41 protein-coding genes and 1 tRNA gene (1 of these 42 running past the window's edge) are annotated in these 57,671 nt (G+C 40.7%); 14 read left to right on the forward strand and 28 right to left on the reverse strand.

Annotated elements, in window-relative coordinates:
• Positions 1–316: 316 nt before the first annotated feature.
• From EYS08_RS08370 to EYS08_RS08455, 17 genes are all read right to left on the reverse strand, one after another.
• Positions 317–2,890 (reverse strand): alpha-L-arabinofuranosidase C-terminal domain-containing protein, encoded by a 2,574-nt coding sequence (locus EYS08_RS08370; RefSeq protein ID WP_131029604.1) that lies wholly within the window; start codon positions 2,888–2,890, stop codon positions 317–319.
• Positions 2,877–4,220 (reverse strand): glycoside hydrolase family 27 protein, encoded by a 1,344-nt coding sequence (locus EYS08_RS08375; protein ID WP_131029605.1) that lies wholly within the window; start codon positions 4,218–4,220, stop codon positions 2,877–2,879. Before EYS08_RS08375 ends, EYS08_RS08370 begins: the two co-directional genes overlap by 14 nt.
• A 340-nt stretch (positions 4,221–4,560) precedes the next feature.
• A complete protein-coding gene (locus EYS08_RS08380; protein ID WP_131029606.1) occupies positions 4,561–8,733 on the reverse strand; it encodes a two-component regulator propeller domain-containing protein in 4,173 nt (1,390 codons plus the stop codon).
• A 243-nt stretch (positions 8,734–8,976) separates the two neighbouring features.
• Complete coding sequence (locus EYS08_RS08385; protein WP_244215897.1) at positions 8,977–11,061, reverse strand: beta-galactosidase; 2,085 nt, start codon at positions 11,059–11,061, stop codon at positions 8,977–8,979.
• A gap of 83 nt (positions 11,062–11,144) precedes the next feature.
• The gene (locus EYS08_RS26030; protein WP_208745819.1) at positions 11,145–12,929 is read right to left on the reverse strand and encodes an alpha/beta hydrolase-fold protein; all 1,785 of its coding nucleotides are present in this window, start codon (positions 12,927–12,929) and stop codon (positions 11,145–11,147) included.
• Entirely contained in the window at positions 12,926–14,716 is a 1,791-nt protein-coding gene (locus tag EYS08_RS08400; RefSeq protein WP_208745820.1) for a glycoside hydrolase family 2 protein, read from the reverse strand. The genes EYS08_RS26030 and EYS08_RS08400 overlap by 4 nt, the downstream gene beginning before the upstream one ends.
• Positions 14,717–14,898: 182 nt before the next feature.
• Entirely contained in the window at positions 14,899–17,301 is a 2,403-nt protein-coding gene (locus EYS08_RS08405) for a glycoside hydrolase family 2 TIM barrel-domain containing protein (RefSeq protein WP_244215898.1), read from the reverse strand.
• A gap of 357 nt (positions 17,302–17,658) precedes the next feature.
• Entirely contained in the window at positions 17,659–19,440 is a 1,782-nt protein-coding gene (locus tag EYS08_RS08410) for an NPCBM/NEW2 domain-containing protein (RefSeq protein WP_131029609.1), read from the reverse strand.
• A gap of 228 nt (positions 19,441–19,668) precedes the next feature.
• On the reverse strand, positions 19,669–21,180 hold the full coding sequence (locus EYS08_RS08415) for a family 43 glycosylhydrolase (protein ID WP_131029610.1): 1,512 nt from the start codon (positions 21,178–21,180) through the stop codon (positions 19,669–19,671).
• A gap of 53 nt (positions 21,181–21,233) precedes the next feature.
• Complete coding sequence (locus EYS08_RS08420; RefSeq protein WP_208745821.1) at positions 21,234–23,183, reverse strand: sialate O-acetylesterase; 1,950 nt, start codon at positions 23,181–23,183, stop codon at positions 21,234–21,236.
• A gap of 490 nt (positions 23,184–23,673) precedes the next feature.
• Positions 23,674–24,228 (reverse strand): hypothetical protein, encoded by a 555-nt coding sequence (locus EYS08_RS08425; protein WP_131029611.1) that lies wholly within the window; start codon positions 24,226–24,228, stop codon positions 23,674–23,676.
• A gap of 109 nt (positions 24,229–24,337) precedes the next feature.
• Positions 24,338–25,585: a glycoside hydrolase family 5 protein gene (locus EYS08_RS08430; protein ID WP_131029612.1), complete on the reverse strand. Its 1,248-nt coding sequence runs from the start codon at positions 25,583–25,585 to the stop codon at positions 24,338–24,340.
• Positions 25,586–25,612: 27 nt separating this feature from the next.
• Positions 25,613–27,232 carry a glycoside hydrolase family 43 protein gene (locus tag EYS08_RS08435; RefSeq protein WP_244215899.1) on the reverse strand — a complete coding sequence of 540 codons (1,620 nt, stop codon included), beginning with the start codon at positions 27,230–27,232 and terminating at the stop codon, positions 25,613–25,615.
• A gap of 49 nt (positions 27,233–27,281) precedes the next feature.
• Entirely contained in the window at positions 27,282–28,814 is a 1,533-nt protein-coding gene (locus EYS08_RS08440) for a glycoside hydrolase family 43 protein (RefSeq protein ID WP_131029613.1), read from the reverse strand.
• A gap of 287 nt (positions 28,815–29,101) precedes the next feature.
• Positions 29,102–30,550, reverse strand: a complete 1,449-nt coding sequence (locus tag EYS08_RS08445; protein WP_131029614.1) for a glycan-binding surface protein — start codon at positions 30,548–30,550, stop codon at positions 29,102–29,104.
• Positions 30,551–30,574: 24 nt separating this feature from the next.
• Positions 30,575–32,167, reverse strand: a complete 1,593-nt coding sequence (locus EYS08_RS08450; RefSeq protein WP_131029615.1) for a RagB/SusD family nutrient uptake outer membrane protein — start codon at positions 32,165–32,167, stop codon at positions 30,575–30,577.
• Positions 32,168–32,198: 31 nt separating this feature from the next.
• The gene (locus tag EYS08_RS08455) at positions 32,199–35,411 is read right to left on the reverse strand and encodes a SusC/RagA family TonB-linked outer membrane protein (RefSeq protein WP_131029616.1); all 3,213 of its coding nucleotides are present in this window, start codon (positions 35,409–35,411) and stop codon (positions 32,199–32,201) included.
• Positions 35,412–36,385: 974 nt separating this feature from the next.
• On the opposite strand from EYS08_RS08455, the gene EYS08_RS08460 reads away from it, so the two are divergent.
• Both EYS08_RS08460 and EYS08_RS08465 read left to right on the forward strand, forming a co-directional pair.
• The gene (locus EYS08_RS08460; RefSeq protein ID WP_131029617.1) at positions 36,386–38,083 is read left to right on the forward strand and encodes a cellulase family glycosylhydrolase; all 1,698 of its coding nucleotides are present in this window, start codon (positions 36,386–36,388) and stop codon (positions 38,081–38,083) included.
• An 865-nt stretch (positions 38,084–38,948) separates the two neighbouring features.
• Entirely contained in the window at positions 38,949–39,389 is a 441-nt protein-coding gene (locus tag EYS08_RS08465; protein ID WP_131029618.1) for an Hsp20/alpha crystallin family protein, read from the forward strand.
• 56 nt (positions 39,390–39,445) lie between these two features.
• Here EYS08_RS08465 and EYS08_RS08470 read toward each other — a convergent pair whose 3' ends face one another.
• The 6 genes from EYS08_RS08470 to EYS08_RS08495 all read right to left on the reverse strand — a co-directional run bounded on the left by EYS08_RS08470 (position 39,446) and on the right by EYS08_RS08495 (position 44,203).
• Positions 39,446–41,215: an ATP-binding protein gene (locus tag EYS08_RS08470; protein ID WP_131029619.1), complete on the reverse strand. Its 1,770-nt coding sequence runs from the start codon at positions 41,213–41,215 to the stop codon at positions 39,446–39,448.
• A gap of 3 nt (positions 41,216–41,218) precedes the next feature.
• Positions 41,219–41,533, reverse strand: coding sequence for a circadian clock KaiB family protein (locus EYS08_RS08475; RefSeq protein WP_131029620.1), 315 nt, complete (start codon positions 41,531–41,533; stop codon positions 41,219–41,221).
• 2 nt (positions 41,534–41,535) lie between these two features.
• Positions 41,536–41,823: a circadian clock protein KaiB gene (kaiB, locus tag EYS08_RS08480; protein WP_208745822.1), complete on the reverse strand. Its 288-nt coding sequence runs from the start codon at positions 41,821–41,823 to the stop codon at positions 41,536–41,538.
• 2 nt (positions 41,824–41,825) lie between these two features.
• Complete coding sequence (gene kaiC, locus EYS08_RS08485; RefSeq protein WP_131029622.1) at positions 41,826–43,571, reverse strand: circadian clock protein KaiC; 1,746 nt, start codon at positions 43,569–43,571, stop codon at positions 41,826–41,828.
• Between the two features lie 274 nt (positions 43,572–43,845).
• A complete protein-coding gene (locus EYS08_RS08490) occupies positions 43,846–44,034 on the reverse strand; it encodes a hypothetical protein (RefSeq protein ID WP_131029623.1) in 189 nt (62 codons plus the stop codon).
• Positions 44,035–44,126: 92 nt separating this feature from the next.
• A tRNA-Pro gene (locus tag EYS08_RS08495) sits at positions 44,127–44,203 on the reverse strand.
• A gap of 166 nt (positions 44,204–44,369) precedes the next feature.
• Between EYS08_RS08495 and EYS08_RS08500 the strand changes: the two genes are divergently transcribed.
• Positions 44,370–44,876 (forward strand): ankyrin repeat domain-containing protein, encoded by a 507-nt coding sequence (locus EYS08_RS08500; protein WP_131029624.1) that lies wholly within the window; start codon positions 44,370–44,372, stop codon positions 44,874–44,876.
• Here EYS08_RS08500 and EYS08_RS08505 read toward each other — a convergent pair.
• The 3 genes from EYS08_RS08505 to EYS08_RS08515 form a co-directional block, all read right to left on the reverse strand.
• Entirely contained in the window at positions 44,854–45,459 is a 606-nt protein-coding gene (locus EYS08_RS08505; protein WP_131029625.1) for a hypothetical protein, read from the reverse strand. The genes EYS08_RS08500 and EYS08_RS08505 overlap by 23 nt on opposite strands.
• 54 nt (positions 45,460–45,513) lie before the next feature.
• Positions 45,514–47,706, reverse strand: coding sequence for a catalase (locus tag EYS08_RS08510; protein ID WP_131029626.1), 2,193 nt, complete (start codon positions 47,704–47,706; stop codon positions 45,514–45,516).
• A 472-nt stretch (positions 47,707–48,178) separates the two neighbouring features.
• Positions 48,179–48,394, reverse strand: coding sequence for a hypothetical protein (locus EYS08_RS08515; RefSeq protein WP_131029627.1), 216 nt, complete (start codon positions 48,392–48,394; stop codon positions 48,179–48,181).
• 325 nt (positions 48,395–48,719) lie between these two features.
• Between EYS08_RS08515 and EYS08_RS08520 the strand changes: the two genes are divergently transcribed.
• From EYS08_RS08520 to EYS08_RS08540, 5 genes are all read left to right on the forward strand, one after another.
• The gene (locus EYS08_RS08520) at positions 48,720–49,184 is read left to right on the forward strand and encodes a low affinity iron permease family protein (protein ID WP_131029628.1); all 465 of its coding nucleotides are present in this window, start codon (positions 48,720–48,722) and stop codon (positions 49,182–49,184) included.
• Positions 49,185–49,194: 10 nt separating this feature from the next.
• Positions 49,195–49,491 carry a hypothetical protein gene (locus EYS08_RS08525; protein ID WP_131029629.1) on the forward strand — a complete coding sequence of 99 codons (297 nt, stop codon included), beginning with the start codon at positions 49,195–49,197 and terminating at the stop codon, positions 49,489–49,491.
• 38 nt (positions 49,492–49,529) lie between these two features.
• The gene (locus EYS08_RS08530) at positions 49,530–50,273 is read left to right on the forward strand and encodes a DUF72 domain-containing protein (protein WP_131029630.1); all 744 of its coding nucleotides are present in this window, start codon (positions 49,530–49,532) and stop codon (positions 50,271–50,273) included.
• Between the two features lie 113 nt (positions 50,274–50,386).
• The gene (locus EYS08_RS08535; RefSeq protein WP_131029631.1) at positions 50,387–50,662 is read left to right on the forward strand and encodes a hypothetical protein; all 276 of its coding nucleotides are present in this window, start codon (positions 50,387–50,389) and stop codon (positions 50,660–50,662) included.
• A 58-nt stretch (positions 50,663–50,720) separates the two neighbouring features.
• Positions 50,721–51,101, forward strand: a complete 381-nt coding sequence (locus tag EYS08_RS08540; RefSeq protein WP_131029632.1) for a response regulator transcription factor — start codon at positions 50,721–50,723, stop codon at positions 51,099–51,101.
• A gap of 91 nt (positions 51,102–51,192) precedes the next feature.
• Here the strand turns inward: EYS08_RS08540 and EYS08_RS08545 are convergent, their stop codons facing one another.
• The gene (locus EYS08_RS08545; RefSeq protein ID WP_131029633.1) at positions 51,193–51,696 is read right to left on the reverse strand and encodes a hypothetical protein; all 504 of its coding nucleotides are present in this window, start codon (positions 51,694–51,696) and stop codon (positions 51,193–51,195) included.
• A 468-nt stretch (positions 51,697–52,164) separates the two neighbouring features.
• The gene (gene surE, locus EYS08_RS08550; RefSeq protein WP_131029634.1) at positions 52,165–52,893 is read right to left on the reverse strand and encodes a 5'/3'-nucleotidase SurE; all 729 of its coding nucleotides are present in this window, start codon (positions 52,891–52,893) and stop codon (positions 52,165–52,167) included.
• Positions 52,894–52,959: 66 nt separating this feature from the next.
• Here surE and EYS08_RS08555 point away from each other — a divergent pair, with 66 nt between their 5' ends.
• The 6 genes from EYS08_RS08555 to EYS08_RS08580 form a co-directional block, all read left to right on the forward strand.
• A complete protein-coding gene (locus EYS08_RS08555; RefSeq protein ID WP_131029635.1) occupies positions 52,960–53,880 on the forward strand; it encodes a diacylglycerol/lipid kinase family protein in 921 nt (306 codons plus the stop codon).
• A gap of 185 nt (positions 53,881–54,065) precedes the next feature.
• Complete coding sequence (locus tag EYS08_RS08560; RefSeq protein WP_131029636.1) at positions 54,066–55,619, forward strand: FAD-dependent oxidoreductase; 1,554 nt, start codon at positions 54,066–54,068, stop codon at positions 55,617–55,619.
• A 109-nt stretch (positions 55,620–55,728) separates the two neighbouring features.
• The gene (locus EYS08_RS08565; protein ID WP_131029637.1) at positions 55,729–56,010 is read left to right on the forward strand and encodes a hypothetical protein; all 282 of its coding nucleotides are present in this window, start codon (positions 55,729–55,731) and stop codon (positions 56,008–56,010) included.
• Between the two features lie 201 nt (positions 56,011–56,211).
• Positions 56,212–56,688: a CinA family protein gene (locus EYS08_RS08570; protein WP_244215900.1), complete on the forward strand. Its 477-nt coding sequence runs from the start codon at positions 56,212–56,214 to the stop codon at positions 56,686–56,688.
• A gap of 9 nt (positions 56,689–56,697) precedes the next feature.
• Positions 56,698–57,375 carry a DUF6766 family protein gene (locus EYS08_RS08575; RefSeq protein WP_131029639.1) on the forward strand — a complete coding sequence of 226 codons (678 nt, stop codon included), beginning with the start codon at positions 56,698–56,700 and terminating at the stop codon, positions 57,373–57,375.
• A gap of 110 nt (positions 57,376–57,485) precedes the next feature.
• Positions 57,486–57,671, forward strand: partial view of a YciE/YciF ferroxidase family protein gene (locus tag EYS08_RS08580; protein ID WP_131029640.1) — the 5' end (the start) only. 372 nt of this gene lie beyond the right edge of the window; 186 of the gene's 558 nt are visible here — the first part of the coding sequence; its start codon is at positions 57,486–57,488; its stop codon lies beyond the right edge, outside the window.

Raw genomic sequence — 57,671 nt, forward strand, 5'->3', positions numbered from 1 at the left:
CCACAGAGAAAAACAGATTTAAGGGAGTAGAAAACATCCTTCCAGGAATACTTGCTTTGGGCAGCAACGCAGGGCAGATGTGCATGGCAAAGTTTATCGATTTCTAATTTGTTTAAGTAGTCAAAAACAAAATTTATGCCTCCGAAAGAGGATATTGGATTTGAATTTATTATTTTCACAGCAGTAATATTGGTCAACACTAATTTAAGTGAATATTACCTTGCTGCAAAACATTATTTATCAAGGTTTTGCAGCATTTTTTTTTTATAACATGCGGACATTAGGAGCTATCGGATGACGAGTGCTTTTATTTGGTTTACAGTTCAAATACGGTAAAAGAATAAGGTTTTAGTTCGAAAGATTTAAGATTCGAAAAATCCATAGCTGTTATTATAGGTTGGATTTTATAATCACCCGGAAGACCTGATAGTTCTTTTTTAATTACTTGTTTGCTCACAGAACTTAACTTGGACAGATCAATACTAGTCTTAACTGCGACAGGAAGCATATTTACAATTTTGATGAATAATTTTCCTGATTTTTGGTCACGGGTAATTGAGTGTGCCACCCGCTTAATTACATCTTCTCTCTTCACTGAAAAATCAACCCGAGCAGGAATGAATTCATCTCCTACGTTTTGACCGTAAAGCTGTTGCACGTAATATCCAATGGTGGGTTTAACTTCTGTATTATTAAAATAGATCAGATCAGGATTCCACTGCGTATGTTTTTCCTTTGCCAACAATGGCGCATAAGAGGCCATAGATACCACATCTCCATTGCGCTCCAGGGAGGTGAGGTATAGCGCCTCAGCTAAAGCGGTTTCCAGGTTTGTCCTATTTCCCCCTGGGAGGCTAGCCGCATACTCTCCCAGATAAACTTTTGATTTACTGCGGTCATATTTGTCATAAAAATCCTGATTGTTTATAAACCAGCCTGGTGGACGATAATAATGTTCATCTATCATGTCAACCTTCATTTCGTTGGCAAGGGCCCAACCTTCCTCATAATCTGTTCCTTCAAAAAATGGTCCTGAAGTTCCAATAATGGTTATTTCAGGATGCGCTTTTTTAAGTGCTTTATAGATCATGGCGAAACGCTCACGAAAGACGTCTGTTATCTGGTCTTCATTGCCAATACCGATATACTTTAAATTAAACGGTTTCGGATGTCCTGCTGCTGCACGCTGCTTCCCCCATTTTGTATTTGCCGCTCCATTACAGTATTCAACCAGATCGATGATATCCTGAATATATGCAGGCATATCTGCCATCGGGATTCCACCCTGTTGCCCGCCACCATTGGCTCCTGAGTTTTGGCAGGGCACTCCAGCGGCAATAACAGGCACTGGAGTTGCGCCGATATCTTCACAAAACTGAAGGTACTCAAAGTATCCCAGCCCCATACTCTGGTGATAGCCCCACAAATTGCGATCAGGAACCCGGGCCTGTAAGGCCCCGATTGTATTTTTCCATCTGTAAATGTTATGGATCCCATCTCCATGGGCCACACATCCACCTGGGAAACGAACAAAACGCGGTTTTATCGCTGCAATTGTATCTGCGAGATCTGCTCTAAGGCCATTTCGGCGATTTTTGAAGGTATTTTGGGGAAATAGTGAAATCATGTCGAGATCGATACGACCCTTTTGTAATGGCCACAATTGCAAGCTAACATCCGAGGCTGAAGCCGATGATTTGAGTGTTATCTTTATTTCCTTCCAGAATTTTGAACTGCAACTGATCAATCCTTTCGAAAGCAAGCCATATTTTTCACTAACAAGCCTTACTTCGAACGACTTCTTTCCTTCCGCAACACGGACAAAACTGGAGAACAGGTAATTTTCCCCCTTTTTTATTGCAATTCCGTCATAACCAGCATTCGATAATGAACTACCATCAACCGTTAAATTCAGTGCCGCGTAATGTGGGTTATTCGGATGTAGTGGCTGTTCTGTTCGAATTGCAAAATCCCCTTCTTTGCCTTTGAATGTCCAGGAATGGTTGCTGTTCCATTTTGTATCATGGTTTTCTTTATCTGATGGCTGATATTCAAAGTCACGATTTTGAATCAGTTCGCCATAAAGCCCCCCATCTGCTGCATAGTTGATATCTTCGAAAAATATTCCTGTTAACAGCTTACTGATCGCTTTAGCTTTTTCAGGCTCGGCCGAAATATGCAGTTCCGGCTTTGTTAAGTTTGCAAAACGTACCGGATCTTCTTTGGTTGTCTCCGCATCTTGCCGCGCCTTGAAATTCCTGAGCTCCGCAGTTTTATTCAACGCTTCAACCACTGCCCATTTAACACGGTGTAGCTGTCCGCTTACCGTATTGTTTTGAATGGTAGTGGTGATGGTATTGCTTTTATAGGCAGTGAGGGGTACCTCCTTTGCTGGACTATAGGTTTTGAAGTCTTTTGTTTCTGTCTGAAAATAGGTGCCCTCGCTATTCGTGTATACAATCTGATAAATGTCCAGGTCCTTATGGTAACTAATCACAGGACGAAGGATATTCTTACCTTTTTCAAAAAAGGGATAACCTTGCGGCCCCCAGTCAATCAGATTTCTTGATTGAGCATGGGCAAACTGCCTTACCCGATCATTTAAGCTCCAGACGCATTGCCAAACTCCCCCGCGCCCCAGAATCACATACGGAGCAAACATTTTTTTATCTGATCCCCAGCGGCCAAAGTCCGAGCGGAGGTAAACCTGTCCCGTTCCAACAGGTGTCCAATTATTTCTGTCATCGCTCCATGCAAACCGTAATCCATCAGTCCCGTATGAAAACAGGTAAACAGAATCAGTTGCAGCATGCTGCGTTGGTTCTGATGCAAATGAGTTTTTGCTAAACAGCAGAAACACCAGCACTATAAATAGCTTACTTAATTTCATACAAAACGCAGCTATGTGGTTTAAGATTCACGGTTATTTGTTTTCCATCATTCTGAACAACTTTCCCTCTCCAGCTATCTGTAACTTTAGCTACTTTAGCTATCCCTAAATCTGAAGGTTTTACAGAAATCTCCTTTGGGTCTGGTTCATCAGAAAGATTAAACAGGGCGAGATAGTGTTGTCCCGTTTTAGCATTCGTTGATGTTACCGCAACTTTCTTGCGATCGTTAAAGAGAAATTTCACATCCGTACTTTCTCTATGCATTTTAAGCACAGCTTTATTGGTAAGCAGTGAAGTGGTAAAGGGGTCTAGGCTAGGCATATCACCACCAAACATCAAGGGCGAGCGGAATATGGTGAAGAAAGTCATCAGCACTTGCTGCTCATCCTTGGTCAATCTGCTCGCACGGTCGCCGCCCCTTTCTCCACGAATGGAAATTCTACCCAAAGGAATCATATCGCAATCAGGCCATGTGCCAGGTTTAATATACGGTGCCCATGGTTGGGCAATATTAATCAGGTGGGTAATATGTGGCCAGGTATCCCATACATCATCCACCATTCTCCACATATTTGCATGTTGCTGAACATGCCCTGCTTTTTCTATCGGCGTTTCGCCTGGTGAAGTGCTTAGCACTATCGGGCGACCTGTTTTATCAATTGCTTTTCTGATGAGCTCTATTTCTCCCTGATGATAAGGACGGGAAAGATCATCTACTTTAATAAAGTCGACACCCCAACTGGCGTAGAGTTCCATTATTGAATCATAATATTCCTGAGCACCGGGTTTTGTAGCATCTATAGTATAATTATCAGTAAGCCATTTACATTGCAAAGCAGTGCTATAGATCTGATCGGCAGTGTATTTTGTACTCTTAATTGGCATCTTTTCTTTAACGGCAAGCGTAGGAATGCCACGCATAATATGAATGCCAAATTTTAATCCCTTAGCATGTATATATTTTGCCAGGTTTTTAAAGCCCTGTCCGTCTGCTGCTGACGGGAAACGGTTCAAGGCAGGTAGATAACGGCCAAATTTATCAATTACATATTTTGGATCCGTTTGGTTATATCCCCCTGCTTTATCATTTTCCACAAACCAGCGGATATCTACAACGATATATTCCCATCCGAAAGATTTCAATTTGGAAGCCATGTAATCTGTATTCGCTTTTACTTCAGCTTCTGTAACAGAAGAGCCGTAACAGTCCCAGCTATTCCAGCCCATTGGAGGAGTCTTCGCCCAACTCTTAAAATTCTGCTGTGCGTAAGTTTGATCAATTGTGAACATTGAACAAAGTAAAATCAATACTGATGTTATTCTTTTCATGCGTGTATATTTGGTCTTTCACAAATATAAATAATAAACGTTAAAACAACGATTATTATCGGGTCATTTAGTGCGCATCAAGAATAATATTACTCAAGTCGCAAAACTAATGGCGTTAGATTAAGGGGGCTTTTAACCACAGATGCACACAGATAAACACAGATTTTCATATCTGTGTACATCCTTTCTATCTCCCGAAAATCGGGACAAGTCGTGGTAAATTATTTTGCTTATACCTAATGAATTAACTTAATAATATTGAGCGGCAACACAGCTGTGTTTTTATTTAATTCAATAGCATCAATAATTTATCTTGTTAGAAAGGCACCAGGAGCTGTTTTTAATCCGAATCCTTTTTTTTTGTTCTATATTCTGAAGGAAGTACCTGGTATTTTTCCCTGAATGCCTTTGCAAAATAGTTAGGGGTACTAAAACCGACCATGTAACAGATTTCAGAAATGGTTTTACTACTTTTCTCCAATAAAACCGCCGCTTTTTCGAGCTTAACAGACCTGATAAAATCAACAGGGGTTTTACCGGTAACCCGTAAACACTTTCTGTATAAGGATACCCTACTGATCACCATATGTTTGCTCAGATCTTCCACTGATAATTGAGGCTTATGGAGATTGTCTTCAATGTAAAGTAATGCGGTGTTCAGGAATTTCACATCATCAGATTCGATCTCCATTTCTGGCGAAGCCATACTCACCTGTCTGGAATAAGTTTTTTTAAAGGTTTGATGCAGCGTGAGCAGGTTCTTGATTTTGGAATGTAAAATCTCAAAATTAAAGGGTTTGGTCATGTAATCGTTCGCTCCTATTTCTAACCCTTTTAGCTGTTCTTCTTCACCTGTTAAAGCCGTTAAAAGAATAATCGGTATATGTTTTGTCCTTTCGTCTGATTTTAGTTTGCCACAAAGCTCATTGCCATTCATTTCAGGCATACTGATATCGGAAACGATTAGATCTGGATGTAGTGCAAGCGCCTTTTGCCAGCCTTCCTTGCCATTTGAGGCCTCTTCGATTTTATAAAAAACCCTCAGGTTATCTTTAAGGTAAAACCTAAAATCCTCATTATCCTCAACCAACAGAATAAGAGGGGCATTTTTTACGCGGAGGCGCTTGTCGGAAGATTCTTTCTCTACATCTTTTTTATCTGGTCCGGCATCTGGCACATCCGCATCCTCAAGATGTTTTTGCTCCTGCCCTGAAATTGCAACGGGTACAAGATTTAGGTATAATGTAAAACAACTCCCCAAACCAGGCTCACTTTCAACTACTATTTCGCCACCTTGCATTTTGACGAACTCTTTGGTGATGGAAAGGCCTATTCCTGAACCCTGATTAAGAATGGAAGAAGAAGTTTCACTTTGGAAAAACCGTTCGAATATTTTTTCCTGTTTATCCTTTGGAATACCAATCCCCGAGTCCATCACTTTTAACTCCAATGAAACCCTTCCATCTGCTGGTTTACCATCCAGTATTTGTAGCTCAACACCTACTGTTCCCCCTGTGGGTGTAAATTTGAATGCATTCGAAAGTAAATTGAATAATATCCGCTCTATTTTATCCTGATCATATGATACATATAGATTTTCTATGGTACTTTTAAAAGTAAGTTTGATCTGCTTCCGTTCTGCCAGATCGTAAAAAGAATCTGTTGCATCTTTAATGAAGGAAACAATTTCGCCATCGCTATTATTTAACCGTAGCTCCTGCTCTTCCATTTTACGGAAATCGAGCAGTTGGTTTACCAGGTTTAACAACCGCCGTGCATTTCTTTTTATCATGGCCAGCTGACCATGCCTTTCCTTCTCTTTGGATTCGATCAAAAGTTTGTCTACAGGAGCCAGGATCAGGGAAATAGGTGTCCTGAACTCGTGACTCAGGTTGGTTAAAAATTTAATTTTTAACAGGTCAAGTTCCCGTAACCTTTCAGCCTCCTTACGGTCTTGCTCACGTAATTGCCGGGCCTGGATTCTTTCCTGTACCAAAGCGAACTCCCGTCTTAACTTTTTGATGCCCCTGCTCCGTATAAACAACAACAGGCAGCCAAAGGCCAAAACATACAGGATATATGCCCATGTTGTACGCCAGAAAGGAGGCAGAATGGTAATTTTCAGTTGCGATTCGGCCAGGAGTGACGAATCGTTTTCATTAAAGGCCTTTACATTAAGTATATATTTTCCCGGATCAAGATTTGTAAAAGTAGCTTTACGTATTTCCGACGGAACCGTAAGCCAACGTTTATCGAATCCTTCCAGATTGTACTTGTAAATTACTTTGTGGGGATTAAAATAATTGAGCAGCGCAAACTGGACCGAAAAAATATTTTCCTTATAAGTAAGTGTTAAATTCTTAAGCTCTGCTATTGTCTCGGGCAGAATAATATGTCCATTTATACTTTCACCAACGTTTACTTTATGGTAAAACATTTCTAAATCTGTCATTACCAATACCGAGGGGAACCCCGTATTTTTGATCTGCCCAGCCCTGAAAATATTAAAACCGTTCGGCCCTCCAAAAATCAGTTCGCCTGCTTTTGTTTTGTAAGCAGCATTGACATTAAACTGCGTACTCTGCAGCCCGTCTGATTTGTTGTATTTACTGTACCTGAATTTATAGGTTTCCCCTTGAGCAATTACAGAAATCTTGTAAAGCCCTTTGCGGGAACTGTACCAGATGTTGTGATCTTCATCTTCAATAAGCTCAAATACGGTATTTTCTGGCAACCCAACATCTTCGCTTAAATTATTAAACTTTCCGGTTGAGGGATTATATATGCTTATCCCTTCCCTTGTGCCTATCCACATCCATCCTCTGCTATCCTCAATAATCGAGTTTACAACATCCTGTACCAAGGAGTTCGTATCCCTTCTGTTGTTTTTTAAATAGCTAAACTTAGCGGTTTTGGCATCAAGGATACTCAGCCCTGCCGTGGTACCGATCCAGATATTTTTCTTTTTATCTTCGTACAAACTAGAAACGACATAAGCATTTATCGTGTTTTTGACTGATGGATTAAAGTGTTTAAATTTTCCGGTGCTCCGGTCAAGCAAATCCAGCCCCCCGTTTAAGGTGCCCACCCATAACCTGTTGGCAGAATCTTCCAATATATCATAAATACGGTTATCTGAAATACTGGAAGGGTCTGCTGTATGCCTAAAATTCGTGAATTTCTGTCCGTCAAAAGAATCAAGTCCACCTAAATAAGTCCCGATCCACAAAACGCCCGAACGATCAAGCTTAAGGCTTACCACAATATCACTACTCAAAGAATTACTGCTCGCTGGATTATTTCGGTATGTTTTGATCTCGCCCGTACTTCTGTTTAAATACAATAAGCCGTCTCCGTTTGTTCCGATCCACAAATTCCCTTTATTATCCTCTGCAAATGAATTAACATCCTTATTTATTGGTTTTTTGCCAGTTAAATACTGATTTCGGGGAAACTTATATATGCTTTTGTGATAGTAACAGATCCCTTTCTTATATGTTCCGATCCAGACTATACCATTATTGTCCTTGTACAAAGCAGCTATGCTGTTATCACTTAATCCTCTTGCGTCATCTTTTTTGTTTAAAACATAGGTTAATCGGTAAGTATGTTTATCTAAAATATTAATTCCGCCATGATCGGTCCCTATCCAGATATTTCCATCATCGCCCTCGATTACCTGGCTTACATTGTTCGAACTTAGTCCAGAATGATCTTGCTTTTTCCCAAAATAACTAAACTGATCACTTACCACATTAAGATAATATAAACCGAATGGGTTACTCCTACTGTAAATAAAAATATTTCCCTGCGAATCATGATTGAGATTGAAGGAATTTACCTGTTTACCAAAACGCTTGTTTACTGCAAAGTACCTATTTGTTACCCTGTGGTTCTTTAAGTTAAACTTATCAAGAACGCCGCTGGTATAGCTAACCCATAAATTACCTTTTTCATCATCTATAAAATCACTTATCTGATCGTTGTATAAAGAATTTGATAAGTCGTTCTTATGAGTATATGCAATGGTTTTACCACTTTTCGAATCATAGCAAAAAATACCGAGGTTTTCGACGTGGAAATAGACCATGCCGCTATTGTTGCCTTTTATCTTCTTAAGGTAGCCGCTGGGAATTTTATATTTTTTAAAGTGTTTGTCCTGAAAGCGCTCAAACTTTTCAGTTGATGGATTGTAAATACTGAAACCGCTATTAGAGGTAATCCACAACTGTTTCTCAGGGCCTTCAAATATATCTACGATATACCCTTCTGGTATGCTGGTACTATCTTTTGAACTATGCTTAAATACTTTGAATTCATGCCCGTCATAACGGTTAAGGCCGGCCATGGTACCAAACCACATAAATCCTTTACGGTCTTTATATATTGCATTTACCTGATTGTCTGATAAGCCGTTAGCAATATCAAGGTGGGGAAATTGATACACATTTTCCTGCGCAAAAAGAGAATTACACAGTATGAGTGCGCTGATTAAAGCTAAAAGCCGATACATATATTTTATTATAAACAGAAATCATTCCTGAGACCCCCTCAATGATTAAAGTAGCTTTAATGGTTATAGTTGATAAGAATTAAGTATTAGCTAAACTACGTTTAAATCCTGATATCTTTTAAAAAATGTAAAATTTTCAAGGTATTTTAAAACCAGGTTGTATCAATTAAGTGGACAAACAAGCCACTTTAAAGTAATCAACAAAGGGTTTCAACCTTTGCCGTGATATGCAGAATACGACGTTTACTCGCTCCAAACCAATACACCAGCAGGTTTCAATGTTTTTTCTCCAACAATAATCTTCGAATTTGCAGGAATATTTATATTATAATCAGTAGAAGAATAATTTACGGCCATATAAAATCCATCCCTCCAATAAACATAAACACCTGGCGGATAATTTTCGGTCGTTGCCCCTGCTCCGGTATAAGTGTTGCGTAACAAATCCTTTTCCAGCTTCGAATCGTCTGTGGCTACACCTATGTAGGTTACCGATCCTTTACCGATTTTGTGCTTTACAACAGCTGCCTTTCCTTTATAAAACTGGTTTTCATACCTTGCAAGAACTTCGGTATTTTGATCGGGCTGCAACAGATCGCCCCATTTATTCCATTTGTAATGTTCCGAACCCATCTGGATGTCTCCTTTCCCATAAGCTGAAAGCATATCGGTTGCCGTAATCTGCACGCCGATAAGGCCCGAAATTGGCGCTGCCGGTTTACCCTCCCAGAAATGCCCCATGCGGTTTTTGGTTGCTGTACGGCAGGTAATAATCAAATGTCCGCCACGCGTTACATAATCATTCCATTTCTTTATCAGAGCCGAGTCGGCCATTTCGTAAGCAGGAACAATCACCACCTTATATTTCGACAGATCAGTAGTTTCAGGCACTACATCAACAGGGGCTCCCAAAGATTTTGCCATTTCCAGAAACTTTACGGGATAGTTCCATGTGTCCCACTGGTTGGTCTGTTTCTGCCTGTCGATGGTCCAGTAATTTTCCAGGTTCCAAAGAATGGCCGTTGAGCGTTCCATCAGTTTTTCAGGAACCTTGGCCCCCGGCCTGTACAACTTCCTCAGTTCTTTTATTTCTTTCATAAACTGAATGTACTCTTCGCCTCCGGGAGAAGGTGTTACCCCATCTGTTTGTATAACACCGGAATGGTACTGTTCGGCGCTGTATAAAATCTGCCTGAAGCGGTAAGAACAGGCAAGTTTCCCACCCGCAGCAAAGGTATGGTACAGCCACATGCGCACTGTTCCGGGCAAAAGAAGCGGGTTGTAGCTTCCCCAGTTTACAGGACCGGGCTGAATTTCCATCACGCCCGACACTCCTCCCACATGCTTAAAATATTCTGAAGCAAAAAGGATAACCCGGCTATCTCCCATCCTAAATCCCAGTTCGCCTATGTTGTCGCTACCACCATTGGGATAGGCAGTATAGGCTGCAAAATCCAGTTTCTTTGTCCGCCCCGGATCGGAACCGGGAGAAACCGCGGTATAATTAGTGGTAATATACTGCTGCTTCGATATGAGGCCACGCAGGGTGCCGGCCTGAAAATCAAGAAATCCGGCCTGTGCATCGGCACAGTAACGCTTAAAATCGAGCAGGGCATGCGGATTGTTGCCCCACCAGCCAACCAGATTGGTGTTATGGATCATAACCTGGTCGAAATTGTTATACCACTGGCTCCAGAAAGCTGTACCCCAGGCATCATTTAAAGCATCAATGGTTTTGTACCTGCTTTTTAGCCATTGCCTGAAAGCTTTCTGCGAGGACACGCTATAATCTGGTTTCGCATCGGGCTCATTATCCAACTGCCATCCGGTCACATTTTTATGCTGACCATAACGCCTACCCATCTCGGTTACAATTTTTTCGACAAACAAACGGTATTTTGGATTAACAATCGAAGCCAGCCCCCTTGTTCCATGTTCAGCCCGGATATAATGCCCATCCATTATAAAGGTTTCGGGATAATTAGCCCGCATCCATGCTGGTGTGGTTGCAGATGGCGTGCACATGACCACCTTAAGCTTATATTTTACACATAAACCCACCACCTTATCTAACCAGGTAAAGTCAAACCGTCCTTCTTCAGGTTCCATTTTAAACCAGGCAAATTCGGCAAGGTGAACAAACTCATAGCCCATATCCGAAATCTTTTTGATATCGCGCTCCCATTGGCTTTCTTTCCAGTGTTCGGGGTAATAGTATATTCCGGTAGTGATCAGGTCTTTTTCAGGAAAATATGGATTGGCATTTTGGGATTTCGCGGCAGTTCCGTAGATCACAATTAACATAAATGCAATTAAATACTTCTTCATAATTTTATGCTTGTTATTTTTTTACTTTAAAGAATCAAACGATTAGTAACTTGTTTTATCCATCGGCAGCAATCAGTTCACCTTTATTTAAAAATATGCTGAACAAAAAGGTATAAGTTATTGGCCCACTCCGTATCATCATGAGCATTTGCATCCACATACCATACATGTGGTACCCCTTGCGATTTGAGGTGTTGGTGCACGCGCTGGCTAACACTAAACAGCCCATCTTTACTACCACAAGCCAGCCATAATATTTTAAGTTTATGTTTTGCAGCCGACAAATCGGGTAAAAGTTTAATATTAGAAAGACCTCCGAATTGGTTGGTGTTAGGCGCGGAAGAGAATCCACCCACATAAGCAAAAGTGTTAATATGTGCGAGGCCTATGTTCAAGGATTGACCACCACCCATAGACAAGCCCGCGAGCGCACGATGTTTGCGGTCAGTGTAAACTGAATAATGAGATTCAATAAAAGGAATGATTTCATGAAGCAAATCATTTTGGAAAGATATCCCGTAACCTTTATAGCCTCCTTTTCGTTCTTCCTGCTCATCTGGTTTTGGATTATTTACAGTCACGTTGGTATTGCAGTTTGGAAAAACGATTATCATTGGCTTAATTTTACCCTCGCTTATCAGGTTATCGATAATATTATTGGCATGAACCCAATATGGCCATTGACCGTTACCTGAATTAAGTCCATGCAAGAGATAAATCACCGGATAGCGTTTAGCAGGCGAATAACCTGGAGGAGTATAAACCAGCATTTCTCGGGATTGACCCAGTGCTTTGGAACTGTATTGAACAGTGCTGACGATGCCATGAAATATATTGTCGCGTTTATCTCTGAAACCCATTGGAGGATCGTTAAACGCAGGTTTATCGTCAGCCCCTGGTTTGGTAGCCTTATCAAAAATACCTTTTTCTGCTCCCTGCTCCTTAATGTATCCCCTCATCTCCATCCATTTCCGGCAGGCTTCCGGCCATAATGATTCAGTATTTTCAGAATGTGCAAGTCCATAACCATGCCCACCTGACTGATAAACATGAAGTTCGCAGGCCACATTCTTTTTCTCCATAGCAAGCGCATATGCAACACTGTTTTGCACCGGCACCGCTTTATCATCCATAGAATGTACCAGAAACGCAGGTGGTGTTTGATCGTTAACCTGTAGTTCATTTGAAAAATAGGTTACTCTTTCTGCAGCTGGATTTTCGCCCAATAAATTTACTTTTGAACCTTTATGAGTAATATTTTCCTGCATAGATATAACCGGATAAATCAGTATCGAAAAGTCTGGCCGCAGGCTGATTGTATCAGTAATTGCCGAGGCCTTTTCTTTGAAATGAGTTGATACTGTAGCTGCAAGATGTCCACCTGCCGAAAATCCCATAATCCCGATTTTTCCGGGATTGATCCCCCACGCTTTAGCGTTGCGCCTCACTAAGCGAACGGCTTGCTGCCCATCTTGTAATGGACAGGTAGCCTTATCAACCATAGTCGCATCGTTTGGCAAGCGATATTTCAGTACGAAGGCCGTAACACCAAGACTGTTTAACCACTTGGCAACTTCCTTTCCTTCGTGGGCAATGGCCAGCCCAGAATAACCACCTCCCGGGCATATAATTACTGCTGTACCATTTGCTGTTTCCGACGGGGCAGCGTACATCTCAAGTAAGGGTTTTGTGATAAAAGTCATCCAACTATTTGCTGAATCTACTTGCTGTTTATAATTGGTATTGGCCATTGCACCAGGAGCTTCTCCATCCCAAAGATTGATCTGTTTACTTTGGCCAAAAACGTTGAGGGTGGCCATCAAACAGCTCAAAAGCAATAGGTTTTCTCTTATATTTATAGATTTCATTTGCTTTTATAATATTGTTCCATAATATACCAGGCCATTTTTCTTTCACCCTTTTCCGATAACAAACCTTTTCTGTTGTATCCTTTCTGATAAACGGGGTGCATTCTGCCTAATGAGCGGTAATCAAACAAAAGCCATGGGGCAACCCCGCAAAGATTAGGAATGGTGTTAAACATTTTGAGCTGGTCGGTATAGATTTTCTTTTGATATTCTTCTCTCCAGGAAGCAGCCTCATCGGCTGCTCCATTCCTGTTGCCAAACAATGCCTCGCCACCGAATTCGGAAATAAAAACCGGCTTATCCGGAAAGGCCACGTTCCAGGTTGTATTTTCGGGCTTACCTTGCCAGGGAATATACCAGCCAATATACTCGTTAACAGCGATGATATCGGCATACTTGTAAAGGCTATCCCGTACTTTAAAAGAATTATTGCTGTAAGCCTGACTGTTGGTAACATGCGTTATTAATCTGGTAGAGTCAAGTGCTCTACATACCTTAGTTAATCCGGCGAGTGCGTTGGTACGGTTTGGTGTACCGTCATAGGTTTCGTTAGAAAGACTCCAGATAACGACACTACACCGGTTCCTGTCTCTACTAACCATTTCCCTGAGCATCAAATCCATTTTTGATAAAACCGCAGTATCTGAAAATTCAATGTGCTGATATACGGGCAATTCGCTCCAAACCATTAGTCCCATTTTTTCGGCCTGCTTTACCATGTTTTCATTGTGCGGATAATGTGCCAGCCGGACCAAATTGCAACCAAGCTCTTTTGCTTGGCTCAACAGCAATGTGGCATCTTCTTTTGAGAAGGCCCTTGATCCTTTATATGGGTTTTCTTCGTGGATATTTATTCCTTTGAAAAAAATCTCTTTACCATTCAGCACAACTTTATTCCCCTTTACTTCAATATTTCTGAAACCGATCTCATCTTCAATGGTATCGGTTTCGCTTTCAATAATCACTTTGTAAAGTTTCGGATGATCAGGAGACCACAGTTTAAAAGCAGAAGAAAATTGAAGCCTGGCCAGGCCGCTAGTGTCTGATCTTGTTAAATAAACCAGGTCAAGCTCTGGAATTTTAATTTTGATCTTTTGTACTTTATTAACACCATTTACCTTAATCCATCCCAAAACATCCTTCCGGCTCCCCTTTTTAAGCTGAATACTATAATCCTCAACATAGGTATTACCAGTTTCGATAAGATATACATCCCTGGTTATGCCACCATAGTTTAACCAATCATATCCTATTCCGGGAAGTCCGTTTTTTAGGCGTTTGTTGTCAACTTTAACGATCAGTGAATTTGTTCCCGCTTTTATTTTCGTTGTTATTTCAAACTGAAAGGGTGTAAAACCTCCTTCGTGGCTTCCAATCTTTTCCCCGTTCAGGTAAACATCGGCCAGGTAATTTACAGCGCCAAAATAAATGAAAAGCCTTTTTCCTTTGCTAATGGAATAATTAAACTCCTTTTTATACCAAACAACGCCTTCTAAAAAAGTGAGTTCACTCATCTGAGAATTAAAATCGCCTGGCACTTTTAATTGCGGTCCTCCTTCAAAAGAATATTCTACAAAGTCTGTTTTTAATTCTGTTTTTTTCTCTTGCCATAGCTGCCTCCGCTCGCCAATGCCAGTGGGATCCAGGATTACATTCCAGCTACCGTTTAAACTGGTCGTATTTCTCGATGGAGCGCTAATCATTCCGGTTTGGGCAAACAAGGTGCTCGCCCAAAACCACAAAATAAGCGATAGAAAACTTTTAATAGTATTATCAACTTTTATCATATGCCGTACTTATCAGTATATTTTATTCTTTTGGCAATCCCAGGTATCATCATCTACTGCTCTGTATATCGAATTGATGTTTATAAACCGATTGGGATTCAGTTAACTACCAGGCCGTTTTATTTATTTCTATAAAAATCTATTGATTAATTCAAATACTCAGTAACCGTTTGATTTTTGAATTAATATCCTTTTTGATGGTTATAATCAGCTGTTTTGATACTTAAAGTTTCCGCGGGTAAATTAGGAGAGGTAACCGTTAGTTTGATATCGCCAGCTTCATGTTTGCTCTTTATCACAACTAGAGCTTTACCTTTCCATGCTTTACGGGTATTGCCCACGTATTGTTCAAAATCTTTCAGATCAGCATTATCCACTCCTGCAATTACGCCTGCACCTTCGATTTTGAAATGCAAACGGTTGTTAGCATTAGGTTGAATTGTTCCCTCTTTATCGGTTAGTTCGATCGTGATGTACGATAAATCCTGCCCGTTGGCCAAGATTTCTTTCCGGTCTGCCCTTAGTTTTATTTTTGCAGCCTCGCCAGCAGTTTTGAGGATGACTGATCCCGTTTCTTTATTATCTTCTACACCTACGGCTTTAATCAAACCCGCAGCATATGAAACCTCAAAAGTAGCCTTAAACTGTTGCCCAATGGTAGTTGCCTGTTCACCTATCAGTTTGTTATTCAGGTAAAGCCTCACTTTCGGGTATTTGGAATACACTTCAACCTGAACGGTTCTCCCTTCAAAACCCGGCCAGGTCCAGCTTTCCCAAGTTGGATAAACTGACCACCAGGTTTCTTTTATTTCCAAAGGTTCCGGAGCAGGTTCACGCACGGCCATATAAAGTTTTTCGTTATCGTTGTACAACATGCTCCGGTAATGGGAAATGGGTTTTCTCCATCCGGTCAGATCGATATCACCACAATAAGCACCATGCCATGGAAAAAAATTATTTTCCCAGTGTTCACCAGGGGTATCCCCAGAATAATACCAACGGCCAATTCCTGACTCACCCAGATAATCCATTGCTGTCCAAACAAAATCACCGATTACATAATTGTTTTCCTGCACAAGTTTCCAATTGGCAAAAGCATCTTTCGGATAGGATTCGGTTTGAACAATGATACGAGAAGGCACTCTTTTATGATCTTCTGGAGCAGTATGCAGGTTGTAATTATAGCCGGCAACATCATGTACGTTTATCAAAGAATCCAGGTTTTCCCATTTGTTTAAATTCACAACGGCAGAAGTTACAGGTCTTGTAATGTCTATTTTTTTCACTTCCTGCAAAAGCATTTTAGCTGTTTCAACAGCTTCAGGTTTTCCCCGTTCTGCAATTTCATTACCGATGCTCCACATCACGATAGAGGGATGGTTTCGATCCCTTAAAATCATTGCCTGCAAATCTTTTTTCCACCATTGGTCGAAATATTTTGCATAATCATTGGTATTTTTTCCAATTTTCCAGCAGTCGAAAGATTCGTCCATTACGAGCAGGCCTAATCTATCGCAGGCATCGAGAAATGCTTCAGAAGGTGGATTGTGAGAAGTTCTCACGGCATTGAAACCACTGGCTTTAAGCAATTCTACTTTACGCTCTTCGGCACGGTCAAAAGCAGCAGCGCCCAAACAGCCATTATCGTGATGCACACAACCGCCGTTTATTTTCACTGTTTTTCCATTCAATTGAAACCCATTTTCGGTCGTAAATTTTATAGAGCGGATACCAAAATTGGTTTTTGTATTGTCCAGCACTTTTTTGTCTTTTACTACCTGAACCTGCGCCTGGTATAAATTCGGTGTTTCCGGTGTCCAGAGCATAGGATCTGACACTTGTATAGTCTGGGTGATTTCCTTTTCGCTATTGGCAGGAAGTACGACTTGCATCTGGCCATTAGCAATTTTTTTAGAATTTTTATTCCAAAGAAGCATTTTTACAACAATTTGCTGGGCAGATGCTGTTTCATTTTTAACCTTGGTTTTTACCAGTACAGTTGCTTTTTTTGAAGACACCTGAGGAGTTGAAATGTCAACACCCCAATGTGCAACGTGCACAGGGTCGGTAACATTTAACCATACATGGCGGTAAATACCAGAGCCACTGTACCAGCGGCTGTTCATCTGTTGTGAATTGTCGACACGGACAGCAATAACATTCTCTTTTCCAAAATCGAGATAAGGTGTAAGGTCGTAACTGAATGATGTGTAACCATAAGGATAAACACCCAGCGATTTTCCATTAATAAAAAGCTCGGAATTCATATAAATACCTTCAAAATAAATAGCTGTTTTTTTTACCTTCCAGCTATCAGGCACCTGAAAGGTTTTTCGATACCAGCCTATCCCTGACGGAAAAAATCCACCTCCTCCTCCTGTAGCATTTTTAGGATGAGTTTTTCCTTCGATACTCCAATCGTGCGGTAAATCAAGTTTACGCCAACCCGAATCATTGAAATCATTTGCTTTAGCTTCTGGCGTATCACCTAAACAGAATTTCCAGTCATAATCAAATAACTGTTTTCTTTCTATGCCATTTTGCGCATACCCTGAAAAAAAGCTTATAAATAGTACGAATACCAATACTATTTGTTTTGCAAAATATTGTCTTTTGTATAAATTGAAGCTCCTCACTTTGTTGTGTTATATTAATTTGTATTATTAAATATTATAGCATTCATCAATGTTATTGCGTAAATTAACAAAGGCTTTAAAACGGCCTAATGCATTGCAGGGAACTGGTAACCTTAGTTCGATTAACATTTACCCGTTGTGATCAATTTTTTGTTTCTTTTTCCTAACTCGATCGTCATGCTGAACTTGTTTCAGCATCTTTCCTGCTAGATAGACCCTGAAATAAATTCAGGGTGACGGCGGTTAGTTAAAATATCTAAAGAAGATCTTTAAAGGCATGTTATTAATCAAGTTCAGGTTAATATCTTAACGCAAAGGAGTTATCCGATACAGTCCAGCCCCATGTTGTGGCAATTCACGCTCAAAGCTCCCATTAAAAGTTCCGAGCTCTTTGTGATTCCATAAATCGCGCACTTTTACTTTGCCTTTTATATTAATAGCTTCAAAGTTTACTTTTACATTGGCCTTATCGGGAACATCTAATGTTCCTTTATCAACCAAAACACCAAAAGTCACTGAGCCTTTTTCCTGTGTTACGTAGCCAGTTGCTGTAAAAGAATCATAACCTTCTGGCAATTGATAAACGATCACAGACGCTGCATGAGCACCAATTCCCTCTCGTGTTTCATTATTTATAATAATTGGTTTATTATCTAAGGTACGATTGACATTTGCATCTCCCCAGCCTGAAGTTGCACTCAGCCATTTGAGGTTAGTCAGTTTTAAATCGCCCATGGGGCCGTGAAGAACAGGATCTGCCCAAACAATATGATCTAAATCAAACCCATTGCCCCCATCTTTCACAAAGAGAACAAGTTTTTTACCATCTTTTACCGATACTTCTATCTTTTGCGAACTTCCTTTACCGGCAATTATTGGACTTACATAATCGGCATTGTTGAAATCAAGATTCTCTCCTTTGCTTTGCGCGTTGAAAAGAGCCACATACTTATCTTTGCTATTAGGCACATCGGCCGTCCACACGATCAGATTCTTTTCACGTGATACCTGACGGTTATTTATGCTCTGTTGATTTACTTTGAGCATTTCAGGATTGGTGAGCATTTCCTTGGTAAAATCGTCAAGCTTGGTCATATTTCCACCAAAAATAAGTGGCGAACGACCAATAGCCCAAAGGCTCATAAGCGTATATTGTTCGTTTTTAGTGAAATGGGTTGGACGATTGAATTCAACAATTCCAATCGGGAGCATATCTGCATCAGGGAAATGGCCAGGTCCACGAAAAGGTGTCCACACGTCCATTCGCTCAAACATCGCTTGCAACAATCCCCAGCGATCCCAAAAATCGTCGGTGATACGCCACATATTGGCATGATTCATCACATGATCGCCCATTTTAACCGGCGTTGCTCCCGGAGATAAACTTAACAGAATATGTCTCCCGGTTTTATCTATTGCTTTGCGAAGCGCCTCAATTTCTGCCTTTTGTACATCATCATAAGGACGTGAAATATCGTCGCATTTGATAAAATCCACTCCCCAGTCGGCATACATCTGCACAATGGAATTATAGTAAGCCTGACCTTCAGGGCTATTAGCCTTAATGCCGTACATATCAGGATTCCATGGACAGGTAGAGCTTTTAATGGCAATATCCTGCGCTTTTACGTTTGTTCCGAGTACCGGTGTATTTTTTTCGACAGCCTGACGAGGAATTCCGCGCATAATATGAATGCCGAATTTCAGTCCTTTGGCGTGCACATAGTCTGCAAGAGGTTTGAAACCTTTTCCATCTGCAGCCGAAGGAAATTTTTTCAAACCTGGCGTTAAGCGGCCATAGCCATCCATGGTAAGTAGCGCGTTTGGGTCGTAAGCATGTCCTTTTGATTCAGGCTCATACCATTGAATATCAACTGTAAGATAGTTGTATCCGCTTGGCAAAAGGTATTTTGCCATCGCATCTGCCTGTTCTTTTACTTGCTGTTCGGTAACGGTTGTTCCAAAACAATCCCAACTGTTCCAACCAAGAGGCGGTGTTGATGCCCATTGATGATATTTTTTTTTGGCTGTTTGCGCATTTATAACACTAAAAACAAGTGCCAAAACCAAGGTAAGCGTATATTTCATTTTAATTAGGTTAATATTATTTTTCTAATTTTTAGTGCCTGTTTAAATTTTATTATAAATTATCAGTATGCCAGTCTGTCCAAAGGACTCCTATGGAGAGCGTAGTCGAAGACCTGTTTTTTGATATATTAAAAGCAATCGACTCCACTCAGTGTGACAACATTATTAGATAAGTAAAATAATTGTATCAAGTTTAAGCAGGCTATTAATTTTTAATGAAACCACTCTTTATTTTACTGGGGTATATTTAAAATTCTTAAACGTTACCTTTCCTTCTCCTATTGAACAAAGGCCGATCCGTAAACTCAAAAATCCGCTAAGTACATTATGGTGCATGCCCGATACCTCAAAAGAGTTTTCAATTTTATTCCATTTGATACCATCTTTACTGTAATACATATCTACCGTGTTTTCTATATTTTTGAGACGCAGGAACACATGGTTGTTAACTACATTTTTTTCAGCCGGGGCTCGCCAGCCACGCAAATCGGCAACTACATCTTCATTGTTGGCGAGTATACCGGACGATGCAGTGCTGTTATAAAAAAGAGCCAACCCGGCAGTTGCCTTTCCTTCAATTAATACCTCAACATCAACGGTGTAGGAATGGTCTTCGGGGATGCATAATAAGGGAGAACTATTACCAATAGTATTTCCTTTTGCTTTAACAGACAAGCTATTGTTGGCCAATTTAAACCTATTGGTATCCAGTTCTTCAAAGAATTGCCATTGAGATTTTAATTTATTACCCGCAAAATTGTCGCTCAGGTTAAAATTGGTTTTAGAAGGGCCCAAATCTGGCTTTCTGATCGGTTTACTGTCGATTATACCTGTTGGTACTTTGTACCATCCGTCTTTTGTCCATTCTATAGGCAGAAGCATTGTTTGGCGGCCTTTATTGTAATAGTCTTTTTCATAAGCGTGAAACACCATCCACCAGTTTCCTTTCACATCATCAATAATGGTAGCATGCCCTTTTGATCTCCATTTTTCAGATTTTTCTGTTGTTCTTACAATCGGATTATAGGGAGAATTTTCCCATGGACCGGATAAGGATTTAGATCGTGCTGATACGACCATGTGCCCGGTTATTGGACCTGCTGTTCCGCCTTCGGCCACAGTAATATAGTAGTATTCTCCCCTTTTTATCAATTTAGGACCTTCCAGGCAAAAACACTCAATAGACCAGTGTCTAGGGATGGGCCAACCTTTGTACGAACTCTTTTGGTTTCCTGTGGTGGAAAGACCATCATCAGCCAGAGGCACAAATCCGCCGTCACTGAAGAATAAATATCTTTTGCCCTGCTCATCTGTAATATGTCCCGGGTCAATATTGCCGATTTTCAAATCAACCGGTTCACTCCATTTACCACCGATCGAATCTGCTGTGACCACATAATTGGTACCGTTTGCTGGGAAATAGATATAAAACTTATTTTTATACTTCACCAGATCAGGTGCATACACTGAACCTACTTTTTTGTGCAGGGCGTGGGTTACCGGTTTCCAGTTGATCAGATCTTTTGAATGCCAGATCAATAAACCTGGATAATATTCGAAAGATGAATGGACCATGTAATAATTATCCCCATCGCGTAATATACTAGGGTCGGGATAATCCCCTGCGAAAATTGGATTCGTATAGAAGCCCGGGGTCTTCGGGTTCTGAGCTACCTGGTATTGCGCTGTTGCACAAATGCTAAACTGCAGCAAAAAAATTGTGATTATAAATTTATTCATATTATTAGGTGTAAAAAGTATTATTAACCTGTAATTTTAGGCCTGATCATTTATTATTTTTGTGTAATTCCTTTCCAATTATCTGTTCTGAAAGGGATGGCAGGCAGACCTTCGAAATTTATCAGGTTACATTCCGGATTATCGGCCCAGGCATAACGTACAGCTTGCGGATCCTGCACCTGATCAGCATAAACCACCACATATTTTCCCTTTATGGTGGCTTTCGCCCAGTAAAACTGTTGATCGTTACCCGCTATTGAGAATCCTGTTATTTCTTTGGCATCTTTGGTTCGAAGGCCAGCTGAAGCATTGGCAAAACTGATGTAGATCCGGTTTTTTTCTTTCCGGTAACTTTTATACAAAGGGCCCGATGCTGTAACGTTTTGTTTGTACACCAGTTTATTGGCATTTAATGCCAGGCGCCGACCAACCTCCTGTTTGTTCTTTGGATGGATATTATCTGCTTCACCGATATCGATGATGCAGGCCATACCAGTATTGGGTTGCGATAATGTTAACGTTTGGGCTTCCCTTAGTTCGGCCCATTCACTTTCGGAAGGAAGCGGCTTTGTTTTTTTGAAATTTGTGAGCTGAACATACAGAAATGGTAGATCGCCCTGCTGCCAGCGTTTTCGCCAATCATTGATCAGCATGGGAAATAACTTTCGGTAGTTATAGGCCTCGGCCTCATTGGCTTCGCCCTGGTACCAGAGAAATCCTTTGATGCCAAAAGGAATAACCGGGTTGATCATTGCATTGAACAGCAATGAGGGATAATTTTGATAATTGTTTATTTTGGGCAATCCTGGTTCAAGGTCTTTTTGGTACCGCCATTTCCCCGCTAAGGAAACTTTAACAGCACCATCAGTGATATTAATTCCCTCTGCAGGAGGATTTAAGCCACCGCCGCCCCACAACATTGCTATCCTGAGGCTAATCGTATTTTCGCCTTTTCTAATTAATTTAGCAGGAATAGTATAGGATTGTTTCGGATCACTGTTCCATATGGTTTTACAGATTTCTTCGCCATTAAAATACATTGAATAGTTCATCTCCGGGTGCCCTATGTGCAGGGTTAAATCTTTTCCGAAAAAGGATTCTGGCAAGGTTATCTTTTTACGCAGCCATACCATCCCTTCATATGGGCCAATACCAAAATCTTTGATCAGCCGGGGCATTTCTACTGTCGGCCAGCCCGAATCATCATATCTGATTGCCGGTATTATTTTATCTGTATTATTTTGCGGTTGATATACAATTTCCCAGAAACGGATCAGATTAAGGCTATCATTTACAAAACTTTGTTCACTTAGTGTATCGTTGGCGGTTATATTTGCTTGGGTAATCGGTGAAGTCAGCAATTGCTCCCGGCTTGTCCACGATTCTATCGGCGTGCCTCCCCAGGTGCTTTGTATAATGCCAATGGGAACATGTTGATCTTTGTGTATTTTTCGGGCAAAATAGTAGGCTACAGCAGAGAACTGTTGCACATTTGAAGGATTACAAACCTCCCATTTTCCATCTAGAATATCAGATTGTGGTGTTATTTTTTTGTCGTGCGCTACCTGAAGGAAACGTATTTGTGAAAAATCGGCATTTGCAATTTCCCTGGTAGCATCCTGAGACTGCTGTACCGACCATTCCATATTGGATTGCCCGGAAGCCAGCCATACATCGCCGATAAGGATTCCTTTCAGTTTAATTTCGGCATTTGGTTTTCCTGTTTCAGAAATTTTGAGTTCGTATGGCCCCCCTGCTTTTAATACCGGAAAGAGAAGCTTCCATTTCCCTGAATGATCTGCTATTGCTGTAGCTCGGGATTTCCCGAGCTCAGCTGTGATATGTGTACCAGGTGCTGAGTTTCCCCAAACGGGAATTTTAATACCTCGCTGTAAAATCATGCTATCTCCAAACACTCTTGGCAGCGTAATCTGAGCATGCCCATTCTGGATAAAAAAGAACAGCATAAAAAATATAAACCAGGCTTGTATCTGTATTCTCATTATTTGTGTGTATTGTTATTCTCCCCGAGATAGAGGCATTCGATCCATCAATAGCTAAACTTCCATCTGGCGGGAGATTTATATTTACCAAAATCTACGATCCATGAAGAACCGTGGATTAAAAAATAGTATTTATTCGTTGCTTTCAGATTCTCGTTATCAGAACTATTTAAATAATAAACCTTATAAGAAATGGAGCCAGCAGCATTTTCACGCTGGCTCCATACAAAAAATTCAATTATTTATTTTTTAACCATCTTAAATGATTTTGAGTAATTTATACAATCATTGATTTCAATAAAAATCCTATTGTCAATTGGCTTGAAGACAATGATTTTATTGTCTCTACTTTTCTTCCAGGTATATCAAAAATGGAAACACGGAATGGTTGATCTGAATTTACAGCTTCACCTTTAAATTCGTTAACAAATAGGAATTGGATAAACCTTAATTGAATTGTCACATGATTGGTTCGATTCAGTCGTCAGGCTTACTGCTTCTTTCCAGTAATTATAAAATTATCAAACATTATCGCATTAGAACTAACCGTATTCGGATTTACTCTAAGGCTTATTGTTTTATAATTTCCTGAAGGCAAAGCAACCAATTTTGTTTCTTTATACCACCCTCCACCACTAGCAACTGTAGGTAGCGTTACCCAAGAAGCACCGCCATCAACACTTGCTTCAATTTTTGGTTTTACAGCATCTCCTGAATCTTCAACAACAAAATCATAAGACAGGTTTAAATCTGTAAAACCAGCCACATTGATATCAGGTATGGTAACAGCAGCACCTTTAGATTCTATTTTCAAATTATATTGCTCACCCCACCCTTGGCGCAAATTTATATTGGCATCGCCAGCAGTTTTTAGATCTATTTTACCACTCCATGTTCCTGCCTTTGTAGATGGTTTAAATGTATGCATTTGACCATCACCAAGGATGGTAACATTTGATTCAAAATTTTCAGAATACAGCGTTTCCTGTGCATTTGCTAACATCCCTGTTAGTAGCGCAAAAAATAATAATGTGATTTTTTTCATGTTAATTTGTTTTTTAAGTTTATATATTGATTAGAATTAAGCAATTATTTGTTTAAAACAACTGGGCAAATAGTTTTAGGTATAGGCATTTATCTCCAGTTGCCATTCTTTACTTAGCACCTGTAATCAGCGCATCTACGATACGCTGATCAAGAACTTTATTGTTTCTGCGGTCTAAAACAGTACCTTGTTCCCAAAAGAAGGGCTTAAGACCAAATTTAATGGCCTGTTGGGTTGAGTAAGCTGTCCAGTAGTCAACTGCATCATTGTGTTTTGCCATGTCTGAAGGCAGATACTTAGGGTTTTTTCTCCGAAAAGCTGCATATTCACCCATGATTACAGGGATGCCTTTATCGACAAACTTGGCTTTCATCAGAGCATACAATCTTGATAGTTCACTTTCTTCACCCCAGGTTGCATTTCGGCCTGGATCGGTAACCGAATGATGACCCGTTCCCCAGTAGTAGAACATTTTACCCCAGCTGGCATCACCATCCATCAATATTGTAAATTGAGATGGGGTATAGTTATGCACTTCAACCATCATCCGGTTAGGTACCTGATCTGTTGGAAGGGTGTTCATCAGATTATTGGTTTTTTCGAAATCAGTGCCAGGCCCCTGAACAACCAGCACCCTATAACTGTTCTTTCCACCTGTAGACCTTACAGCATTAATAAATGTTTGGTGATAGCCGTTTAGTATTGCCATCTGTTCAGCATTTTCCGCTGGGGGTTCGTTCGCACTCGCAAACATCAGGTGTTCATCAAAATCCCTCATTGTTGTAGCAATCTGTTCCCATAATGCTTTCTGCTTGGCATTAACGGAGTCTTTCTTAACGCTGTTGATATTGTGATCCAGCCAACCATTGTCCCAGTGGATATTCAGCAGCACATATATATCATTATCTACACAATATTTAACCACTTCTTTTACCCTGTTAAGCCATGCAGGATCAATTGTAGCTTTTGATCGATCACTCAAATGTTTCCAGTCCCAGGCGCAGGGAATCCGTATTGCATTAAAACCTGTCTGTTTTACAAATTTCACGTACGATTCGGTAATCTGGGGATTACCCCAGCCACTTTCACCCCCTGGCGATTCCATTGTATTACCGATGTTTATGCCCAAGTTCATTTTGGAAGCCAGTTGCACAGCCGTACTGCCCATACCCGTTGGATCTGGTGCTTTTGGCGATGTATTATACGATGGATATAAGGCACTTACTTCAGGTAAAGAAACGCTGAGCTGAGACTGAACATCCTCCTTTTTTTTGCAAAATGAAGTAAGCAGTGTAAGTATCAACAGTACTAAGATGTAATGTTGTCCTCTAATTTTTATATTTCCGAAAAGATCCATTAATTATATATATCAGCTGTACTATAATCATTTGTCATTGATATGGAAGTAATCAAAGTCTGCATAACCTCCAATGTTTTTAGTTGCATAATTAAACAAAGCAAAACGATAGCCCATAAAATGCGGAATGTCGTATTTCATCTTCAAAGGTTGCCATATTGGTTTCCAAACTTTTCCATCAAGACTATAAAAGAAACTAGCTTCATCTTTTCCATTAAGCGCGTAAAGGTTATTAGCTTCATCGTTCTTGCCGGTAAAATCGCAATCGATTCTGAAGTAAATTTGGTCTTGATCCAATGGAATTCGCTTTACTTCAACAGGTTTATCATTATCAGTAGTGATCATTACTATCGACTTTTGACCCGCGTCAATTTTAACGCCCACTGATCCATACTTTTTTTGGAAAGCTGAGAATCCGGCAAAATCGCCGTCTTTCATTTTGGAAACATCAAGGGCAACAGAAGCTGAGCTGGTTGGACCAACAGTGCGTTGTGTAAGTGTGTTTCTGGCCTGAAGAAAATCAGTGTCGATTCTTCCTGTTTTGAGGCGCAAAAATCCTTTTCTTTCAGTTACAGACCACAGCGCATTATCCGGATTATGATTCCATTGCCAAGCCAGCGGCAAAGCAGGTTCGCCTTTTTTACGGGTAAACTCATCAGAAGAAACAATGCCTGGAATTAAACCTTTACTGGCCGGCAGGTCTAGCTGTTCCGGGACTTTACCATTTTCTCCTAATACAGGCCATCCATCTTCCCACTTTACAGGAACGAGATAAGGAACGCGGCCAACAGCAGCATAATCGCGGAAAAGATAAGAGAACCAACGTCCATCAGGCGTGTTGATCAATCCTCCTTGAGCAATTCCTCTATCCTGTAAGCCAACTTTTCCTTCCCAAGGGCCGTTGATATTATCTGCCCTATGTATAAGTACAGTTCGCATTCCACCGCGTGGTGCGCAAATATTAAATAAATAATATTTGCCTTTTACTTTAAATAATTGAGATCCTTCAGCTCCAAGACCTACTTCTTTTCCTGTTGGTGCACTGGCGTTTTCGATGAGCACCCGCTCCGGAACGCCTGGTTTAACTCCTGTTAGATCGTCATTTAATTCAACAATTTTTAGTCTTTCCGCGTCATGAATTAAATATACCTTGCCATCATCATCAAAAAACAAAGAATTGTCATGATATGCTGGCTTAAAAGAAATTCGTTCCCAGTTTCCTTTTTCTATATCTTTCGTTTTAAAAATATAGGTTTCACCTGTGGTTTGTGCAAAAGTACTTACATAATACATCCCCTTGTGATAGCGTAAACTACTTGCCCAGGTGCCTTTACTATAGGCGTTTTTTCCTTCTGTCAAATTTAGCGCCGGCACATCTGCCAAAGCATCATGGGCATAGTTGATCATTTTCCAATTGACAAGATCTGTCGATTTCATAATGGGCACACCGGGGTTCATGTGCATCGTTGTGCTGCTCATGTAATAGCTATTGCCCACACGTATTATTGAAATATCCGGTACATCTGCATAAATAATAGGATTGGTGGCTTTTTGTGCATATAAACACGGCACTATAAGGGTGATTATTAAGGCTACCATCGATAACCTGTAAATCGCATTTTTCATATTTTCATTTGGGGTTTTCATTCTTAACCAACTTTAATTATCATTAGCATCCATAAACCTGCGACCAGGATTAACGAATGAATTTCCATTCATCAAACAAAAAGCCCTCTCCATTAAACACAAAGTAGATATTCTCTACTCCTTTATCTATTTTCATGGCTATTTTCTTTGAAAGTGTAGTCCATTCCTTCTCATCACATGTAAGGGAAACAAGAGGGGTACCTTTAAGATTATTTACATAAACATCAATTCTGCCTTTTCCCTTCACCCTGGCTTCGAATTTGGCAGGAATCTGTTTGCTAAAATCGGCTCCCCGTACCATAACACATTGTTGATCTGCTTTTCCTTTGGCAACCATATTACCCAGATTACCAGCGGCTTCGAACTGGACTTGCCCCGAAGTTCCTCCTGTGGTTTCTGCCTGCTGAAGAACATATGGATTTAATGGGTTAAGTTGTGACGGACCTTTAAAAGTTGCATTGACCATGGGGAAACTCACATTCTTTTCATCCACCTGCATTTCTTCGATACCCGCATTACGAAAACCGCCCTTAGTGCCAAAATAATCCTGTAAATACATGGCATGGTAAGCAAGATAATATTTCCCTTTAAACTTGAACACGTGAGTGTGATTGTTTGTCAAAGGCCCTACGTTAACATCGCCAGTATTCTTAAAGTAATTATCGCGATACTTCCAGCTATCCGGAGTTAAGGGTGTTTTACTTGTCATGTAAGATATGTTGCATGCGGTTGGTTTATCAATATTGCTATAAGGCCATTCAGTGCGTTCACCCCAGTCCGTACAATAGCTATAAACCCAGGTTCCGTTGATAAAGTTAAGGTCGCTTGCCTCATTAAAATAAGGAGCAGGTATCTTAGCAACATCACTGGCCAAACTGATCATGTCTTTTCCCAATTTGACGATTCTGGCATTATCTGGCATATATTTCGTTTTAGGCGTTCCGCCTCCAAAAGTAAGCCAGCCTGTACCCTGGTCATCAATAAGAACTCCGGGATCGAATGGAGCACCAACATCCACACCGGGAACAGAACGGTCGATTATATTCTTTCCCAATGGGTCTTTCCATGGGCCAACCGGAGAGGTGGAAGTAAGCACCGCTGAGCCACCACCGCCATTTGAGTAATACAGATAGAAGTGCGTCTTGCCATCTGCTTCCTTTCTGGATGTAATGGAAGGCGCCCAGGAATTCTGGCTCCATGGTGCCAGCTCGGCAGTATTGATGAGGCCATGATAGGTCCAGTTAACCATATCATCAGAAGACATCATCACCAGTGTACGGATATGCTCATATGAATTTTTCCCATCCTTCCCTACCTTCTCATACTGTTGATGATCATTAGTGGCATACACATAAATTCTTCCATTGTATTCTACGGCTGTTGGATCGGCCGTAAACATAAAATCTAATAAAGGATTGGCATTATTGGAGGTAAGTTTCGGCGAAACATTTGCGAATTTTTCTTCCAAACTTCCATTAACTACTTTTGGTTTTTCTACATTAGTTTGAGCTTTTACATCTTTTTGACATCCCAAAAGAGAGATAACAAAAACCGTACTTAACAACGCTTTTTTTCTAAACATGTTTTTTTATTTTCCTTAAAAAACGGATAGTCTTTAAGGGGTTATTTTCAATTGGTTAATTATTCTTTAAGCTAAGCAACAAAAGGTGAGCCCTTCTGCGGGAGTGGCGAACACTAACCAACCTTAGAGAAGGAATAACCTTATGCTATGGCATTGCATTAATAAATGTCTGGTGGTTACTATTGAGTATGGCCATCTGCTCAGCATTATCAGCCGCAGGTTCATTCGCACTGGCAAATTTTAATTAGTAAAAGCCCTACAGCAGCATATTGCTGTAGGGCTTTAGTTTATTTAATTTTTACAACTCTCAAATTATCAACAGCGCCATAAAAGCTGGCTGCCGAAAGCGTGTAGTTATGTATATACATGATGCATGAGGTATTTCCGGAATCACCTGTTAAATCGGAAATTTTGGTTAGTGAAGCCCCCATACCCTCGCCAAGCTCAGGATGTGATGCACGGAATGATGTTAAAGGAATAGTTACTGTTACCCACCCTTTTGTACTGTACGGTACAGTGGTCGTTGCGTTTATTCTCCAAGGTTCCCACCGGGCCATATAGCCATTTACTCCACTTACAATATTAACTGTAGTACCTTTCCAAGTTTTTGGAATATTTACTTCAAATTTAAATGCCCAATTGCCAGCCGCATCTGCAATATTGCTTTGTGGTACCCATTGTATTGCATTCATCGGTATGTTAGTACTCCAGGGCCATCCGTCGTTACTAGACAATCCATCAATATCCAACACAAAATAGGTGCTTGAATTGCCAGAGAAATTAGGATTGCCATTAGTTTGTTTACCAGCACCCCAGTATTGCCAGTTAAAATTGCTGTCCCAATTTGATATAGAGCCTGTTACTACATCATTTACTTGGTACGCAGTAGTAGCCGTGCCAAACGGTGTAGTAACTGAAACCGGTCCGCTTTGCGTTAGCGTTGGCAAAATGAATCCAACAGAACTTCCATTTTTGGATGATACAAATGAAGTAACCGGGGCACCTGCAAACGTAAGCACTTGAATATCTTTAAGATAGCTACCATAAACATAAACCGAATCACCTGGGTTTGCATTTTCATTGGTAATACCTGCTATAACCGGGGTCGCAATTATTTTATGATTCAACGTACCGCTTTTGGTGATGATTGATATCTGATCGTCGGTCGTTGTGGCCGGCATCAAAAAACCAATAGAATTCCCGGCAGTATCTAATTTAAAGGATTGGATTGGGGTGCCTCTATACGAAAAGCGTTGAATGAAAAATAGTCCCGAACCATAAACATAAACAGAATCGCCTGGATTGGCGTATAAATTGGAAATTCCCGCAAAGGTAGGTGCTGCCGGACCTAATTTAAAAGAAAACGTTGTGGAACCTGCTTTTGTAGCGTATTCTACAATATAGAGTTTAGCAGTATCAATTTTTGAAAACTGCATGTCAGGTATTCGCACTACGGCGCTGTTGGGCGCAAATAAAGCGCTGTTAAAAGAAGCAGGAACACCATTGAAACTTATTTGTGTAGCATTCTGCAAATTATCTCCGGTTATTACCACATATTGCCCGTTTGGCGCAGCACTATGCAAAACGGTATCATTAGGTGAGGCTGCATAATTCTTAATACTCAAAATAACTGGAGCAGAACTACTTTCTCTATCTTTTTTACACGCAGGTAATACAGCCGCTATCATTAAGAAAAGCAGCAAAGAGTAGAAGGTTAAATATGATTTTATTTTCATTACAATATCTTTTAATTTTTTTAATTAATAATATGGTACTGGTGGTTCTGCCAATTTAGGGGCGGTGGTTAGCTCAGATGACGGAATTGGCAATGTAAATGAAGAGATAGTTGCCGGAAGCGTAAGTGGCGGAGCAATAGTATCCCTTGTTGCTATCTTCGTTACAGGATCATAAGTAAACGAAATCCGACCGTGGGTAGCATCCTGATCATTAAGAAACTTCACAGCATTAGTCGGATCATAATAAGAATACCTAACCAGGTCCGTCCAGTATTGTCCTTCAAAAGCAAGTTCAACCCTTCTTTCCGTGCGCAGTAAAGCCGGAGTTACCGCAGTCACAATATCCACGCCGGCCCTTGTCCGCACAGCATTGAAATACTTTAGTGCATCAGCATCGCTTGTAGTACTATTGTTACCCAAAATGGCTTCGGCATATACCAAATATACATCGGACAATCTAAGCATTGCATTATGTTCGGGGGATGACCAAGAATCCATTGTTGGCAAGTTGTTGTCTTTTTCGGTACCAACCATGTGTTTTTTCATGCCCGCGCTTTTTGCCTTATAACCACCACCGGCAGCATTCAATTCGGGATAAAAATCTCCGTTGAGCATGATAGTGGCTTTACGCCTTACCGTATCTTTAGCAGAATACATCCGGTATAAATCGTAAGTTGGCGCTAAGGCCATCCATCCACCTTGTTGTTGAGGAGTAATGATTCTATCTGGCGCATAATATTGTTGTAGGCCGTTGCCAGTTCCATACCCGACACCTCCGGCCCATTGAAGCGAGAACAATGATTCGGGATTATCGTTATTTTGCACTTTGAAAACATCATAATAGCTAGGAAACAATGCCAGCCCACTATTTTTACACACATTGCCCGCATACTTTTTGGCACTGTCAAGCAAGGCCTGATCGCGTACACCGCCGCTTTTGCCTACACCCGCCATCGTCAAATATGCCTTGCCCAGCATTCCCTGTGCTGACCAGGTAGTTACCCGGCCTTTTTCATCGGTTTTGGGAAGATATTGCGCTGCGTAAGTCAGGTCATTAGTAACGAATTTATACACATCCGAAACAATGTTGCGGTTAAGCAGCGGATCTTTTATCAGTTTGCTGTTGTCTTCAATAATTGGCACTGCACCCCAATATATCGCCAAATTATAATAAGCCATGGCACGAATAAATTTTGCCTCAGCTATGGCAGCATTTTTGTCTGCTTCCGAAATAGACGGATCAGCTTGCTGTTGTATAGCTGTGATAACCGTATTACATTGCGCTACAGTATTGTACAACCCAACCCAACCTTTTGTCACAAGATTATTTTGGGCCGTAATGGTGCGTGTAAAAAGCTGTACCAAATCGCCATTATACGGAAAGCTAGCGGTACCACTCAATACGTCGCCAAGTGGTATCCAGCACTCATTGCTCCATGACCACCAGTGCGAACCGCCATAAAGGCTTGCCGTAGCCAATCGTACATCGGCGGTAGTTTTATAAAAATTGTTAGAACTTATCTGCGAGTTGGACGGACGGTCCAAAAAACTCTTTTTACATCCGACAATTGCTGCTGCACATAGCAGGATGATGAAAATTTTGTTAATTAATTTCATAAACATATATTTTTAATCGCTGATCGTTTTATTATTTCAAGGTTATGTTTGCACCAATAGTAAATACTCTTGGCTGCGGATAATAACCGCTGTCCCATCCTGCCTGAAGTGGATCCCATGAACCAATTTCAGGATCCATACCCGAATATTTTGTAATTATAAATGCATTGGATACATTGGCATACACCCTAACAGAACGCATAGATATTTTTGATAAAAAACTTTCTGGCAAACGGTAGCCTAAAGTGATATTTTTACACCTCAGGAATGAGCCATCCTCGATCATCAAACTATTAGGACGGTTATTACCGTTGGTATTATCGTTTCTCAACCCAGCAATAGTTGTATTAGGGTTGGTAACATATACGTTGTTAACATCAGATGGAGAGCCGTTAGGATCTACCATAGCTAAGTTTGCATAATTTAACACCGATGTAAAAAAGGTAGCCTGATTTTGCGGATTGGTTTGCTGTACAGCCATTTGATTGAATACCTTGGCGCCATAACTACCACTGAAGAAAATATTCAGGTCAAAATTTTTGTAGTTAAATGTATTATTGATACCATATTGGAATTTGGGGATCGGGGAACCCAAAAAGGTTTGATCTCTTGTGTCGATAATACCGTCGCCATTCAAATCCTTGAACATACGGTCACCGTACCAGATACCACCACCTGCTGGAGAGATCGGATAAGGCTTACCGCTTGGGTCAGCAGGCAGTGCATGGTTTTTAAAATCTTCTGGAGTTGAGAAAATACCATCAAATACATAGCCATAAAATTCGCCAATAGGCCGGCCCACCGTCGTTTTTTGAATGATATCGTTAATCACATAAGATTTCTTACTTAAGTTAGCATCATCTCCACCTGCACCTAAGTAGGTCACTTTATTAATATTCCGCGATATGGTAAAACTAGTTTTCCATCCGAAATTTTTAGCATTAATATTGGTAGAATTGATTTGAATGTCAAACCCTTTGTTGGTTAACGAGCCAACATTGGCAAAAGGCGCTTGCATAGATCCCGGTCCATAACCCGCTACAGTACCAGAGTATCCTGGAAGCGGCACCTGTAATAAAAGGCCTTTTGTTAAGCGGTTGTAAGCTTCTAACGTAAAACTTAATCGCCCCTTAAAAAGCGTTCCGTCAAGTCCAGCACTGTAATAATCAGTTTTTTCCCAGGTCACGTCTGCGTTTGCCAAATTGTTTTGAAACTGCGCTATACCTGATAGACCATTGGCTACTGATAGAAGCTGGGTTACAAATGTATTGCCCGGTATGCCCTGGTTGTTGGTAATCCCGTAACCGAGCCTCAGCTTCAATTCATTTATAGCTTTTATATCTTTTAAAAATGACTCGTTTTTAATTTTCCAGGCAAATCCACCCGAATAGGTAGTTACCCAACGGTTGTAGGATGGAAAATTTGAAGAACCATCGTTACGTATATTACCGGTAAGCAGATATTTATCATTCCATGAAAAATTGACACGGCCGAAATAAGATTCCTGTGCAGAGCCTCCCGTAGGGTCTGATAATGAATTGTAGCCAAAGTTTGTGGCCGTGGTAGCATCCCCACCACTAATCGCCTGCACATTATCTGAAGCGTAATTCCTTCGTGAAGCACCAAGACTTTGAAAAGTGCTCTCTTGCGATTCATGCCCTGCTAAAGCATCAATATGAAATTTTTTGAAATTATAGTTATAAGTTAGAAAATTGCGTATTACTACATAAAAATTTTGACCGGCGCTAGAGGAACCGAAGTTAGCGCTTACATTACCTTTGCCAAAACTATAAATTGGCGAATACCTATCTTCTGTATTAAAATCGAAATTACCGGATACTTCATTTCGCAGCGATAACCCTTTAGCCAATTGTATTTCGGCATACACATTGCCAAATACCTGATTTCGCTTTCTTAAGTGTTTGATAATTTCTGCCAATGCCACCGGGTTGGCAACAGGTGCTACCCAACCGTTTGGATCGGTAACCCCTCCCCAAGAGCCATCAGAGTTCGTTACCGGAACATTAGGACTAAGACTTAGTGCAGTGGCAATTACATTACTGGAGGTTGAGTTTACTTTTTCATCAACATGCGACAACTGAAGGCTCGTCCCTATTTTTAGCCATTTAGTGGTTTTATTGTCTAAATTCAGCCTTACTGAGTATCTGCTAAAATCAGATCCAATGGCTATCCCTTCCTGGTTAAAATACGAGGTTGACAATAAATATTGGGTTCTGTCATCCCCACCGCTTACAGTAAGTGTGTGATTCATCTGCGGGGCTTTCCGGAATAATTCTTTTTGCCAGTCGGTGCCCTTACCTAAATATTGAGGATTGGCAAATTCGGCCCTTTTATCAAAGTCCCAGCCCGAGCTAGCGGACCGGGCATTGATGAGCGTAGCAAATTGTTGCAAATCTACTGTTGGGAGTCGCTTAAGTATTTCCTGATAACCTGCATAGAAATCATAAGTGATCTGCGGCGCTCCGGCTTTCCCCCTTTTTGTAGTGATCACAACAACTCCATTGGTTGCCTGCGAACCGTATATGGCTGTTGCCGAAGCATCTTTCAATACATCTATTGATTCAATTTCGGCAGGATTTATTGAATTTAGCGGATTAGAACCACTACCTGGGTTGTTTACCGGTGGGATAATAATACCATCTATAACGAATAGCGGCGAATTAGAGCCACTTATTGACGACACGCCGCGTATTTGGATAGATACGCCGCCACCCGGCTGGCCCGAAACCTGTTGAACCACTACCCCAGCAACTTTGCCTTGCAGGGCCTGGTCAAAAGTAGTTGGCTGGGTTTGGCGTAAATCGTCTCCCTTGATTGAGCTTATTGAACCTGTAACATCTTTTCTTGCTACTTTCCCATAGCCAATAACAACCACTTCATCCAATTTTGTAGTTTCGATCTTTAAGGTAACATTGATGACACTGCCATTACCGATCGTTATTTCCTGTGGTTGAAAACCGATCATTTTGAAAACAAGTACATCCCCGGTATTTCCTTTTATAGAATACTGTCCCTGTTCATTTGTTGATACAACCGTGTTCTTAGGTGTGTTCTTAGGCTTGAGCAGCACGACCACTCCGCGCAGCGGTGCGGGATTGTCGTTCCCCACAACCTTTCCTGTAATTTGCCTCTCCTGAGCATAGCTTTTTAAGTGCAGAAGCACTAAGAAAATTACCACCAGCAAAAAAGCCGGTAATTTCCGAATAGAAATTGTTTGGTTCATATTTGGTTTATTTTGGTTTGTTTCGCCCCTTATTAAGTAACAGTCCTCCGAACAGCAAGACGTAGATGAGTTTATTCTTCCATGATCACTGATCTTAATTGCCTGCCATTAATAATTGGCTTTGAATATTCAAATATAGTTTCAAGTCAAATTGACGAATGCCTCAAATGATACAAAGAAGGATATTTTTGTTACATGGCTATCGAAAGCATTTTGATCAGAAAACTAAACAAAAACACCTTTACATACTGAAAAACAGACAAATACCTAAAAAACAAGATAATCCTGCCTTATAAAACATCTCTCCCTTATGTAACATTTTATCAATTTTTAAGCTTTATCCGGAAATGATTCTGTTAACTTAAGCCACTTGAATTCTCTAAAAACCATCTATGTTTTAACGAATAACTGTAAGCAACCCCAGCCTGTAAAATACTTAAATCAACAGGCAACATTTGTTACCTATTTAGCAACATATATACCCCGTGTGCAGATTACCTATCGTTACTTTTAGTTATTGGTATGCAGATCCTATAAACCCATGGACCATTCTTACTTTTTATAATCAGCGTGTTGCTGGTTCAAATCAGTATTACCGTCAATTGCAGGTTTATCAGCTTCAGCCTGCTAATAATAACCTTATCTAACCAAAAACAATATGAGCATGAAAGTTATCAATCTAACTAGGCTGTTAGAACCAACAAGATTGCGGCTAATGTCGAGAAATGCATGGCCCGTCAGTGTACAAGCAATCGGAAACCGAAAAAACACAACATCAACCGATGGCAACAAACCGCTTTCCTGTATTAACTCAGTAAAAAAGGAAGGCAAAGCACATTACCTGCACCAATGGTTTCCCTATCCGATCAATAAAAAAACTATCTGTAAAAAGTTAGTCGATTAACCTATTACTAACTGTTATTGGATCAAATATCAATCCAATATAGTTTACTAACCAAATCATCTACAACAATATGAGAACCTTAAAATATTTTATGGGCATCTTTATGTTCCTTTTAGTAACAAGATGCCAAAAGCCAGAAGTTGCCATTCCAGAATCGGATACAACTAATAAAACAACTGCCAGGGCTTTAACCGCAACCAGTTATCCAAGTTACAACTTATCACCTCTTCCACCCGACCAATCGGGAGTAAACAGCACGGCGATGCAGCTCTCGGCAAAATTCAAACTGGGCTGGAATTTAGGCAACACACTTGAGGCAGTTGGTGGTGAAACAAACTGGGGCAATCCTATGGCTAGCCAGGCGCTTATCGATCAGGTGAAAAGAAGCGGTTTTACTGCAGTTCGGATCCCTTGCTCATGGAACCAATACATGGCCAACAGTGCTACGGCAGAACTTCAGCAATCATGGCTAAACAGGGTAAAGCAGGTTGTGCAATACTGTGTTAACGATGGTCTGTATGTAATATTAAATATCCATTGGGACGGAGGTTGGCTGGAGAACAACTGCACCACAGCCCAACAGGCCCAGGTTAATGCATTACAAAAAGCCTTTTGGGAACAGATTGCAACACAAATGCGTGATTTTGACGAACATGTTATGTTTGCCAGTGCTAATGAACCTGCGGTATCAGATGCTACCGGAATGAGTGTTCTGCTTTCCTATCACCAAACCTTTGTGAATGCGGTCAGATCAACCGGTGGCCGAAATAGTTACAGGGTATTGGTTATCCAAGGCCCCACAACCAGCATTGAATACTCAAATAATTTAATGAATACCCTACCCACAGATCCTGCAGCCAATCGCCTGATGGTTGAAGTACACCATTATACACCATTTAATTTTGCTGGTCTCACCCAGGATGTAAGTTGGGGCAATATGTTTTATTATTGGGGTGATGGATATCATTCTACTACTGATGCTTCACGGAATGCTACTTATGGAGAGGAATCAAATGCTGGAGCAGATTTTTCGCTGATGAAGACTAAGTATATTGATAAGGGCATTCCAGTTATATTGGGAGAATACGGAGCAGTCCGGCGGTTGACAACCCTTTCTGGAGATGCATTGACACTCCATCTGGCCAGCAGGGCATATTACCTGAATCACGTCACTCACCAGGCACTGTTAAACGGTTTACTTCCATTTTATTGGGATGATGGATCGAGTGGAAACAATGCATTCAGAATCATCGACAGGCAGGCAAATGGAGTTGCTGATCAGCAAGGCCTTGCCGCAGTGATGCAGGGAGCACAAAATAACACCACCTCAACCATCGAGGTGGGACAGGTTTACCAGATTGTAAACAGATACAGCTTTAAGGCATTGGAAATTGGAGGATGGGGTACTGCCAATCAAACACCCGCTCAGCAGTGGGGGTATGTAGCAGGAGCAAACCAGCAGTTCAAAGTGGAAGATGCGGGAGGTGGATATTACAGATTAACACCAATGCATGCCACCGGAAAGTGTTTAGAAATTAATGGCTGGAGCACTGCTGATGGCGGCCAGGCAGCTTTATGGGATTATAGTGGTGGTGCAAATCAAAAATGGTCAATTCAGATTACCACTAATGGATTTTATAGGATTATTAATGTAAATAGCGGAAAGGCTTTGGATATTAATGGATCTTCACTTAACAATGGCGGTACAGCTATTCAATGGTCTTACGGTGGTGGACGTAACCAGCAGTGGGCATTTTTAAAAATATAAACCTTACGAGCCAATAATCTGATACAGTTGCTCTGCATTGGTGAGTGTTTTACCATGCGCCATATGATGAAGCAAGGCAGGTAACAGGATATTGGCTAAGAAATATGTAATGAGGCTGTATCATAAAGACGATTTCAACCCAGATGCTGTCATGTTGAGCCTGTCGAAATATCTTAAAGAGTATTTAAACAGGCCCTTCGACAAGCTCTCCACAGGAGTCCTTTGGACAGGACGACAAATCTATATTTATGATACAACCTCATTTTTATTTTACAGGACTGAAAAGGTGAAAAGCGTATATCAGTCTTTTGATCGTTTCTTTTGCATCTTTACAGAAATAGTTTTTTAACATCATAGTTAAGTCAATTCAAAGATTTTCAACATAGGCCACCCCATTCTGGAACTCAAGGTTTTGATTTTTTATTCCCTCCCCTTTTTATATTTTTCATTGAAACTCCTGAACAGAACATACTGTTACAGACACCAAGTAATTGGCTTCCCTTTACGTTAAGCCTTAAAGAGGCGGTGCCAAGCCTGTAATGATATATTGATCACATCCGCATTTTCATCTTATATCCTTAAAATTTCCTTCTCCTGCCCTTATGGCTCAGAATAGTTTATTATCTAACCTAATTAAAAACATCTCTAAACCACTTAAAGGCAAAAAATACAATGAAAAAATTTCAGTCCCGTACACTGAAAAAATTTCAGAAAAAATGAAAATTTTTCAGTTTGACCGCCTTAATCACTTTATTATCACCATTGGCATAGCGGTTGATCAATCAAAATGGGACCATCAGTGTCCAGAGAAAATTAATTGATTTATAGTTCATTTATTATTAAAAGTTTTAAAGGAGAAAACACTATGACATTGGTTAAATTCAATCCGGAAAAAAAGAACAGTTCATTATTGCCAGGCTTTAATGACATCTTTGAATCAGTACTTGGCGACACTTTTTTTACCGACCGTCGTTTAAGCAACGTTCCTGCTGTAAACATCTCGGAGTCAGCTGATCACTATCACATTGAGCTTGCTGCGCCCGGACTTAAAAAAGATGATTTCCGCGTTTCGGTAGAACGGGATATGCTCACTATCTCTACTGAAACAAAAAACGAAAACCTCAGCGAAGGAAGAACTTATAACAGAAAAGAGTATAATTATTCGGCCTTCACAAGATCTTTCACACTTCCGGAAAGTGCTGACATTGAAAAGATCAGTGCAAGCTATAACGATGGAATTCTGAAACTTGAACTTCCTAAAAAAGAGGAGGCCAAAGCGGTCGCCAGACAGATCGAAATCCAATAAAAAAATGCCGCATATAGCGGCATTTTTTTTATATAATCCCTCCACCAGCTTTCGCACTAAAAGCGCTTTGCAGGATTAATTAAGGGTAAACTGAAATAAAAAACCGAGCCTTTTGTTAACTGGCTTTCTGCCCATATCTTTCCGCCATGTCTCTGGATAATCTCTGCAGATAGATAAAGCCCTATTCCGAAACCGGCAACAGTACTCATCCGATTGTTTTCTACCCGGTAAAACCGTTCGAATAGTTTTGGGATATCGTTTTCATCTATTCCCATACCATGATCCATTATGCGGAATACAGCTGTACCATTCTCAAGATAACTGTCAATAGTTATTTCACTATCGGCCGGTGAATATTTCACCGCATTGCTGATCAGATTATTGACCACATGTCCAAGTTTGTCCCTGTCTGCATTCACAAAAAAACCTGGCTGGAAGGCGTACTTTATATTATGGTTGTTTACCGTGGCAATATATTCCTCTACCACTTCCTTAAGTAGGACAGACATTTCTATGGGCTGAAAATCCATCAACATTTTTCCCGATTCCAAACGCGAGAGGTTGAGAAAACCATTGATCATGCCTGTCATTTTATTGATCTGACGCTCAGCGCCCTGGAGGGCCTTATCTGCAAAACCGTTCAGCGTACCCCTGGCTTTCACCTGCATAACCTGAATATAACCTTTCATGGAAGTAAGCGGTGTCTTGAGTTCGTGACTAACCATTGCAATAAAATCGTTCTTCCGCTGTTCATCCCTTTTCTGATCTGTCACGTCCATTAAAACAGCATAAAAGCTATCAAAATCGCCATAGCTACCTTTTTTTAGCTTGCCTACGATTCTCATCCAACGGTTCTCACCTGAAATAAGATGTTTGATCGGATAGGTATAATCCAGGGGTTTCCCAAGATTAATACAATCCTGAAGGACCCCTTGGAGCGCAGATAGGTATTCGGTGCCAACACTGCTCAGTACCATTGTCCAGCTCACTTCGCCCTCCAAGGGCAGACCACAGAGTTTCCTGAACCGCTCTGATACTTCAACCCGTCCTGTTTTGATATCCAGGTTACAACTGCCCAGCTCAGCAGCGTCGAAGGCAGACTGTAAGTTATCTTCGCTCTCCCTCAGCGCATCGAGTGCATCCTTAAGCTGCCCGTTGACTTCTTTCTGAAGATCATTGACTGCTGCGAGTTTTTCATTGATAGTCTCGAGCTCCTGTGTCCTTAGCCTGACTGTATTTTCAAGATTTTCATTGAGTTCATCTGCATTTTTTCTTGCCGCTTCAAGTTCCCTGTTCCTCGTTTCCAAAAGCAACTGGTTTTTCTTCAGCTCGCTCAGATCGGTAATAATGACGCTCAGTGAAGTGCCTTCATCAAGGTTAAGCGCCTTTAGAGAAAGCTGAACAGCCAAGGAAGTGCCCGAGCTGTTGATGATATCGACTTCTGCCCTGGTGTCTACTTCCCAGGCTCCATCTATTGTCTCTCTTACAAAGGCCTGATCTTCTGTTGAAAAAAATGCCAAAAAGTTTAGACCGATAACTTTCTCTAAGGGTAGCCCCAAAAGCCGTGCGAGTTGTGAGTTGCAATACAGTACCCTATAAGATTCATCGAGGGTAAGTGCGCTTTCGGTCATCTGTTCGATAAAGATCCTGTAGGTCTGATCAGCACTCTTAAGTGTAAAAAGCTGATGACCATCCTGACCATTTACAATCAGGGCATCAACTTCTCCAGAGCGGATCGCATGGATAATATCGTTGGCTTCCTCGAGCTGGATACGAAGTTCTTCATAGGCCTGCTCGAGCTTGATATGTTCACTTGACTTCTGCATAACTTAATAACTGATACCCAAACCTTTCAATACTTTCTCCCTGTCAGAACAGTCCCCGATCAGCTTTTTGGTAGGAACTGGCGATTTTTTGATCAACATCGGGATGGCCGTCACATCTTCCTGCTGCACTAACAATGGCTGCTGATGTGCATCAATGATATCCAGCTCGTACCTACCAGCAATAAATTCCTCACATATTGCGCGGATGTTGACAATTGCCCTTGCGGAAACCGGTGATGCACCTGCAATGAAAAGCCTAAGCGAAAAAAAATCAGCGCTTTGGGTACTATCTTGATGATCCGGGTTTCCTATCGACATAATTAATTATTAATCTTTGTACGTATGTCCAGTCCCACAAGAACCTTTTCCTCGTTTGAAAGGTCACCTATAATTTTGCGGACCGGTTCAGGCACTTTTTTTACCAGTGTCGGAATGGCAAATATCTGATCACCCTCAGCCAGCTGCGGTTTTTCCAAAAGATCGATCACCTCAATGCTATATTTACCTTTCAGATGCTCCTCGCAGAGCTTTTTCAGGTTTTCAAGCGCAGCTACCGATTTACTTGTTTTACCGGCTACGTACAGCCGGAGTTCATATGCTTTCCCCACAATTATTTGTTTTTGTGTACATTTTTTTCTTCCCCGCCATCATCTCCCCTGCGCAGATCGGCAATTTTGTTTATCGTTTCGCCCATAATCTGCTTTTTTAAAGCCTCCTCAACATAAACTTTATTGAGTTCCTCTTCTGCTGATTCATATTCGGATCTTAAACTTTCGATCTTTGATTCTAAAATTTTCCGTTTGCGCTCGAGTTCACGGTCCTTACGGCTAACAGCCTGGGCGTGGATAACTTCGCCAGTCTGCTCCATAAGCATCCTTGCTTCCCTTGCCGAGCCGGTAAGTACACCATCCTCGGTAAGATATACATCCACCAGATCCAATCCCTTATCTGTAATCACAAATTCGCGTATCTGGTTTGAATGTTTCATTCCTCTTGACTTCATGATATACAATCCACGGTTCCGCTCACCATTGCTTTCGATATCACGGATCAAAAGCCAGGCATCAACAAGCGAAGACACCCCTTCATCGGTCTGTTCATTAACTATATTATTCAGTGTGAGGGCTGTAAACATTACTGTAATCTGTTCAGCCTGTAGAAAATCGATCAGTCGCACAAGCATGGTTTTCACATCACTAACCGATCCTATCGTGATCAGGTTGGTAATCGGGTCAAGTATAACAACAGATGGCTTAGACTTTTTGATTGCCTTATGGATCGCCACCAGGTGCATTTCCAGTCCGTACAAAGTAGGGCGTGAGGCGTAAAACTCAAGAGATCCTTCCTTAAGGTGTTTTTGAAGATCTATGCCAATGGAACGCATATTTCTGATAATCTGTTTTGGGGATTCTTCGAAAGCAAAGAAAAGGCATTTCTCTCCCCTAAGACAGGCCGCATTAGCAAATGTTGCTGCTATACTCGTCTTGCCCGTGCCGGCCGTCCCTGAAACCAGAATACTGCTCCCTTTATAAAAGCCAGAATTTCCCAACATTTTATCCAGCGCAGCAATACCTGAAGGCAAGCTTTTTGTGGAAACTTCATGATTCAGCTGCAGAGAGGTAACAGGAAGCACGGATATACCCTCATCGTCTATCAGAAAGGGATATTCATTGGTTCCATGGACCGATCCCCGGTATTTTACAACCCTGAGCCTCCTGGTGGAGATCTGGTTGATAATCCTGTGATCAAGTAAAATAACACAATCTGACACATACTCTTCAAGGCCCTGACGGGTAAGGCCATTCCCTCCACGTTCACCTGTTATGACTGCCGTAACGCCCTTCGATTTTAGAAACTGAAAAAGTCTCCTGATCTCTGCCCGCAGCACTGCAGTATTATTTAATCCCGCGAAAAGGTTCTCGATGGTATCAAGTGCTACCCTTTTTGCACCTATACTGTCAATTGCGTATCCCAGACGGATAAAAAGCCCCTCCAGGTCATACTCTCCGGTCTCCTCAATTTCTGAACGGTCTATATGCACGTAATCCAACCTTATCTTCTTATCCTTTTCTAACTGTTCCAGATCAAAACCAAGTGATGCTACGTTCGCTTTAAGTTCTTCGGCTTTTTCCTCAAAGGCCATAAATACCCCTGGTTCGCCATAATCCAAGGCTCCTTTAACAATAAACTCTATGGAAAAAAGTGTTTTTCCCGAACCTGCCTCACCGCATACAAGTGTAGGTCTTCCAGCGGGCAGCCCGCCTAATGTAATCTCATCAAGTCCGGAAATGCCAGTAAGTGTTTTTGGAATTGTACCAGTTGAGCGCGCTTCCAGTTGATTTTTTGATTTAGCCATTTATTTTTTAACGCTTAAATCTATTAGATTATAGTAATATTGATCAGTTCTTTTCAAACAAACAGGGAATATTAAAAAATGTTTGCAAGCGCATATATTAGGTACCGGAAATTACTGTATATACGTTGAAGAATGGCAACGCATCCATTGCAATCCAACAAAAACAGAGAAACGTCTTACATTGGTTTTCATCCGAAATCATAGGTCATTCCGCATCTATCTGGCAGAACATATAAAAAGCGGGCATGCCATACCGCTGCCCGCTTTTAAGGTGCTAGGCATTTCCGCCCGCATTCCCGGCAAGATCTCCCCCTACGTCGTCTTCATCATCAGTTTCTCCGGTAAGCCCCCGTTGAACTTCGTTATCATCAGCTTCTTTTTCTTCGTTGGGACTTATCCGCGACTGTTCATTGCCGTTTTCATCTTCTTTGTCTTCTTCTTTTGGATCGATGTAATTTTTCATAGTATCTGTTTTATTGTAAAACAGATACTTTACAACTATAGTTTCAAAAAAATAGCAAAATTGGCATCAAATATGGCTGCCTGCTCAATAGCTGGTCGGGATAGGAAGATTCGAACTTCCGACCTCCAGCACCCCATGCTGGCGCGATACCTGGCTACGCTATATCCCGTTTGCTGAATTCCCTTTAGGGAACACAAAAATTGATACAAAGATATATCACATTGCGCTTTTGACAGAAAAATTTTAAAAAAAGGTTGAAGTATTATTGATTTTTTCAACAGGAAATGAACAGCGCTTTCCCTTAAACTTTTTAACAATGTGAATGTTATATAACAATGGAAAACATAGAACAACTCATTATACCTGCTGCAAGAAAAGGCGATACCGAGGTTTTAAAAGAATTAATACGCAGAGGAGCGAATATAAATTTTCAAGACGCTAAAGGTTATACCGCTTTGATTATTGCCTGCTACAATGACCAGCTGGAAGCGGTAGCATACCTAATTGCTTCAGGAGCAGACTTAAATCTTGGAGATCAGGGAGGCAACACAGCCTTAATGGGTGCAGCATTTAAAGGCTATACCGATATTGCTAAACTATTGATCGAAAGTGGGGCAGACATTAATCTTCAGCATGGAAACGGTGGAACTGCACTGATGTTTGCTGCAATGTTTGGCCGCAATGAGGTATTAAAACTACTTTTAGACAATGGTGCAAAAACCGGGCTCCGGGATATCAGGGGACAGCACGCATTAGATCTGGCCATTTTGCAGGGGAACGAAGCCGGAGCAGAACTGCTTGAATTATACAGCAAAAACGCTAATCTTGCAAAAGCACCTTAACCAGTCCTTTCCACTGCGGATATGAAAAACCCAGTTTGGCTGCCATTCCCACCATAAAATTCCTTCCCTTATCATAAAGGCTGCCGTTATCCGTATTTGGAACTTCATTTCTAGCATGTTCTTCCGCACTAACACATCGTCCAGTCCGCGTAATGATAAAGCTTGATGTAGCCTCACTTTTTAAAAAGTGGGCAGTTTCCTTTTTTCGCGACAAAGGGTGTGCACAGGGCCTTACCCTCATGGATAATGTTTGCTTTTTATCGCCGCTTTCAGTTGTGATCTCCTCGATTTGAACCCAATCATAGCCCATTCCAGCCTGGGTTCCGGGACCAGGAATATCGATTCTAATATAATCATTTAACTGCACCTGCCTTTCTGCACGGATGCCTTGAGGATCAATCAATTGGAATGCGGATATGCCTGCATAACGTCCCCATTCGTTTACGGACAATAATCTGGTACACGCCCGTTCAAAAACCTTTACCGCTTCTGCCAGGGTGCTACAGTTCATGCGCTCTATTACATCCATTTCGCTACCTGTATATTGGGCAGGTACGGCCTCTAAGTTGTTTTTATTTTCCATAGCCAATAAATTTGGTGAAGGCTATTTGGCCTTCACCTTGGTTTGTACCTTAAACTATGCAGGTACTTTTCTTTGGATTTCACGGTCCCAAAAGCGGTGCAAGGCAATCATTTCTGCAAAAGTCTTTATAAGGGCAGCAATATCCTCAGTAATCAAAATTCCTTCGCGTAGTGCAGTATCGTCTGCGTATTCTTCTGGTAGCTTTTTAGCGAAATAAGTAGCTTCCAATACCTGGAGCGCTTGTTTGTCGGCAGCAATTGCCTTACAATGTTTAAAAGCCTCATTTAAGAAATGAATGGCATTGGCTTCTCCACTAAGTGCATTAACTGAATCAGCGCCCCCAGGTACATATACTGCATCGTAAAGGACGGATGCTGCTGTTAGAAGACTTTCATCCACTGCAATATTTTTACCACCTGTCGAAATAATTTCACCCAATCTTGGCGCTATAATATGCACCACCGCTCCCTGTGTAACCAAGAAATCTTTAACTTTGCTAAGTGTCTGCTCATTTACCCCATCTGCAGCAAGTATTGCAATTTTTCTTGACCTGACGGTATCTTTGATCGTTGTGGCCATACTTAGCGCTACAGACCTTGCAAGGCTTCCTTTAGGATTTACAGAAGCATAATCCTTCCTTTTGCCATCCGCTGGGAGGCTATTGTTAAGGTCTACCAAAGGGATTTTTGGAATCTGCAGGCCCAATGCCTGCGCAACTGCCCCAGCCAACCCCTTATCTATCTGAATTAATACAGCCAGCATACGCTCGCGGACATGAATGGCCTTTACTTTACCGAGTTCAAAACTAAGGGCATCAATAAGGTGTTTTTTTTCGGGATCGCTCTGTGAATTGAAAAACAAGCGGGCCTGCGAAAAATGATCGAAAAAACTTCTGCTCCTTGCCCGGATCTTTCTGGCATCAATTGCCTCATTATGACTTACAAAGCCACCTTGTGCTGCTGGTACCTGCCTTGGGTCGTTTGCGGCGAGTCCGTTCGGGCCATAACTGGTTTTACCCCTGTTGATTGTTTGGCGCATATGGCCATCGCGTTGGTTGTTATGCACGGGAATTACAGGTCTGTTAATCGGGATTTCATGAAAATTTGGCCCTCCTAATCGAATTAGCTGGGTATCGGTATAAGAAAACAATCTGCCCTGCAATAGCGGGTCGTTAGTAAAATCGATACCTGGTACAACATGGCCAACGTGGAAAGCAACTTGCTCAGTTTCCGCGAAAAAGTTATCGGGGTTTCTGTTAAGTGTCATCTTACCAATACGCTGTACGGGAACAAGTTCTTCGGGGATCAGTTTTGTAGGATCCAAAAGATCAAAATCAAATTTAAACTCATCAGCCTCAGGAACGATCTGCACACCGAGTTCCCATTCTGGAAAGGCACCTGCCTCGATAGCATCCCAAAGATCCCTCCTATGAAAATCGGGATCTTTGCCCGAAATATTCTGTGCCTCATCCCAAGCTACCGAATGTACACCCAAAAGTGGCTTCCAGTGGAATTTCACAAAACTGGCATCACCATTGGCATTTACGAATCTAAAGGTATGTACACCAAATCCCTCCATCATGCGGTAGCTCCTTGGTATCGCACGATCACTCATTAGCCACATAATCATATGCGACGACTCCGGCATCTGAGAAATAAAATCCCAAAAAGTGTCGTGAGCCGAAGCCGCCTGCGGCATTTCGTTATCAGGCTCTGGTTTTACTGCATGAACAAGATCTGGAAATTTAACCGCATCCTGAATAAAAAATACTGGCATGTTATTGCCTACAAGGTCAAAATTCCCCTCCTGGGTATAAAATTTTACGGCAAAACCCCTTACGTCACGTGCCAAATCTGTCGATCCCCTGGAGCCTGCTACAGTTGAAAACCTAACAAACACCGGAGTTTCTGCTCCCGGATCGCATAAAAATGCGGCCCTGGTTAACTTAGACATGTCTTCGTATACCTTAAAAACTCCATGTGCAGCCGAACCCCTGGCATGCACTACCCTTTCGGGTATGCGTTCATGATCAAAATGTGTAATTTTCTCCCTAAGGATAAAATCCTCCAGAAGTGTTGCTCCTCTTTCTCCGGCTTTGAGCGAATTCTGATCGTCGTTAATACCGACCCCATGGTTAGTTGTTAAAAATTCGCCTGTCGAATCTGCTACAAAAGATTCCAGTTGTGTAGTCTTGTCATTTTCTTGTTGGGCAGGTTTATTTTTTCTTTTTGGTGTTTTCTTGTCCATAGTTTTTTTAGCTTACGCCTCTTTTTGGGCTGTTAACAATATTTTTTTTCTGCAGTTAATGCATTACTAATTGAGGGAAAAACTATCGGCCAATGTGCCGACAAAGTTTATCTTTGCCAATTTATTTTCATCAACAATCTCTGATATTTATGGTGCCGGATGTATTTTCGGCAGCATATAGAAAACCTGCAAAAACAATAAATGGTTTTAACAATTTGCCCTACCATGTTAAGTACCAACTTTGCCCACAGTGCTTTTAATGACCAAAAGTTTATCACAACTGCTTAAGAGATAACCAGGTATTTTACAATTTAGCGTCCGTAAAGTTCGCTTTCTGATTTCAACCATTTTCGAAACGCTTTGGCTTTGTCTGCTTCATTTTTTAACTAACCCAAAGTTGTATTGTTGTTGTTGTTGTGGGTTCCGCTATAGACAATAAAAGTGTTTATTATATTATACTCTTTCAAAAAAATTAACCCTGATGAGGAGTTCCGTTATCTTCTGCGCGGTCTGCATCCGAATCCGATTTTGCTGCTTGTTTTGATAATTCCCTGGCAGAAGCCTCGTCCTGATAAGCACTATCCGCATCACTTGCCTCAATCTGCGAATGCGGTACAATACCAACCTTATTTTCACTGTCCTGTTGATCATTTTCACTGTCCTGTTGATCTGTTTTTTTGTTTTCCATTGTTTCAAGTTTAAACCTTCAAAATTATTTTCTGCAAGAAGCACAACCTTTGTTTTAAAACTTGTGCTTCATTAGATAAACAAGGTAAACTGTTACAGGTTTGATTATTTAACGGTTAAAGTATTTGGTTACAACACTGGTTAACATTTCAATTAAATGTTAACCAGCAGACACAGTATCAACATGTTTTTAATAACTTAAAAAAGGAACGCCCAGGTATTTATACCCCCAAGGCCAGCAAGAGAAAACAAAAACTGAAAACCATCTGAAATTTTCACCTGTTTATATAAACAAAAACAACCCCTTAGACTTAATACTAAAGAATATGACAAACAAGCAAAACTTTTTTGAGCGTATATCTGACAGGATTACTTATTGGACAGGAAGTGCAAGCGCCTTCACCATAGCTGTTGGCATTATCATAATCTGGGGCATTAGCGGCCCTATTTTCAACTATTCGGATACCTGGCAATTGGTAATTAATACCGGAACAACAATTATTACTTTTTTAATGGTATTTCTGATCCAAAAAACCCAGAATAAAGATTCGAAGGCCATACAGTTAAAACTTAATGAGTTATTGGCGGCCAGTAGACATGCGAGTAACCGTATGGTTGATATTGAAGATCTTTCGGAGGCAGAGCTGGATATATTGCATAAATACTATGCGAAACTTTCTGATGTGGCAGAAAAAGAAGAAGATATCCACCACTCACATTCAATTGATTCTGCAAAAAAAAATTCAGAAGAAAAATTAACAGATAAGCCCAGGCTAGCTAAAAATAATTAATAAAACAAAGATGAGAGACCTACCCTTAAATAACAATAAAGAAGAGTTGAATACATTAAAGAAAAAATTTGATGATGGATTAATTGAATCATCGTGGAGCGAAAACGGAGAATTGACCTATATCATCAATGATGGATTGGATTTGAATGAATATGCTAACCTGGCCAAACAAATTCTGGAAAGCGAAGGCGATATTGCCCATGATTTTACAGGCAAGGTTACCAATAAATCGAAAACTGCATCAGCAAAATTCGAATACAGGTCTGGCTGGTTTTTAGATGGCATGGCTGATGGAGAAATTGAATAACCGGTAGCAGCAATGTGCAAACAAACTGATAACGAAATATGAAATTAGGAAAAGCGTACATCGGTACATCGGGATGGAAATACCGTCATTGGGAGGGCAATTTTTATCCTGATGATTTTAAAAAGAAAGATCAGTTTAAATATTTTATCGAACATTTCGATACTGTAGAGCTGAATAATTCATTTTATCGCCAGCCAAGCATTGATAATTTTAAGCAATGGCAATTGCAAAGCCCGAAAAATTTCACTTATTCTGTTAAAGCCAATAGATATTTTACCCACCTCAAAAAACTGAATGTGGAAAAGGGAGAAATCCTGGATTTTTTAAAAGCCACTGAAGGGCTGGAAAACAAACTCGGACCTATCCTTTTTCAGCTCCCGCCTAAATGGAAATTAAATACCGAAAGGCTGGAAAGATTTTTAGAAATGCTTCCTAAAAAGCACCGGTATACTTTCGAATTCAGAAATCCAAGTTGGTATCATGATGATGTATTTACGCTGCTCGCCAAATATAACTGTGCTTTTTGTATTTATGAGCTGGCTGGGCATCAATCTCCTATATTGAGTACTGCAGATTTCGTGTATATCAGACTACACGGACCTGAAGGAAAATATCAGGGAAGTTATAACAACAATAGCTTAACAAAGTGGAACAGCATGTTGATTTCGTGGATAAAAGAAGAAAAAGACGTGTACCTCTATTTCGATAATGACCAGGCTGGTTATGCTGCTTTTAATGCGCTCGAAATAAAAAAGATGATCGGTCCAGCTTATCAAAAATAATTTGGCAAATAAAAAATTAGGCTAAAATATCCAAGCTTATGTTGGTTAAATTTTCGCTTTGATTAAAACTTTTAATCTGATGTTTCTGTTTATTTTAACAATTAAATCGCATTATGGCAAATACTAAAAACGATAGAAAAGACCTTGAGAAAGGCAATCAAAGAAAAAATCAGGAACAGCTAAATCAAATTGCCTTGGGTAATACTGAAATAAAAAACACGCCGTTAACCGATAACAACGATCTTTTAAGTTTGCCCAAAATTTCTGGCACAGGTGCAAACCCTGCCTCAGCCACCCCCCATTCGCTTATTGTACACGAAGATGAAAAGGAGAAAGACAGGTATGAAGAAGGCAACAATAAAGATCAAAAAAATGCTGCTACAGAATAACCTGAAAACGAAAATGCTATTTTAATGAACAAATATTTAGTGTACAAACTATTTCTTTATGGGTAAACTGATCTGTATACTTGAGGATGATGCAGGGATTAGAGATATATTACAGTTCCTGCTTTTAGAAGAAGGCTACCAGGTAGCATGTTATACTACCGTTAATGAGTTTTTGAGCAGAAAGGATATCAGTCCAGACCTTTATTTATTGGATGTGATGTTGCCCGATGGGAACGGCATGGCGGTATGTAAACTGCTTAAGGCTGATCCTAAAACTGCTGCAACACCGATAATTATGATGAGTGCCCATGCCGATATACAACAAATGACCAGCGGATGTAATGCCGAAGAATTTGTGGTAAAACCCTTTGATATTTTTGCATTATTAAAAAAGATTGTCGATCTATTAAATTTAAAAAGTGCTGCAAAGGATTCATAATTGGCTAATTAAACTTAAAATCAGCCAGTTTGATATAATTATAGGGCGCACAACAGAGCGACAAAAACCGGGGCAGCAATACCAGCTTTGCTTATTTTTTTAAACCTTGGATTTCATTCAAAGCTGCCGTCCAATGGGCAATTTTTGCTTCAGCCCAAGCCCTAAAATCAGGGTTGAGCAATCCTGAAGAACCAGCCGCTTTTACGTGAAATTCAATCATTTTTTGGTCCGAATCGATGAGAAGTGAATGTAGCTGTTCAAATTGGACCGGATAATGTTGGCGCAATAGCGTTAGTTTTTGTAAGTGTTCTTCTTTGAGCGAAGTTTGTGAAAATTGATCCTGCGTATTTGTATTTGCTGCTAACTGCTGAATATAGGCTTGATTTTCATTCTCTCTCCTGATCCCTAAACCCTTAATTTCTGGAGCATCGGCCATCTTTTGCAGTTCAAGGTTCAACTGCTGCTGGTATTGCATTTCAGGATACACGGAGTCGGTAAATTCGCGATCGTGCATGGCAAATTCGGTCTGATCATGTTTGCAGCCAAGCAAAAACAGCGAAACGATAAGAAATAGACAAAACTGAGGGTATTTCATGATTTTAACGCTTTTACAAAATATTAATTTACCTATCAATAAACCAGCACAAAATTGTTCCGCTTACTTATCCGGTTTTTCACCATAAAACAAAATAAAAACAGAGATGGTTTTATAAAATTAATTGGTTGATCGAAAAGAAATGAATAAAAAATACCAATGGTTGTGCAGTGAATAATTGCACAGACTAAAAAGAAACCGAAAATAAAAATTTGTAAAACTTTCACAAAAGCACAATTGTTTTATTATTAGCATTTTAACAATAATTCTATTCTTACGAAAAAACTTATGATTATGAAGCTAGCCTGCTCAATCTGCCTGGCATCAGTTGCACAAACACGGCAAGACACCACCCAAAAAAAGACAGAAAAAACAAAACCTGCAAAAAAAAGCAAGGAATGACCGTCTAAAAAAGACACCACCAAACGTGACACGCTCAAACGTGACACCATGCAAAAAAAATTTAAGCTATTTAGACATCAGGTGGCCTACAAGCTCAACCTCATTGGTCAAATCTAACCGCAATGGCGTAATAGAAACATAACCATGCTCAACGGCCCAACGATCGGTATCTTCTTCCGCCGGCTCAAGCGGAGTTACAGTAATCCAAAAATGTTTCCGTCCCATCGGATCTTCTCCCGGAACAACATTTCCATCATATAGGCGCACAGACTGCCGCGTCCACTTAATGCCCTTAGGTTCTGGCGGAAAATTAACATTATACAGGGCAAGTTCGTTGTTTATAAATAATTCCTCGAGTGAACTTACCACAAAGGGTTTTAGTTTTTCGAAATCAGGTTCTGTACGGCCAACCGGCGTACTTAAAGCAATGCCTTTTACACCCAAAAGAACAGCTTGTTTTGCCGCGGCCAATGTTCCCGAATGCCACATGGAATTGCCTAAATTTGGTCCCATATTAATACCCGAAAGCACCACATTAGTATCAGGATATAGGTGCAGGCCAAGTGCAACACAATCGGCCGGTGTACCGTTTACACGAAAAGCATCTATACCCTCAAAAGCAATTGGCGATTTTTTATAGCTCAAAGGCCGCGAATGTGTTATTGCATGGCCCATAGATGACTGTTCTACATCAGGGGCAACAATTCTTACTGAGCCGAAAGTTCTGGCAATGTTGGCAAGTGCTGCTATTCCAGGGCTGTAAATGCCGTCGTCATTGGTGATCAAGATATTCATTTCTATTTTTTTTAATGTTTATACCTCTTAATAAAACTAAGTCTGGCCTATATTGTTCAAATAAAGATGAAAAAGCCAGCGCCTTTAGTTCACGTAATCCATAATCCTGGAGCGGGACAGCAAAAACATTCAGAAAAAAAACTCTCGTCAGCAATTGAGCGTCATGGCTTTTCGATAGATTATGCCTCTTCTGAAAAACGTTCGTTAAAAGATATCCGCCCCGAAACTTCATTTATTGCCATTGCTGGCGGCGATGGAACTATAAAAAAAACGATTATCAAACTTCTTGATAAAAAACTGCGTTACAAACGGCCGGTAGCCCTTCTTCCTTTCGGTACTGCAAATAATATAGCAACCTCTCTTGGTATTTCAGACGATCTGGACCGTAATATAGCTTCCTGGTCTAATTACAATCTGAGAAAATTTGACATTGGACAGGTTACTGGAACAACAGAACCACTGTTTTTCATAGAATCTTTTGGCTTTGGCATTTTTCCTAAACTGATGCAAAAGCTCGAAGACATGGATACAACAGCAATCAAAACGGCTGAGGATGAATTCAAAATTGCACTGGATTCGCTATTAGCGATTACCGAAACCTATGCTGCGCATACCTGTAGTATAGAGTTGCCAAATGAAAAAATAAGGAAAAAATGTATCATGGTCGAAATCATGAATATTTCGCGCCTTGGTCCCAATTTGAGGTTAAGCGAACATGCCGATCCCAGTGATGGTTTTTTTGATGTGGTAATTGTAGAAGAAAACCAAAGGGAAATTCTAAAAAACTATATCGCAGAAATTGCAAAAGGAAAAGATATAGTATTTCCTATGCCGCCTATAAGAACAAAACATTTAAAGATAAAATGGAACGGAAAAGATGCGCACGTTGATGACCAACTGATAAATGACATAAAAAAGAGCCGTTTAAAGGTAAACCTCATGCACAGCCTTGTAGAAATAATGGTGGAAAGTGAAAAACTCAAATAAATTTGCGCCATTTAGCACTACTATTACCGATCATCCTCCTTATCAAAGATATGTAGAAATTAACCGGGCTTTTTTTATCCAAAAAGGATAACCTTCTGTTCAAGGTAAAAAAATAAGCCCTTGGAAATCGCCTATAATTCAAAAACCTTTGTGCTTTACCTCCTGTTTTAACATAAAAACAGCTTATGAAAAACCATACCGACCTTACGTCCGCCAGGGACGGAGAAAATGAAAGTCTATGGCAGATTTCACATCCCCGCCTGGAAATCAAACCGCTTAAAGAAAATACAATTTACGATGTAGTAATCGTTGGTGGAGGAATTACTGGCGTAACCACAGCACTTGAACTACAGCGAAAGGGTAAAAAATGTGTTTTGATAGAAGCGCAAAACCTGGGCTTCGGTACAACAGGTGGCACGAGCGCACACCTGAATACCTTTTTGGATGCTACCTATCCGGAGATTGATAGCGATTTTGGAAAAGAAGCCTCTGCCCAACTTGCCCGTGCTACAAAAGAAATAATCGAAATGATCCACAGCAATATCAAAGCGCTCGAAATCGATGCAGACTTTGAATACAAAGATACCTTCCTCTTCTCTCAGAACCAGGAAGAGACCGAGCAGCTTAAATCCATCCTTTCCTCTTCACAGCAGGCTGGTGTTAAGGTTAGTGAGGTATTTGAAAACGGCATTCCAATCGATTTCCAACACGTGTTATTATTTAAAGAGCAAGCGCAATTCCATCCCATAAAATATATACTAGGCCTCGCCAGAGAATTCCTTAAACTGGACGGAGATATCCTGGAGCATACCTTTGTTGAAAACAGTGAGTATAAAGACGACATCCACTATATAAAAGCAGGCAATATAACCGTTCAGGGCAGACATTTGGTATGGGCTACACACATTCCGCCTGGAATTAATATCCTGTCGCTCAGGAATGCGCCTTACCGAAGTTATGTACTGGCGGTAAAACTTAAAAACGGAGATTACCCCAACTGCCTGGCCTACGATATGCAAGAGCCTTATCACTACTTCCGAAGTCATGAAATAGACGGAGATCAATATCTGTTAATTGGTGGTGCTGACCATAAGACGGGACACGATGATCCGGAAAAGGCCTTTTCAGCGCTAGAGAAATATGCAATGGAAAACTTTGACATCAGCTCAATCGATTATCGGTGGTCATCACAGTATTATGTTCCTGTAGATGGTCTACCCTATATCGGGCAATTTCCGGGTGGTGATACGAATAGCTTTGTAGCAACAGGTTTTAACGGGAACGGGATGATTTTCGGCAGTCTTTCGGCAGTTATCTTAACCGATTTGATATTGGGTATTGAAAACGATCTTGCCAAACTGCTTAGCCCGTCGCGATTGAAACCGATTTCAGGTTTTATGGATTTTGTCCAAGAAAATGCAGATGTGGCCTATCATTTCGTTGCTGACCGGTTTGGAACAGAAATTATCCAGTCAACAAAAGAACTAAAAAACGATGAAGGCAAAATAGTAGAATTAGATGGCAAAAAGCTCGCTTTGTATAAAGATGTAAACGGCCAGGCTATCGCTTTAAGCCCTGTGTGCACACATGCCGGTTGCATTGTTAACTGGAACGCCAGTGAAAAGAGCTGGGACTGCCCCTGTCACGGAGGAAGATTCGCTACTGATGGTAAGGTTCTTACCGGGCCACCAAGGAAAGCGTTGGAGAGAATAGAAATCCACAAGATTGGACAAGCCTGATAAAACATGCTCAGATATAAATCTGGAACAAGATTTCAACCTTTACCAAAAGAGGGGCTAAAAAAGACCAATATCCAAACAAATCAATCAACATTAGGGTTGTAATTTTATGGTTCCATTTAATATCCAGATCGATCATGGTAATGATAAAATTACCCTGACTATTGTTCCAAAGGAAGATTATTATATAATCGTTTATTTTGGCAGTATCCTTGGTGCCATCCGAAAAATGGGGCTTGACTGGATACTACTCCAACAGGAAGAGATTGATCCTGGGCCCCTTAAACATTTCGACCATAAACTGAATTCTGAAGCAACACAAATATCATTAGGTATTCATGAAATTAACCTCATTGCGGGCGAAATTGAAAATCACCTTGTAAATCAGTAATAATAGAAGCTTTAGTCAGATCTTCATTTTGTTTATCACAAAGGTTCCGTTCTTTCCCTCCGCTACATAAAACCATTTATCCATAAAGGTTGTTATTTAGGCCAAAAGACCTCCGCACTACCGCCATCAGGACCTGCAGAGACCTGCAAACTGATCTGTTAATGTTGGGGCCAATAGTAAGATTTTATAATGGATGATAAGATGAAAAGTGTAGGCCAAATGCTTATTGGCAGAAACCTCACCATTGCTTTTGCAGAAAGCGCAACCGCAGGTCGGCTTTCAGCAGATTTTTCAATGATAGAAGATGCGGGTAAATTCCTTAAAGGAGGCATTACCTGTTATGATGCCTGTTTAAAGGAAGATCTTTTACAGGTTGACGCCTCGCTGATCAAGATCTATACCCCTGAATCAATGGAGGTTACACAAGCCATAACCTTGGGGCTGTCAAAATTGATTGATGCTGACATCCATATCGGTATCACCGGGCTTACTGCTCCCGGAGGAAGTGAAACTCAGGAAAAACCGGTAGGCACCATGTTTATCTACGCTACCCACCACAATGAACTGGCTTTTTCAGAAAGGCTTAATTTTACCGGCAGTCGCGAGGAAATTGTTACAGCAACCGTACTGGCTTGCGCAACCATGTTAGAAGATTACCTCACTTCCGTGGATAATTGACAAATAGATATGAAAGCAAAGAAAGTATTTCCAAAAAAGACCTGGCTGTACCGAAATGGGCTCTCCATAACCTTTATCAGCCTATTTGTTTTTACACTCCTGGCACAGGCAATTACAGGATGGAAAGAACACAATGGCGAACTGAGCGATCAGGGAGCGTCGCCGATCTCTTTTAATAATTACCTTCATACCGGGCATTTTATTTCTGCCACTTTCGAAAATTTTGAAAGCGAGTTTCTGCAGATGGTTCTTTATGTGTTGCTAACCGTAAAACTGCGTCAGATCGGTTCGGCCGAATCTAAAAAACTTGATGAAGAAGAAGCAGTAGACCGCGAGCCTGTTGCCTCGAAGAGTGCCCCATGGCCCGTACGCCAGGGCGGACTGATCTTGAAACTGTATTCCAACTCCCTTTCTATTGCTTTCAGCATACTTTTTCTGTTAAGCTGGTACCTCCATTTTTATGGCAGCTGGCGAGATCACAACGCTGAGCAAATATTAAAAGGTCAAGAAACAGATACGATGACCACCTATCTTGGCCAGGCAAACTTCTGGTTCGAAACCTTTCAAAACTGGCAGAGCGAATTCCTCTCGGTGGCTGCCATTGTGGTATTAACCATTTTCTTAAGGCAGAAGGGCTCTCCGGAATCTAAACCCGTAGATGCGCCGCATATGGAAACAGGAAAATAAAAAGATCAGAAATATTATAGACTTGTACCAAGACTTAAAACAAAAAACATAAAACCATTTGAAATTTCAGCCTGTTCTATAGATATCAAAAACCTATTAAAATTATAATTATGGCAACTACAAAAACAGCAGGCAACAAAGCCTCAAAATCTACATCAAAAACAGGAAAAATAGAAAATTCTGAATTCCATGATTTTTTTATTGATGAATTAAAGGATATTTATTGGGCAGAAAAACACCTTGCCAAAGCGCTGCCAAAAATGCAGAAGGCAGCCACTAGCCCTGAACTTGCAGTA

The organism is Pedobacter kyonggii, from assembly GCF_004310665.1.
Lineage (GTDB): Bacteria > Bacteroidota > Bacteroidia > Sphingobacteriales > Sphingobacteriaceae > Pedobacter > Pedobacter kyonggii.

Excerpts from the sequence above, each read along its gene's own strand:
- EYS08_RS08380 (WP_131029606.1), bottom strand. The coding sequence starts at position 8,733 with ATGTATCGGCTTTTAGCTTTAATCAGCGCACTCATACTGTGTAATTCT.
- EYS08_RS08510 (WP_131029626.1), bottom strand. The coding sequence starts at position 47,706 with ATGGACAAGAAAACACCAAAAAGAAAAAATAAACCTGCCCAACAAGAA.
- EYS08_RS08420 (WP_208745821.1), bottom strand. The coding sequence starts at position 23,183 with ATGAGAATACAGATACAAGCCTGGTTTATATTTTTTATGCTGTTCTTT.
- EYS08_RS08455 (WP_131029616.1), bottom strand. The coding sequence starts at position 35,411 with ATGAACCAAACAATTTCTATTCGGAAATTACCGGCTTTTTTGCTGGTG.
- EYS08_RS08450 (WP_131029615.1), bottom strand. The coding sequence starts at position 32,167 with ATGAAATTAATTAACAAAATTTTCATCATCCTGCTATGTGCAGCAGCA.
- EYS08_RS08435 (WP_244215899.1), bottom strand. The coding sequence starts at position 27,232 with ATGAAAACCCCAAATGAAAATATGAAAAATGCGATTTACAGGTTATCG.
- EYS08_RS08425 (WP_131029611.1), bottom strand. The coding sequence starts at position 24,228 with ATGAAAAAAATCACATTATTATTTTTTGCGCTACTAACAGGGATGTTA.
- EYS08_RS08470 (WP_131029619.1), bottom strand. The coding sequence starts at position 41,215 with ATGCAGAAGTCAAGTGAACATATCAAGCTCGAGCAGGCCTATGAAGAA.
- EYS08_RS08545 (WP_131029633.1), bottom strand. The coding sequence starts at position 51,696 with ATGAAATACCCTCAGTTTTGTCTATTTCTTATCGTTTCGCTGTTTTTG.
- EYS08_RS08565 (WP_131029637.1), top strand. The coding sequence starts at position 55,729 with ATGGTTCCATTTAATATCCAGATCGATCATGGTAATGATAAAATTACC.
- EYS08_RS08525 (WP_131029629.1), top strand. The coding sequence starts at position 49,195 with ATGAGAGACCTACCCTTAAATAACAATAAAGAAGAGTTGAATACATTA.
- EYS08_RS08555 (WP_131029635.1), top strand. The coding sequence starts at position 52,960 with ATGAAAAAGCCAGCGCCTTTAGTTCACGTAATCCATAATCCTGGAGCG.
- surE (WP_131029634.1), bottom strand. The coding sequence starts at position 52,893 with ATGAATATCTTGATCACCAATGACGACGGCATTTACAGCCCTGGAATA.
- EYS08_RS08400 (WP_208745820.1), bottom strand. The coding sequence starts at position 14,716 with ATGATAAAAGTTGATAATACTATTAAAAGTTTTCTATCGCTTATTTTG.
- EYS08_RS08535 (WP_131029631.1), top strand. The coding sequence starts at position 50,387 with ATGGCAAATACTAAAAACGATAGAAAAGACCTTGAGAAAGGCAATCAA.
- kaiC (WP_131029622.1), bottom strand. The coding sequence starts at position 43,571 with ATGGCTAAATCAAAAAATCAACTGGAAGCGCGCTCAACTGGTACAATT.
- EYS08_RS08465 (WP_131029618.1), top strand. The coding sequence starts at position 38,949 with ATGACATTGGTTAAATTCAATCCGGAAAAAAAGAACAGTTCATTATTG.
- EYS08_RS08370 (WP_131029604.1), bottom strand. The coding sequence starts at position 2,890 with ATGAAATTAAGTAAGCTATTTATAGTGCTGGTGTTTCTGCTGTTTAGC.
- EYS08_RS08385 (WP_244215897.1), bottom strand. The coding sequence starts at position 11,061 with ATGAAGAAGTATTTAATTGCATTTATGTTAATTGTGATCTACGGAACT.
- EYS08_RS08540 (WP_131029632.1), top strand. The coding sequence starts at position 50,721 with ATGGGTAAACTGATCTGTATACTTGAGGATGATGCAGGGATTAGAGAT.
- EYS08_RS08415 (WP_131029610.1), bottom strand. The coding sequence starts at position 21,180 with ATGAATAAATTTATAATCACAATTTTTTTGCTGCAGTTTAGCATTTGT.
- EYS08_RS08460 (WP_131029617.1), top strand. The coding sequence starts at position 36,386 with ATGAGAACCTTAAAATATTTTATGGGCATCTTTATGTTCCTTTTAGTA.
- EYS08_RS08515 (WP_131029627.1), bottom strand. The coding sequence starts at position 48,394 with ATGGAAAACAAAAAAACAGATCAACAGGACAGTGAAAATGATCAACAG.
- EYS08_RS08500 (WP_131029624.1), top strand. The coding sequence starts at position 44,370 with ATGGAAAACATAGAACAACTCATTATACCTGCTGCAAGAAAAGGCGAT.
- EYS08_RS08430 (WP_131029612.1), bottom strand. The coding sequence starts at position 25,585 with ATGGATCTTTTCGGAAATATAAAAATTAGAGGACAACATTACATCTTA.
- EYS08_RS08475 (WP_131029620.1), bottom strand. The coding sequence starts at position 41,533 with ATGTCGATAGGAAACCCGGATCATCAAGATAGTACCCAAAGCGCTGAT.
- EYS08_RS08410 (WP_131029609.1), bottom strand. The coding sequence starts at position 19,440 with ATGAAATATACGCTTACCTTGGTTTTGGCACTTGTTTTTAGTGTTATA.
- EYS08_RS08440 (WP_131029613.1), bottom strand. The coding sequence starts at position 28,814 with ATGTTTAGAAAAAAAGCGTTGTTAAGTACGGTTTTTGTTATCTCTCTT.
- EYS08_RS08575 (WP_131029639.1), top strand. The coding sequence starts at position 56,698 with ATGAAAGCAAAGAAAGTATTTCCAAAAAAGACCTGGCTGTACCGAAAT.
- EYS08_RS08520 (WP_131029628.1), top strand. The coding sequence starts at position 48,720 with ATGACAAACAAGCAAAACTTTTTTGAGCGTATATCTGACAGGATTACT.
- EYS08_RS08570 (WP_244215900.1), top strand. The coding sequence starts at position 56,212 with ATGAAAAGTGTAGGCCAAATGCTTATTGGCAGAAACCTCACCATTGCT.
- EYS08_RS08445 (WP_131029614.1), bottom strand. The coding sequence starts at position 30,550 with ATGAAAATAAAATCATATTTAACCTTCTACTCTTTGCTGCTTTTCTTA.
- EYS08_RS26030 (WP_208745819.1), bottom strand. The coding sequence starts at position 12,929 with ATGAAATCTATAAATATAAGAGAAAACCTATTGCTTTTGAGCTGTTTG.
- EYS08_RS08490 (WP_131029623.1), bottom strand. The coding sequence starts at position 44,034 with ATGAAAAATTACATCGATCCAAAAGAAGAAGACAAAGAAGATGAAAAC.
- EYS08_RS08375 (WP_131029605.1), bottom strand. The coding sequence starts at position 4,220 with ATGAAAAGAATAACATCAGTATTGATTTTACTTTGTTCAATGTTCACA.
- EYS08_RS08530 (WP_131029630.1), top strand. The coding sequence starts at position 49,530 with ATGAAATTAGGAAAAGCGTACATCGGTACATCGGGATGGAAATACCGT.
- EYS08_RS08505 (WP_131029625.1), bottom strand. The coding sequence starts at position 45,459 with ATGGAAAATAAAAACAACTTAGAGGCCGTACCTGCCCAATATACAGGT.
- EYS08_RS08560 (WP_131029636.1), top strand. The coding sequence starts at position 54,066 with ATGAAAAACCATACCGACCTTACGTCCGCCAGGGACGGAGAAAATGAA.